Origin of the sequence: Thermocoleostomius sinensis A174, assembly GCF_026802175.1 — a bacterium.
Classification (GTDB): domain Bacteria; phylum Cyanobacteriota; class Cyanobacteriia; order Elainellales; family Elainellaceae; genus Thermocoleostomius; species Thermocoleostomius sinensis.
Window position 1 is genome coordinate 3,976,064 of the sequence record NZ_CP113797.1, and the last position, 57,671, is coordinate 4,033,734.

A 57,671-nucleotide genomic window follows, 5' to 3' on the forward strand; every position below is an offset into this window, starting at 1 on the left:
CATCCCACTTTTGCAGCCATTTTGGTGAAAATGATGGCTGAAAAGCCACAGGATCGCTATCCCTCTGCCCGAGCCGTCTTGGAAGAATTAGATGCCTTCGGAAAACAGTTAGCGCGATCGCGGCGGCCAACCGCGCACCAGCCTAAACTTGAGCGAGCGAGAACCACGCTATCTCATTCCGTTCGCTCTAAAGAGGCAACTGCTAAAGCCCTACTCCTAGAATCCACTCGTTTGGAGAAACCCGTTTTAGCTGGGGTGTCATCCCGACCAGCACAAGCCCAAACCGGTAGTGCGGTTACTTCCCACCCCCCATACCCTGGGCAGGGTTTTGTGGCTCGACCCGTTGCCGTTTCGTTCTCGGGTGCGGCTCAGCCAATTCGAACGCACAATCAGGCGACGACCTTAATCCTGCCCCCTTCAGGAATCCAGACATCGGTAAAATTACTTGCGGATACACCAGCCACAAAGTTGACAGTTTTAACGGGGGCAGCGTCAAACAAAGCAGCCAGTCGCTTCCTTAAACCAACCTGGATAGTGAGCTTATTCACGCTGGTGTTGCTGGGTAGTGTGGCACTTGGGGTGCAATCTCCACAAATTATGGCGCTGTGCCAACCGCTTAATATATGCGCGGACTCACTAAACTATGATCAACTTCTTCGCAACGGTGAACAGGCTAAACGGCTCATTAGCAGGGCGAAGAATTTAGAACAGTTAACGATTGCCCGCGATCAGCTCGCTGAAACGGTTGCACAGTTAACCACCCTTTCAACCTCCCCACCCGGCATGCGGGCTTCAGCAGGCACACTTCCCTCAATGCCAGATCTAGAACCACAACTGCTATCCTACCGGGAAACCCTCAGCCGCGTGGAGCAACGTCTGGAAAAAGAAAAACGCGCCACTGAGTTGTTGAATCGGGCTGGGACGGAAGCCCAAACCGCTGAACAGCAAACGAACGGTGCCACCACGTTACCACAGCTAACGGCCGCTCGCTCGCAGTGGCGAAAAGCCCTAGCCACCTTGAGCGCTATTCCAACCTCTACTTATGTGGCTGATCAAGCTGTCGATCGAACCCGACAGTATGCTGCTCGGTTACAAACTGTGGATCAACAATTAGCGGCTATCAGTCCTGAGATTGAGCCATCCGCTGCGCCCCTGATGTCCTCTGCAAAACCTGCCGTTACGTCGGCTTCACCCGTAGCAGCAGCGGCAACCCCATCGCCGCTGCCTACTGCCCCAATTTTGGCATCACCCCCCGTGATTGAAGACACCTCTCCCACTGGTATCATTCCTGTTAAACCCGCTGCTCCGATGGGTGCTACCGATATTCCGCCTTCTAATCCAGCCCCCGAATCGCCTGCTGCTCAACCAGCGCGATCGTCCCCATCCTCGACTGCCACAACTGTAGCTGTAGTGCCGTCTCCACGTCGCGAGTTACCTGCTGCCATGAATCGCTTTCTCAGTGTCACCCAACCCATTACTTCAACACTGGCGGGTATAGCACCCGGTCGGGTTAGCTTGATAGCTGCTCAAACAGTCGATGACGTCTCGGTTCGTCTGGACGGAGCACGAGTCAGTACCAGAGGCACGTTTGTGGCAAACCTTCAAGTCGAAAACCGCAGCGATCGATCGTTTGGTTTTGTGCCGCTGTTTGTGGAAGTTCGCGATGCCAACGGACAGCCCGTGGCGTCTAGACTCCGGCTCAATAGTTCTGGTGATGGTATGGTTGCACCAGGTGAGACGCTGCAGGGAGAAGTTTATTTGCTCGATCGCTACTGGAATACAACTGGCTCTCAAGATCTGACGCTCGTGATTCGGGAAGGCACTAGTGGCAACCGCAATTTTCACGTTCATTTTTAGGAGCAAAAACTTAAGGGAAGGTCAGAACTCTTACCCTCCCTTCCTAATCTTTAATGGTTCAGCGATGTTCAGCATAAAAATATTGGCATGGCTGCATCGAGCTATGAATCGGACTGCGTCACCCTGACCCTAGCTTCCCCAACCGGGTGAGGGAACGATCGATCCAGCGCTCTGTCTGCCCCCAAAGTGAGAAGGGGTGGGGGACGAGGGCAACTCCGATGTGAATGCAGCAACGCCGAAATACTCTAAATCGCTGCTCCAGACAAAGCTTGGCTCATCGCCGCTTGTAAAAGTGCGGCTTTGTCGGTTTGCTCCCAGGGTAGCTCTAGATCTGTGCGACCAAAATGACCGTAAGCCGCGACCTCTTGATAAAACCGACCGCCTCGTTCAGCTGGCAATCGCGATAAATTGAATGTTTGAATAATGCCAGCAGGACGCAGTTCAAAGTGCTGTTTTACCAGTTCCAGTAGCCGATCGTCATCGATTCTACCGGTGCCGAAGGTGTCAATCATGATGCTTACGGGACGGGCCACCCCAATCGCATAACTCAGTTGAATTTCGCACTTTTCGGCTAAACCAGCTGCCACAATATTTTTAGCCACATAGCGGCAGGCATACGCTGCACTACGATCGACCTTTGTAGGGTCTTTACCTGAAAAGGCTCCACCTCCATGCCGCGAATAACCACCGTAGGTATCCACAATAATTTTTCGCCCGGTCAGCCCGGAATCGCCTTGCGGACCACCCACTACAAACTTGCCAGTGGGATTGACCAAAAATCGCGTGCGGGCATCGGGTTTAATGGTGATATCTGCAAAGATGGGCTGTACCACCATTTCCCACAGGTCATCCTTGATCTTCGCCTGTACTTCAGCCGGATCGATAATGGCATCGATCGTAGCCGTATGTTGAGTCGAGACTAAAATTGTATCAATACCAACGGGCTTACCATCTTCATAAATCACCGTCACCTGTGTCTTTCCGTCGGGGCGTAGGTAGGGAAGCTGCCCAGTTTTACGAACCGTGGCCAAACGCCGCGAAATACGATGCGCCAAGCTAATGGGTAAAGGCATCAGTTCAGGCGTTTCGTTGCAAGCAAAGCCAAACATCAACCCTTGATCCCCAGCACCAATGCGATCGAGTTCTTCATCACTCGCTTGCTCGCGGGCTTCATGGGCTGCATCTACCCCTTGAGCAATGTCAGGAGACTGTTCATCTAGGGCAATCAACACTGCACAACTTGACGCCGCAAAGCCGTTATTGGAGTCTGTATAGCCAATCTCCGCGATTTTTTGGCGCACCAAGTCAACGTAATTCACTTGGGCAGACGAGGAAATTTCTCCTGTAATCAATACTAACCCCGTATTGACTACCGCCTCAGCCGCAACCCGGCTTTTGGGATCTTGAGATAAAAGAGCATCCAGAATTGTATCGGAGATTTGATCACAAATTTTGTCGGGGTGGCCCTCAGTAACAGATTCAGATGTGAAGAGATAGCGACGAGACAAGGAAAGAACCTCTCTACTTACACTAAAGGAGCAATTTTAATAAAACCTAGAGTTAAGAATGGAGAATACCACAGTTCTGCCCCTAACTCCAAAATCAGAGCGGTAACCATTTGAATTTAAATCTTGCTTTACCAAAGGGTAAATACCTCTCTAGCAAACTCCGTTTAACCATGAGCATACCTGAATGAACTTTAGCTCAGCCATCAATTGAATATCTTAATTTCATGAAGACTTCTGGCCACAGCCGTTGCTCCTAGTAGCTGGATTGGGGTGGCCCAACCGCCTGTCATGGCAATACAGCCTGCCAAGCCAGCCCGATGAGCAATTTGAAGGTCAATCTCTGCATCGCCTACCATGAGAGTCTGAGCTGGTAATATTTCCAGTTTAGAAATTAATTGTTGCAGCAATTTCGGGTCCGATTTGTTAGCGTAACCATCTGTTCCGACTAAACAATGAAAGTACGATTCTAAGTTGTACTTTTTAACAAAATCCTGAATCTGCTCTGTGCTATCTGATGACAAAATTCCTAACTTCAAATTAACAGACGATAACGATTGAATTAATTCAATGGCTCCCTCTATCGGCGGTGTTTGTTCAGCTTTGCGTGGTAGATTTCGCTGACTTGAATCATCAGCTTCTAAGAATGCCGATCGAGCAATTTCCATTGCTTGAACCCAGCCTCGACCTGTTTCAGCAATATAAGCAGCCGCAGCAATTTCGTTCTCTAGGCGACTGCCAACTGCCATTAGTCCTGCCGGATTCAACCGATCGCCCTCTACGCCAAACGCCATCAACAGCGGCTCTTGCACCCCTGGAATTTGCGTATCAATTAAGCGTGCCCGCCGCTGGGCCAAGGTTCGCAAAAATACTTCAGAGTTAGCCAAGGTTCCATCTTTATCAAAAATGATGGACTGAATGTTTTCAAACACAACGCCGTTGCAGCCGATTGTCACCAATGTCCTTCCACCACAATTTGAAATGAGTTCACGCCCTGTCCTCACGAAAAAGGAGGGACACTCCCCTCCCAACCGTTGCAAGTGTGAATATTAATTTGAGGGTTGTTCACCCTTAAACAATCGAGAATCACCTTATTCGTCTTCCGCAGAAGGCAATTCTTCCTCAGCACTAATATCCTCAACCACTGCACTGACATCATCTGCCATCGCTAAATCTGGCTGAGCCTGTTGCAACATCTTCTCACGATATTTCGCAGCCATTTCCTCGGCCTTGTCATACACAACCTGAGGATTCTTAACCATGTCGCCAGGTTCTGGTTCTAGTTGCTTCGTAGACAAAGAAATACGTCCTCGTTCAGCATCTAGATCAATAATCATCACCTTCACCTCGTCGTTCACATTGAAGACGCTATGAGGCGTGTCGATGTGATCATGGGAAATCTCAGAGATGTGCAGTAACCCACTGACTCCCCCAATATCGATAAAAGCGCCATAAGGTTTCAAACCGCGAACGGTGCCAATGACAACCTCACCCACCTCTAAACGGTTCATCTTACGCTCAACCAGGGCACGGCGATGGCTTAGCACTAGACGGTTCCGATCTTCATCCACCTCTAGAAACTTCAGGGGCAATTCTTCACCCACCAAGTCTTCTTTGGGTTTGCGGGTACTAATATGAGAGCCGGGAATGAAGCCTCTGAGTCCCTCAATTCGAACCAGTGCTCCACCACGATTGGTGGCAAAGACAGCCGATCGCACCGTAGCATCTTCTGCCTGAAGCTGACGGACACGCTCCCACGCCCGCATATACTCAATACGTCGGATTGAAAGCGTTAACTGTCCGTCTTCATTTTCATCGGTCAGGATGAAAAACTCACGAGTTTCGTTGGATTGCAACACCTCCTCAGGGTTATCAATCCGATTGATAGACATTTCCTGAATGGGAATGTAAGCTGCTGTCTTAGCACCAATGTCAATCAGAGCACCTCTTGGTTCAATGCTAAAGACTGTCCCAGCTACAATGTCTCCGGGACTAAAGTGGTAGTCGTATTGATCAAGAAGAGCAGCAAAATCTTCGTGGGTAAAGCCAATATCCGTTACTTCCTGATTGACCATGCGATATGTTTCCTGGTGGTTATCTCCGTAATAATAGTGGTCTGTTCACAATATATGCCCTGGACAAACAAACTAGCCACTGGACTAGCAACGACCAGCACCTTCGTATACCTGACTATTGAGAAATCGAAATCTCAAACGTGTTAGACCCTAGGAGAACCATGATAACTTAGATCTGTCTATAAGCCAATCCCCATCACACTGGATCAGTGAATCTTCGCAACGATTGGGGAAAGGCGACGGGTTGAAGCTAGCCTAGGGTAAAAATCTTTTCACACCGGAGGGCACAAAGGTCAATGATTGGACGAGGATACTGTCGTTTGCCAAGGTTGATCAGATTCGCGCAGCCGTTCACCCTGCTCGTCACGATGACCATCGCCATAACCAGTTGTGGCATGATTACTGCCGGGTTCAGCATCCGTTTCCAGCGACGATGTCTGCAAATGATTAAGAATTTCTAGAAAATCTTTAATCCCTTTGAACTGCTTGTAGACCGAAGCAAAACGAATATAAGCCACTTCATTTAACTGGCGCAAGTGTTTCAAAACCAATTCCCCAATTTCTTGAGTGTGAACCTCGCGCACTGCCTGTTGCTGCAATTCTGCTTCAATTTCGTCTACCAAACCTTCTAACTGTGGATGAGGAATGCCAGTTTTTTCACAAGCCCTGACAATGCCTTTCAGCAGTTTCGATCGATCGAATGACTCTCGATCGCCGTTGCGCTTGATGACTATGATGGGGACAAACTCAATCCGTTCGTAGGTAGTAAAGCGGCGATTACATCGAAGGCACTCTCGCCGTCGCCGGACGCTTTGTCCAGATTCGGCCGATCGCGACTCCAAAACCCGGTTATCTGGAAACTGGCAAAATGGACATCGCATAAAAAACGGCCTCCAGGTGAATTACTGCTGCCATACCTTGCCCACCCAGAAGCCATCTTATCTGATGAACCGACCGACGCCGAACTCAGTATTGCGGAGAAGGGCGACTTGACCACTAAACTTTAGCAGTTCAACCTAGGAACCGAATGCAGATGTTGAATGATCAAAGTCGATCGCCTGGTGAAGCAAAACTTATTTTTACTTAGACTCTACTGATCTAATGTCATCATACTGCAATTGCAATCTGTAAAAAACCTGGATAAGCACGGATGCAACTTCAGCGACAACTGAAATAACAGCATCTTTGCGACTATCCAGGTTAATCAATTGCTTTACAACTCGAAATTCAATAGCAAGCAAGCTAACTCATATGAGTTGGGTCTATGTTGGGTTCAGAACAAAATATCTGTACTCTCACCCAAATTCCTATTTATTAATTCGAGGCGGTTCGCGGAAGGCAATCGCAAAGAACAGGACTCCGATCGCTAACGTCAGAACCAAAATATATGCCACGCTTTCCATGACTTAAGTTCCTCCCAATCCAGCCAGTTACAGTCTACAAGTAAAAAGAGACATGGTCTAACAGGTTCAAGCAACTGCTGCACACTGCCAGACCAGTGCCTAAGAACGCTACAAGAAATCAAACAGCTTCCTTGCGGCGAGTTGTCTTGTCACCCACTTTCTGGAAGTAACCCCACTCCACCTGCTCTTCGGAAAGATCTGGATCAATTCCAGCAAATACATCCCGAAACAGGGTCCGAGAACCGTGCCAGATATGACCAAAGAAGAAGAGCAGGGCAAAGACCGCATGACCATAGGTAAACCAACCACGAGGGCTAGTGCGGAAAACCCCATCCGAGTTGAGAGTTTCTTGATCAAACTCAAAAGGTTCGCCTAGCTGTGCTTTACGCGCATAGCGCTTTACAATAGCTGGATCGGAAAAAGTTTGACCATTCAACGCTCCACCATAGAAGCTAGCGGTGACGCCTACCTGTTCAAAGCTGTACTTTGATTCGGCACGACGGAAAGGAATGTCTGCCCGTACTACCCCATCCTTGTCAGTTAAGACCACTGGGAAGGTTTCAAAGAAGTTGGGCATCCGGCGGACAAACAACTCGCGACCTTCGGCATCCTTAAATACTGGATGTCCAAGCCATTCCTGAGCAATTCCATCGCCCTTCACCATCGGTCCGGTTCGGAACAAGCCGCCCTTGGCCGGGTTATTGCCAATGTAGTCATAGAATGCCAACTTCTCAGGAATAGTGGAATAGGCTTCGGCCAGCGTTGCACCATTTGCCAATTCAGCCTGCACACGGCGATCGATTTCCTGCTGGAAGTAGCCATTGTCCCATTGATAACGGGTTGGACCAAACAGTTCGATCGGAGTAGCAGCACTGCCATACCACATGGTTCCAGCTACCACAAATGCAGCAAAGAAGACTGCCGCAATGCTGCTGGAGAGCACTGTTTCAATATTACCCATCCGCAACGCTCGGTAGAGGCGCTCGGGTGGACGCACAGTTAGGTGGAAAAGGCCTGCAATAATGCCAACAATGCCTGCTGCAATGTGGTGGGCTACAATGCCGCCCGGATTGAATGGATCAAACCCTTCTGGGCCCCAAGATGGAGCCACTGGCTGGACGCTTCCTGTCAATCCATAGGGATCGGACACCCACATCCCCGGTCCAAACAGACCCGTTAAGTGGAATGCTCCAAAACCAAAACAGAGTAGACCCGACAAAAATAGATGAATTCCGAACATCTTAGGCAAATCCAAGGCGGGTTCGCCCGTGCGGGGATCTCTAAAAAGTTCCAGATCCCAGTAAACCCAGTGCCAACAGGCAGCTAGGAATAATAAACCAGACAAGATAATGTGAGCCGCTGCAACGCCTTCAAACGACCAGAAACCAGGATCAACACCCGTTTCACCAGTGATACTCCAGCCACCCCAAGAACCAGTGACACCCAAACGCGCCATGAACGGCAGCACAAACATGCCTTGCCGCCACATGGGGTTTAAAACGGGGTCGCTGGGGTCGAAGATCGCTAGCTCATAGAGAGCCATTGAGCCAGCCCAACCTGCTACCAGAGCCGTATGCATCAGGTGTACAGCAATCAGTCGCCCTGGGTCATTCAGAACCACTGTGTGTACTCGATACCAGGGTAGTCCCATCGACTACGCTCCTCCTATTTCGATATGTTTCAACGCTTCCTTCAGCTTTTTCTAAAGGGGCCTGATACTGGTAAGCCTACCAGATTAGAAGCCCTATAAAATAGCCATTGCCGACTGCTGCTTCTATTCAACCCTCGATCGTGTCAGAGACAACTCCAAACTAGAGCGCAAAAATGAAGCAAAGAAATATTTCTTTAGACAGTTTGACAATAAGCCTGTAAAAATGAAAGTGTATAAAGAAGTGTAACCAGTGTGAGAATCGTTTGCAAGATGACTCAGACAGGCGCCCAGCAAGAAACTCAATTTGAAGATCACCAGGAAATCCAAGAAATTCAGGAGATCCAGCCAGAGGTGACAAAATCAACTGCTGCTTTTCCTTGTATTAAGTTTGTTAAAGAGAACAAGGAGGTTGTCGCAGCCGATGGAGCCAACCTGCGGTTCAAAGCTCTAGAAAATGGCGTAGATCTCTACACCTTCATGGGCAAAATGATGAACTGCGGCGGCTATGGTCAATGTGGAACCTGCATTGTTGAGGTGACGGAGGGAATGGAAAATCTATCGCCTCGTACCGACGTCGAAAATCGCAAGCTGAAGAAGAAGCCAGAGAACTATCGTCTAGCTTGTCAAACGTTGGTGCATGGCCCAGTGAGCGTTGTGACAAAGCCTAGCAAATAGGTGGTTCCTAGCGTTCAGCTAATGCGTCTGTGCAGGTTGGGGTGTATTCTTAATCCTAGTAGTCCGTTAGTAAGCTAAGTTGGGAGGCTAAGGATGGAAGTTAATGATCTAGGATTTGTTGCCACAATCTTGTTTGTGTTGGTACCTGCGCTTTTTCTCGTAATTCTCTATATTCAGACGGCAAGCCGCGAAGGAAATAAAAGCTAGTAGCTGCCAGTAGCTGCCGGGTTGGACGAACGCTTGAGGCTGAGTGTGCAGTTCACATTAGAATTGTGAGCAGAATGGTCAGTCTAGTCAGTAGCTGCGACCGTTGCACTCCTTGTTTCGTCTGTTTGAGTCTTCAGAAATGACAGAGAGAGCGTCAACCAGTAGGTAATTGGCGCTCCTCTTTATTGCGACGGGTCCGCGTTGAGACGGTGACAACAGTTGAACAAAACAAAGCGAGAAAAATACTTGTTTGTAAATTTTTCTGTAAATTGTCTACCGTCTATCTACGCATCCTCAAGTAATGTCGCTACTCGACAAGTCGATCGCCTATGCCGGAGAACGAACCAGCAAGACAGGACAGTTGGCATAGACTCGAACGTAGTCTGAAAGCGACTGTCCCAGAAGTCGGTCAAGATCTGGTAAACCTTTAGCAATCGAAGGGCGGCGATCGGGCGAACCTAAAATTAGCAGATCAACCCCCAACTCTTCAGCCACTTGACAAATCCGTTCGCCGGGTTTTCCTTCAGGAGCTACACATTTGTAATTGATCCCCAGTTTTTTTGCTTCGGCGATGGCAGGTAGCAAAACTGGGTCTTCATTGGGGTTCGCAGTGATTTCACCGGGTTTAAGCTTTAAATCTGGGTTGGTATGTACCAGAACGAGTTGCCCGTTTTTAACATCGCGGATGAGGGCAATGGCCAGCTTCAAGCTCTGTTGCGAGGCTTCCGATTTATCGATCGCCACCATAATTCGATTAATTTTCTTGACATAGATATCGTCTTTCACTAGCAGCATGGGTCGCGACGCCAGTTGAAAAACATATTGACTCACCGAGTTTTCTAGGATCGATTGAATTCGCTTCAGCCCTCTTGAACCCATGATGATTAAATCTACATCCAGTTCTTCTGCCACTCGACAGACAATATCCTTGGGATCGCCTTCACGCAGCATGGCTGTTACATGGGATGGATCAAGATTTAAAGTTTGAATCGCTTTTGCGAGTGTTTTCCCTCCTTCTTCCCATTTCTCTGTCATCTCGTCGGCCGTAATCTGTGGAGAAACGACATGCAAAACTGTGACATTCGCTCGTTGAATTAACGGGATCTCCATTAATGCCTTGAGCATTTCTTCTGTTTGCCCAGTACCAGAATCTGCCAGCAAAATTTTTTCTATCATAGCTACTCCTTAATTAAAATTAATCAAACAATCGGGAGCACTTCGCAATTCAAACTTGGCGACGTAGTCATTTATTTACAGTCTATGGCAGCTTGGTGACTAAACTATTGGGGGACACAGACTTTAAATGAATTGTTTAGACCCGCTTAATTCTCATTGGGCACAGTGGGTGAGCATGATAAAAAATCCACAAAAAAAGCTCCCCCTGACTAACCTATCAGGGGGATGTTTCAGTTGCAGAGACTTAACTCTAGCCGTGTACGTACACCCTGCAAACTCGTGAGTGGAAAACAGTTAGTATGCTCCGTCTTTGAAGATTACTGCCTTAATGGTTTTGAAAATTAGGACTAGGTCGTACGTCACCGTCCACTTTTGCTGGTAAGCAATATCCATTTGAACGATATCTTCAAAATCTTCTACCTTCGATCGTCCATTTGCCTGCCATTCACCTGTAATGCCGGGTTTAACCTGAAGCCGTTGGAAGTGGTGCTGCTCATATCTACTCACTTCATCAAGTGTAGGTGGACGAGTTCCAACCAAACTCATTTCGCCTTTCAAGACATTCCAAAACTGCGGCAGTTCATCAAGGCTGGTTCTGCGCAGGAACCGTCCAACTCTAGTAATACGAGGGTCATTACGATTTTTAAAGATTAGTCCTTGGGCTTCGTTCGTGACAAGATGCTTCATTTGGTCAGCATTTTTGACCATCGAGCGGAACTTCCAGATGCGGAAGGGGCGACCATCTAACCCACAGCGAATTTGGCTGTAGAAAATGGGACCTGGGTTGTCGAGTTGAATCGCAAGCGTGATCGGAATAAATGCCAGGGCTGTAATTGCCAGTCCAACGATCGCTCCTGCAATGTCAATGGCCCGCTTTACTTTGCTAGTTACAGACGGATGCGCTTGTGCCGGGTAAAGACCCACCGTTCGAGCGTGAGTCACCATAGCTGTGTTCGGTGAAGAATTGAGGAAGTTGGGTGTAATAATCACGGTTTGCAAAGCTCCATACTGGTCAACCGCTCTGATGCCTAAGCACCATTACTGAAAATACTAAACGCCTTGATTTACAGAAGGGTAGGCAAACTCAGGGATTTTGCCTAAACTTTGAACTTGATTCCGCTTTTGTGAAGTTTCCAGGGACGTACGATTAATAACACCGGAGGCTAGAGTGTTATTTTTTTGACTAGTATCTACAAAACCAGTCGTGAGATGACTTCGAGCGCACCCCTTCTATTTTTGAGTCGGTGTATCACGATAGAAACTCTAGAAAAGCTCCCCGGATATTGAGCTATAACTGATGGTCTATAAGTCTAGACGCTGTGTAGCACTATGCGCTCATGCTTTGGACGGAAGCACAATTGCACAAAAATGATGCACACGCATAACAAATGGTTTCGATGCAGCAGTCTAGGCAGGCACTGATCAAGTCGTAGGTGTGATTCAAAAGATTGGTTGAAGGAGTTTTTAGGTTATTCATGAGATATTTTCGTGTCGATCGAATTTGGCAAGGACCGCAACGGATTGCCCACCGCTTTGTGGCCATGCTGATGGTGAGTGGATTAACTGTCCTGAGTTTAAGTAGTGTTGGTCAAGCTCAAACCTATCAAGTGAGAGCAAATGCCTTTTGTCAACTTTCAGCCGAGGCAATTGCCCAAACCGATGCCCTACGACAAGCCGCCCTCCAAGGAGACTTAAATGCCCAAAGCCAGTACAAAACTTTCATGAGTCAGCAAGCTGAGCAAATGCATCAATGTCGCCATCAGACTTGGCCACAGAATCAGGCGATTTGGCTACGGTTGTATCCGTGTGACGCTCAGCCAGGCGCGTTGGAAAAAGTGTTCGATCGAATTGTGGCCAAAGGATATAACCAGGTATACCTGGAAGTTTTTCATGATGGACAAGTGTTGCTGCCAGCGTCCGATAATCCCACCGCTTGGGCGTCAAAATTGCGCAGTCGGGGCTACGAAGACCGGGATTTGCTGCAAGAGGCGATCGTTAAGGGACACGAGCGCGGATTAAAAGTTTATGCCTGGATGTTTACGCTCAACTTTGGCTACTCTTACAGTTTGCGCCCAGAACAGGAACAAGCCTTGGCTCGCAACGGTCGAGGGGAAACCAGCTTAGCCGCTCTTTCAGCGGGCAACACCGGTGCAGTCAATAATAACGAGATTTTTGTTGACCCCTACAGTGCACAAGCCAAACGCGACTTTCAAATCTTGCTACAAGCCATATTAGCTCGTAAACCAGACGGGGTACTGTTTGACTACATTCGCTATCCTCTTGGACAGGGAGCCGATTCGGTAGCAAGCCGTGTCCAGGATCTGTGGATTTATGGAACAGCATCTCAACAAGCGCTTTTCAATCGAGCCATGAATCAAAAAGGGTTGGCACTGATCGAACGTTTTGTTCGCAACGGCCGAATTACGGCTGCTGATGTCTCTACTGTCAATTCCCGTTATCCCCAAGAGACAGTGCCTCTGTGGCAAGGACGTGCCAATCGGGCAGTTTCCACCGAGCAACTTCAAGAAGAATTGTGGCTATTGACCGTTGCTCATGCCGTTCAAGGCGTTTTAGATTTTCTCACAATGGCTGCCCGTCCAGTGCAACAACAGGGGATTCCCGCTGGAGCCGTTTTTTTTCCCGAAGCCAATCGGTTGGTGGGTGAACGTGGTTATGATTCGCGGTTACAACCGTGGGATCGATTCCCCAGTAGTTTAGAGTGGCACCCGATGGCCTATGCAACCTGTGGTGATGCCAGTTGTGTGGTAGCCCAGGTACAACGAGTGGTGTCATTAGCACCCAGTGGCACCCAAATAATGCCAGTTTTAGCTGGAACCTGGGGACAAACCATTAGTGGTCATCCGCCCCTTGAACAGCAAATGTATGGTCTTCGTCAAGCCTTTCCCCAGATCAGCACCGTCAGTCATTTTGCCTACTCGTGGCAGGAATCGCAACACGATCGCGATCGACAAACTTGCCAGTTGTGATGGTAAGTTTGTGCTGTGGGGCATTCTAGAGTAGAAGACCAAAGGCTCGATACGTCTTCTTGACTCGTTCACCCACTGCCCTAACCTAACCCCTAACCTCAACTCCTACTTGTAATGAAAGCTGCTACATCCTCTCCTTCTCCTTCGTTCACATCACTGATTTTGAAGCTAGCGGGACTGTTGTTGATTTTGGGTGTGCTGGTAGATGGACTCATTGCCGCATTTCCTCCCGATTTTACTAACAGTCAATGGGTAGCTACGTTAATCAATGAATGGGTGGGGCGAGGAAACATTGCGCTTGTGGGGCTAGCGCTCATTTTCTTTGGGGTATGGGTTGGTCACTATGCCGGAGGAGTAGAGCCGAGTCGGCAGCCTCTTGCAAAGGGTTGGCTATTTTGGTCGCTTGCTTTCTCGCTGCTGTTTGGCACACTTTTTCTATTGATGGCTCCCATTTACGTGCGCAGCAGCCAACTTGCGAGCGCATCGGAAACTCGGCAGATCAATGAAGCCGCCGCTGCCGCTGAAACGCAGTTAAACAACCAACTAGAAGCGCAGCGTAGTCAAGTATCAGCCGTTTTGTCGAATCAGGAATTACTTGCTCAATTGCAGCAACAGTTACAAGCTAGTAGTGAGCTTTCTGAGCAAGAACAGACCTTTTTGCAGGGGATTCAAGACATTTTGCAAGAAGTAGAGTCTGATCCATCTGCCCTCGATCGCAAAGTAGAAGAAGCCCGATCAGAAGGATTGCAGGAAATTCGAGCACAACAACAGCAGGCGATCGCGGATTTGACCACCGAAATGCGCAAGTCTCGATACCGTGTTACGCTCAACAGCCTTCTGTTTGCGGTGGCTGCTTTTGGATTAGCTATCAGCACGTTTCGCGCCCTACAGCAATCGTCGCGGTCGAAACGGATGGCACGTTAGGAGGCACTCCCACCCCGCCTGTACATCAGGGCGAAGCATCAGCCACAGGATTACTGTTATCTCAGAAAATATGGTTGCGGCTGCTTCACTCTGACTGGTATGGCTTGCTGTTATGGCTCGATCGCGTCACTTCGATAAAATTCTTTCACACTGGGAAGATTCATAATTTTGGCATCGCCCGGATTCTCCTTTAGCAAATGATGCACCAGTAAAAATCCAACGATCGTCCAAGTTTGGTGGAGTCTAGCCTGTTGCCCCATCCAATTACCTGTAGGCCCATCAAAATATTCTGCCCAATTTTGCCGGGGTAGCTGATATAACAGCAGTTGGTAAGACTCTTCCAACAACGTCTGCATCTCAGCCATTAAGTGTGGGGGTTGCTCAGAGTGGAATGGCTGTTGACGTAATACTGCCACCACTAAAAACCAAAATAGACAGGGCCAGTGTCCAGCATTGTGATAGCACCAGGGCAGATTTTTGCGATCGTATCCCGTTTTTGTACGCCAGTCAGTATCTTCCAAAGGCGGATGGCAAATTCGCAGCGGCATCTGTGCCACCAGATCTTGACGATTTTGCACAATCAACTGAAACAAATTCTGTTGTTGATGTGGACTAATAACATCAAAGATGGCGCCTAAGCAGTTACCTAAGGTGAAGAAGCGGAAATCGGGGCGTCCGGTACGAATGTTACCAATCAAGTAGCCGCCGCGATCGCCCAGCCACTCTTGCAGCCAGTGTGGAATAGTTTCTGTGTGAATATTGTACTCATTTTGGATAGCGTCGCCATATTGCTCGGTGGGTCGTCGCCGCAATACTTGAACGGTTTTGCTGGTAATCCAATATTGTTTCAGTAAATAACGGCGCAACCGACGGGCATAGTCCAAACTGCCGTGGAATTGGTCAATTTGCCGCTGAGTGAAGGCATCTGAAGGAGAATCAAATGCGTTGGAAGAGATCAATGCAGACTCATCGCTCTTTCGAGCCTGAACGGGATAGCCCTTGTGTTGTAAATCCATCTGAATCAGTTTGGCTGCACTCACTAGTGAACCATACAGCAACACTTGGATCTCTAGCGGTGTGCCCCACACGTCTAGAGGACGATCGATCATAAACGCACCGTCAGGAACATAAAGCGTTGGGGCATCGCGGAAAGAGGGGCGTAGAATCAGATCCAGAAATCGCTGAAGCCCTTGCTGTACAGTTGGTTGTAAAGCAAAGGCTCGATCGCCTGTGCGTTGAACATAGAGATAGGTCAAAATGGCCCACCACAGGGTAGCATCCACTGAAATGACTCGTCCGATCGCCCGTTGTCCATAATCGGCAACGACTTGTCCGTTTTGTTCAATAAAGCTTGTGGGGAAAATGCCACGTGTTTGCGGTTGATTGCTCTGTAAACTTAAGCAGGTTTCCAAAAAATGCCGCACAACACTATATTTTTCCTGCGTTAGCAGATAAATCATCACAGGCACATTGTCCCGAATGAAAACCTCGTCATAGTTCAAATCCAGCACTGCGCCGCCATGTTCGGGCACTTTGGGAATGGCAGCGATCGCTCCCACCCATTCTCCTTGAAGGCTCACCAACGCTCGGTTATAAAATAACGACTGCGCCATGCGGACAACGGATTGTTCAGAAAAAACCATTTCTATCCTGTGGTTGACTTAGAGCACTTAAAAATTAAAAATGCAAAATGAAAAATGTAGTAACCCAATTTCCTGGGTTTCATTGATTTTTTAAGGTTCTTGTTGTAAGCGTTAATTCTCTTGTGCCAGTGAAGTTTCTTCTTGTCACCGATTTAGACCATACGTTAGTCGGCGATGCCCAAGCAACGCTGGCATTGAATCAAAAACTGGCAGCCATGCGCGATCGGCTATCTCTAATCTATGCTACTGGACGTTCCTATCTCTCGGCTCGTCAGTTAAAACATGAAGCACAACTTCTAGAACCTGACTACTGGATCACGGGCGTTGGCACAGAGATTTATCATCAGGGCAATCGCGATTCGGTGTGGGCGCAGCAACTTTCAGATAATTGGCAGCGCGAGCAAATTACCGCCTTGGTGCAGGGCTTTCCAGACTTGATTCCACAGCCAGACGACGCACAAAATCCTTGGAAAATCAGTTATTTTTTGCACTCTTCTACGGCTGATGTGATCTTGACAACTCTGCGGTTGCAGCTAGTCCAAGCGAACCTACCCGCCAAAATTATTTTTAGCAGTAACCGCGACGTAGATATTTTGCCGCTGAGTGGTGACAAAGGGTTGGCAATGACGTATGTGCGTCAACAGTTACAGTTACCTTCAGAAGCCATGCTGGTTTGTGGCGATTCAGGCAATGACATCAGCTTGTTTCAGCACGCAACTCAGGGGGTGATTGTGCGCAACGCGCAACCCGAACTGCTTGATTGGTATCGTCAATCGCAGCAATCCCCACAGTCTGAATTTTTTCGGCACTATTGGGCCCAGTCGGCTCATGCTTGGGGAATTTTAGAGGCGCTGTTTTATTTTCGCTGGTTATAGTAGCAGTACTTCGGACAGGGTTTGTAAGAACACTGAACCCCCTCGCTATGCCGTCGATTTTAGTCCTCACTCTCAATCCCTCTCCTGAAAGGTGGGAACTTCAATCTGGCTCCCTTTCGTCCTGTTCGGGAAAAGGGGCTGGGGAATAAGGGCGAATGCCGCAACTTGCAAACGCGACAGGCTCCCTTATGGAACCATTTCCATAATCTCGCGAAACAGTTGATCAAACTCTTCGGCAGCTTCTACCGCCGCTTTGCCCAATAGCTCCCACACAGTGGCTGCTTGTCCAAAGGTGTCGGCGATCGCCTGTCTCTGGTGAATTACTGTGTCAAGCACTGGCACGCCAATATTATTAAGCAGCAGCATGGCCTCGTCTTTAAGCCGAGTGCCTTTGACAGCTCTTGACAGAAAGACAGCCGCTTTGGGTGCACCATTGCGTTCAGCTTGGGCTTGGCGAATCAACCGAATTGCATCCGAGGCCGATCGCAAATCAACCCCAGATGGCTGACAAGGAATAATGGCGAGATCAGCCCGAAATAAGATGGATTTAGTGGCATCTGACAGTCCGGCTGGGCCATCTACCACCACATAGTTATAGGCTTCAGCTAACTTGGGAATACGCTGCAACAGGGTTTCTGGCTCCTGTAGCACCTCACAGGGAATATTGTCTTCTAATGACTCTAACCAGATGGAACTCGATCGCTGGGCATCGGCGTCTACAAGCAACACTTTATTACGGCGATGAACCAGCCAATAGGCCAAATGCACAGCGGTCGTTGATTTCGCACAGCCTCCCTTTTGATTAATAATGGCAATAACTGACATGCTCTCGAAACTCCCCTACTGCACTGAACAGTTCAACGAATGCCCTTGGCTTTCCATGATGCCCATGTAGATTAACTTTATAATGTTATGACTCTTTGAGATACTTCGTGTGCTCATTACAGGCAATATCGAGCGAAATTGAGGCTCAATCTAGGGAGTTGCTGAATGAGCATATGGTTGACACAGGGACAGGCACATCATCCAATTTGAGGTAGAGCAGTAGCGATTGAATCCGAGTGATCTAACCGCTCTACGAATATAGAAAAACACAACGTCTTGTACTGTAATCAAGCTAAATGGTGATTATGTCGTAACGTGGATTTTCTCCCTGCCCTTGAGTCATGGTTGTCTGAGAAATTTCATAAGCGGAACTTTTCCCACTAGGGATCAAGATTGTGGGTGCCGCCAATTACAATTAATTCACTGACTGGATTGTGTTGGAACTGATCCAATAATCCACCTAATACTCCATCGCTGTGGCAGCAAAGAATCATTGCCCTAATGCGAAAATACTAGGGCGACTAGCAAAGATAAAGATCTCGGTAATGTCGCCCGATCGCATAGCGAGTCTAAGAAGTCGAGTGTTCATGTCTAGCTAAATCACACCGCGTCATCTTCAACCAATAGCTTGACCAATACTGGCACTCAACCGCATCAATATCAATCTTTTCATGCTCGTCGGCAGGAATCATCCACTCTTGTTCATCTAAGTCAAAGGTGGTGGATGTTATACGATCACTCTTATGTTGAACCGGATAAAAAATAAATCCTGATTAACTGCCACTTCTCTACCGAGCATGAATTCCATGATTATTCTCAATACTGTTTATTCCATCTTCCTTTCTATGTTCTATTAAACAATTAATAGTGCAAACCAAAATTTTAACAGAAAATCACAAAGCAAATGGATTGAATATCTTAAAAATCGTATTTTTACCTTAACTTTTTTATTCAAAAAATTGATACATAAATTTCTAAAATTGATTAATTCATCGGTTCAAATTTAGTTTGAATGTAGTTTATACACTCGATCGGTATTTCTGCCTATTTGCTCACTCAGTAGTGCTAATAATTCCTTTCGTAGCGAAACTCCTTTCGACACATAAGCATTTGTGATAACTCAACCATCTGCATTGACAATGAAGCTAGATCCAACTCGTTCTGTTTGATGATCAGGTAAGTCAGGTAGTTGACTGCCAAAGAACTAATGAAAAAATAGTGCCAAAATCGTTTGAATCGAGCTACGGTTTGAGGCTAAGTATTAAGTCGCTTACAGCGATCGCGGCCCAATAGGTCATCTTTCATGCATTTTTTACATGGAAAATCTGTTTGTTTACTTCGCCTTTACAGGATGAATCGGCAATTCCTGTTAATCTCACTGTAGTAGGAAGAGTAAACCCGGTCTGCTGAGAAAGTGTGTGCGCCAGTTTTCAAAGGTTAGAGTTGCTGTCCTTCACGCCAGTAATACTAAAGTTATTAACCCCACAATCCAACAGAGTTGAGCAATGAAAAGTCCGAATAAAAACTAGCTGCAATAGTACTATGAATTTCCTGTTTGATGATTTGAAATAGTTTTGTAATTAGTTGATGACTCTGACGGCTTAAGTTGAGGAATAGCGACTGCTTAAGAAGCAACCGAAGAGGCAAATTCTTGAATGCAGTAAGCACAATTATTCTACTGAAATGAGTGGTTGCGTCTTAGCCACAGTCCTACCAGAGCAAGGCACAAGCAGCTTTGCTTAGGTTCTGTTTCAGCAATGGAACTAAGCGGTAAGAGTAGGAATACTTTCGAGTGCAAATCAACTGCACATTTATCCATAAATATCTGTAAACCTAGAGGTAGTTGCATGAAGGCAGTCATTTTAGCTGGTGGTTTAGGAACCCGCATTAGCGAAGAAACGGCCATTAAGCCAAAGCCAATGGTAGAGGTAGCGGGACAACCCATTCTCTGGCACATCATGAAGATCTATTCGGCTCATGGTGTTAATGACTTCATTATTTGCTGTGGGTATAAAGGCTACGTTATTAAAGAGTATTTTGCGAATTACTTTTTGCGCATGTCGGATGTGACCTTTGATATGCGCTTTAATCAAATGAATATTCATTCTGGAAATGCTGAGCCTTGGCGTGTCACATTGGTGGACACTGGTGAGAAAACCATGACGGGTGGTCGTTTGAAGCGAGTGCGTGAACACATCGGTAACGACACTTTTTGCTTCACCTATGGAGATGGGGTCAGCAATATCAATATTTCTGAGCTAATTGCTTTTCACAAGGAACAAAAGACCCTGGCAACGCTAACAGCGGTGCAACCCCCCGGACGCTTTGGTGCGATCGCCCTTGGACAAGAGCAAACCAAAATCACGAAGTTTCACGAAAAACCAGAAGGCGATGGCGCCTGGATTAATGGTGGTTTCTTCGTGCTAGAGCCAGATGTGATTGATTACATCAAAGATGACTCTACTGTTTGGGAACAAGAGCCGCTGCAAAAACTAGCCCACGACGAGCAACTTTCCGCCTTCAAGCATGATGGTTTCTGGCAACCGATGGATACCCTGCGCGACAAAAACTATCTAGAGGGACTTTGGAACAGTGGCAATGCACCTTGGAAGGTTTGGTAACGCGAGACTTCCAAAGAGTTGGAGAGAAACGACACCCCGTTCACCGGACAACACAACGTCCATTTGTATTTGAGGAGGCTCAATGAAATTCTGGCAGGGCAAAAAGGTTTTTATTACGGGTCATACAGGTTTCAAAGGCAGTTGGCTATCGGTATGGCTGCAATCATTAGGAGCGATCGTCGTTGGCTATTCACTGCCTGCTCCTACTCAGCCCAATCTCTTTGAAGTGGCTAATGTAGCTAACGGCATGGACTCCATCACTGGCGATATTCGTGACCTATCAGCGCTGCAAGCAGCCATGTCTCAACATCAGCCAGATATTGTGTTACATATGGCAGCCCAGCCCCTTGTGCGCTATTCCTACCTCCATCCGGTAGAAACCTATGCCACCAATGTGATGGGCACAGTCAATGTCTTGGAAGCGGTTCGCCACACAGACAGCGTTAAGGTTGTGGTCGTGATTACCACGGATAAGTGCTACGAAAACCGCGAGTGGGTCTGGGGCTATCGCGAACACGAACCGATGGGCGGCAAAGATCCCTACTCCAGCAGCAAAGGCTGTGCCGAACTGGTAGTCAGCGCCTATCGGGATTCTTATTTCTCACCGGAACAGTACGATCGACACGGAGTCGCAGTGGCCAGTGCTCGTGCCGGAAACGTAATCGGTGGTGGAGATTGGGCGCTCGATCGCCTCATTCCCGACATTATGCGGGCCATTCAGGAAAACCGCCCAGTGCTAATCCGCAGTCCTCGCGCTATCCGTCCGTGGCAGCATGTGCTGGAACCCTTAAGAGGCTACCTGTGCTTGGCAGAACACCTGTGGCATCATGGTCCGGAATTTGCCGAGGGCTGGAACTTTGGTCCGAACGATGAAGATGCAAAGCCCGTAGCCTGGATTGTTGAGCACCTCACCAAGCTATGGGGCAACGGCGCATCCTGGCAGATTGATGGGGCCTCCCATCCCCACGAAGCGACGTACTTGAAGTTGGATTGCTCCAAGGCTAAAGCACGTTTAGGATGGACACCTCGTACATCGCTTAGTACTGCCCTCGACTGGATTGTGGAATTCTATCGTGCCTATCAACGGCAGCAGAACATGCGAGAAGTTGTCGAAGGGCAAATCCTTCGCTTTCAGTCACTAGAACCCCCCTCTGATGCTGTCGATTTGTCGGACATGATGGTGCCGCTTACATCTACAAAGTAACTATCATCTACGCTTCCTGACACTGGCAAGAGTTGAGCTTCCTGGAGAAAATCATGTTATTTACCGAAACCAAACTCAAAGGCGCGTTCATCATTGATCTGGAATTGAAATCCGACGATCGAGGGTTCTTTGCCCGTACATTCTGCGCCAAAGAGTTTGAAGCCCATGGGTTGAAGCCTCTCGTTTCCCAATGCAACCTGTCGTTTAACCACAAAGCTGGCACGCTGAGAGGGATGCACTACCAAGTGGCTCCTGCCTGTGAAACAAAGCTGGTTCGCTGCACTCGGGGAGCGGTTTACGATGTGATCATCGATCTACGTCCAGACTCACCCACCTATCGACAGCACATTGGGGTTGAGTTGAGTGCAGATAACCGTCGAGCACTATATGTCCCCGAAATGTTTGCCCACGGCTATCAAACACTGACCGACGATGCCGAAGTTGCCTATCAGGTGACAGAGTTCTACACACCGGGCTACGAACGAGGAGCACGCTACAACGATCCAGCCTTTGGTATTGAATGGCCGGTTCCTATCACGGTGATTTCAGAAAAAGATGCCAATTGGCCGTTGGTAGAAGCGGTTCCTGTCTAATCCCCACTTAGATATCAAGACCCATAGAGTCACTAGGAGTCACTATGATCATTGTTGATACAGCGTTGAAAGCGCGTGCCGAAGCTGGTAATCCGGTCAGGGTTGGTATGATTGGTTCTGGGTTCATGGGCTGGGGCATTGCCAATCAAATTATCAATTCCGTGCCAGGAATGGATTTGGTGGCTGTCTCCAGCCGCCAACTCACCAATGCGAAACGAGCCTATGATGAGGCTGGCGTCGAGAGTGTTCGTGAAGTTAAAACGGTTGCTGAGTTAGAAGACGCGATCGCCCATGGGCAATATGCCATTACCGAAGACGCAATGTTGCTTTGTCAGGCAGACGGTATTGATGCATTAATTGAAGTCACAGGCACAATCGAGTTTGCTGCTGGCGTTGTGCTGGAAGCGATCGCCCATAACAAACATATTGTTTTGATGAATGCGGAATTGGATGGCACAATCGGTCCAATTCTGAAAACCTATGCCGATCGGGCGGGCGTGATTCTGTCGGGTTGCGATGGCGATCAGCCGGGTGTAGAAATGAACCTCTATCGCTATGTCAAAAGCATTGGTATGACGCCGCTGCTGTGCGGCAACATTAAAGGCTTGCAAGACCCGTACCGCAATCCCACTACACAAGAAGGTTTTGCCAAGAAATGGGGACAGAAAGCGCACATGGTAACGAGCTTTGCGGATGGTACAAAGATCTCGTTTGAACAGGCGATCGTCGCGAATGCAACGGGGATGAAGGTGGCAAAACGGGGCATGTTGGGCTATGACGTATCTGGACACATCGATGAGATGACCAACTTATACGATGTCGAGCAACTGAAAGAGTTGGGTGGTATCGTGGATTATGTTGTTGGCGCGAAGCCAGGGCCAGGCGTGTTTGTCTATGCCACACAAGATGACCCCAAGCATAAGCACTATTTGAGCTACTACAAAATGGGCGATGGCCCGCTGTATAGCTTCTACACACCCTATCATCTCTGCCATTTTGAAGTGCCGCTATCTGTAGCACGGGTGGTGCTATTTAAAGATCCGGTGTTGGCTCCGTTAGCCGGTCCGATGGTGGATGTGGTTGCCACTGCCAAGATTGATCTCAAAGCAGGCGATACCCTCGATGGTATTGGTTACTACATGACCTACGGGCAATGCGAAAACTCCGATATTGTTCTAGCTGAGCGGTTACTGCCAATGGGACTGGCCGAAGGTTGTCGCCTCAAGCGCGATGTACCTCGCGATCGGGTTCTCACTTATGATGATATTGAATTACCAGAAGGGCGGCTGTGCGACAAGCTACGGGCAGAACAAGACGCCTTCTTTGCTAAAGCGAAAGCAACCGTAACAGCGGCCTAGTTGACAACGCAGAGGGGCTGATTCCTAGATGATACTGATGAGATGGGTGGGATGCCCCGATCGATCTCATCAGTTTTCTAGTTTCTATTTGCCCTTTAACGCACCGCATCATGCAGCAGCTTATTCGCATCAACGTCATCAACGGCAACACCTTTGACACCATGACACGCGGAATTAATGAATCCGCGCAAGCCGCTCGCTTTCTATCCACAGAAATCATCACTACTCAACCCAGAACAGGGCCAGAATCGATCGAATCCTACTACGACGAGTATTTGGCAATTCCCGGTATTCTGGAAGAAATTGTTCTTTCTGAAGCCAACTTCGATGCCTTTGTCATTGCCTGCTGGGGTGATCCAGGCATTGAAGCGGCCCGTGAACTGACTACTAAACCGATTGTCGGCATTGCCGAAGCTAGCATGTATGTCGCCAATATGCTAGCGGCTCGCTGGGGGGTGCTTACCACTCAGCACCGCACCTTGGATATGGTAGAAAAAACGATTCACAAAGCCGGATTTTCTCATCGTTGCGTGTCGATACGGACAACCGGGCTTGCCGTAGCCGAGACCGAAACCGCTCGTGATGCTGCCGTCGATGCGTTGGAAGCGATCGGGCGGTTGGCAATCCTTGAAGACAAAGCGGAAGCCTTCTGCTTAGGATGTGCGGGCATGGGCCGACTGGATACGGAACTAGAACGGCGTTTGGGTGTTCCAATCATTGACTCAGTCGCCGCCGCCGTCAAAATGGCAGAGTCCCTCGTAGGACTGAGAAAACAAACCAGTAAAGCACTGACTTACAAACCACCAGAATCGAAGCTAATCAAAGGCTTTCCAAAACTAATGCAGCCAGGAGGATAAGCCGCAAAAGGTTGATAGGATCTAGGCTGAACTCTACGCCCCTGATTGATTCAATCAGCGTTTGTGATGCAATTTCCTTGTCTGCCTGCGATCGTCCACAACATTCAATTTGACAACCTCAGCCGCTTGCTTCGGCCTCGACTGGTGACACTGCTCTTCTTAATTTTGTTATCAGGCTGCACGTTGCCCCAGGTGAAAGCCGAGGATCGAGTGTTCCTACCTCTTAGCCTAGATTACTTGGGCGAATATACTCTCCCCAAGCAGGAATTTGAAGGAACTCCGGTGGGTGGACTATCGGGAATGACTTACAATCGGCAACGCGATCGGTTTTACGCCATTTCAGACGATCGCAGCCGACTTGCCCCGGCTCGATTTTATACCTTGAAACTGGTTCTAGATGTTGCTTCATCTTCAGACACTCAAGCAAGCCTTGGCATTCAATCTGTAGACATCGAGAAAGTAACCACACTATTGGCAAAGGATGGTAATCCCTATCCACCAGACTCCGTCGATCTCGAAGGCATCGCCCTGTCTCCGCAGCGATCGCTGTTCATTTCCAGCGAAGGCAACAGTCAGCAAGGCATTGCACCGTTTATCGCCGAGTTTGATTTAGAAACCGGGCAATGGCAACGGCAACTACCTATTCCAGACCGCTACTTGCCGCAGACAATCGATGGGCAGCCGATCGGAGTTCAGAACAACCTTGGGTTTGAATCGCTGACCCTAAATGCCGACGGTTCCACCGGAAATCCTCTAGAGCCGTTTCGGGTGTTTGCCGCCACAGAAGCGCCCCTTTACCAAGATTTATCCCTGGAATCGCCCTCCGATGAAACCAACCCGGACCCCATTCGTTTCCTACACTATTTGATTGGTGACGATCGTTCTACTCTACTAGCCGAGCATCTTTACCTAGCTGAGCCTATTCCTGAAGGAGCCGAAGGCGGATTAACGGAGTTGCTGACGTTGGATCAAGGCGGTCATTTTCTCAGCTTAGAGCGATCGTTTGGCTTAACCACGGGACTGAATGCCCAAATTTTTCAGTTAGCCACCGGAGGAGCCACAGATATTTCTGGCATTCCAGCGTTTCAAGGAGATTGGTCGGGCGTGACGCCCATTCACAAACGTCTGCTGCTGGATTTGACCGCGCTAAATATTCAGTTGGATAACCTAGAAGGAATGACGCTGGGTCCCCGTTTGCCAGACGGAACTCAAAGCTTGTTGTTGGTCAGTGATGATAACTTTAGTGATCTACAAATCACTCAGTTTTTACTATTTCGATTACGGCAATAAGTACATATGCTAGATGATTCCTGGAAAGCAGAAAACTTACTAAGCTCATTGTCTGAATTGGCGATTAGGCAAAGTCTAAAACTGTATCTTATCCCCATTTGTTGTCATGCGGCATGGCATTCACCCCCGCCTGCGACTCCTTCCCTTGCCGAAGGAGGTTGGGAGGGGTCGGCATACGGTGTAACCGGATAGAGAGTTGGTATTATCCTAAACAGCGAATGTGAATACTACCTAAGATGCGGCAATGTCATGGGTTAATTTCCTGAATTGTCCACTGAGTCTCGTTACTCGTTTCTATCCGATCGTAGCGGTGGCGATTTTGCGGATTGCCGCGTAATTCCAAGTGATCAACCTGCGTGGGATTGAGCAGCAACAAACAAAAGTTATCAAGCGGTTGAGTAGCATCAGGTGCAGAGACATCAAACTGGGTAGACACATCTCTTGGGTTGCTGGGATGAGGCCAGGCGAATTGGAGTCGGGCGGCATCCGATAGATTTTGCCATTGCTCTGTTCTGGCTGTGGCTAATTCAATCTCTTGTGTGACGGAATTGACAATTGCCAAAGTCCCCAACAAGCGAAACTGTTCCCGCGTTTTCGGGAAGTACCAGCACAACTCACCCCACGGTTGCTGCACAATTTGCCCGATTTTATCACTGCGATTGTCGGTGACAAACTTCAACTGATTGGTGTCGTTCAGAAAACCGCGAAAGACGATCGTCCGGTTGGCAGGGCGTCCATCTCGTTGCACAGTTGCCAGTTGCGCATAACGGGAATAAGCCAACGATCGGTTACGGTACAGGGCATGGGCGAGGGGTTGTCGCCAAGGAGCAAGCTTCATGAGCGAAGAGTAATGGTGATCTTTATCCATTGTGCCAAGCTGAGTTACAGTCATAGTCCTGATTGACTGACAACTCGTTGCCCCCTCATCCCCACTCCTTTCTCCAGATAGGGTGAGGGGAGCGAGTGTTGTTCAGTCACTCAGAGTCACAAGCTCACATGCGATAAGGAGGTTGCTTTATTCTTGATTCCTTTATCCTTTAGGTTGGTTCGTCTCGTTAGCAGGTTGACTCCCGACGCTTACCAACCTAATCCTCTTCCCGACTCCCAACCACTCAATCAAAATTCGATAAGATGCTGAGACGAGCATTGTGCTTGATCCCCAATCTTGATTTGTAGAACCTCAAATTTCTTATATGAGCACCGCCGATCGCCATAGAAACGATCCTTTTACAAATACACCGATTATTAATAATCAGAGTATTGATCAGAACCACCACTCCACCCCAACCGATTACAACGCGGCGGCCCTAGCTGAAGTCAATGTTTTACTTGATCAATTTGCGCACTTTGGTGTTGAACTCGGACTCGATCGCATTCACCGCCTATTAGCAGACTTAGGCAACCCACAACAGCAAGTTTCCATCCTGCACGTCGCCGGCAGCAACGGTAAAGGCTCTGTGTGTGCTTTCCTGTCTTCTGTTTTAACCGAGGCGGGCTACCGAGTTGGACGCTACACCTCTCCGCATTTAGTCACCTGGTGTGAACGTATTTGTATCAATCAGCAAGAAATTGCACCAACCACTCTTCTGCACCTGCTCAAACAAACCATTACCGCCATTCGACCAGACGCCCCATCTCCAACCCAGTTTGAAGTTATTACTGCTGCTGCCTGGCTATACTTTGCTCAACAGCGCGTTGATATTGCTGTCATTGAAGTTGGCTTAGGTGGACGCTTGGACGCCACCAATGTTTGCGATCGGCCGCTCGTCAGCATCATCACCTCCCTCAGCCGCGAACACTGGCAAAAACTTGGGCCTACCTTGGCAGACATTACCCGTGAAAAAGCAGGCATCTTAAAACCAGGATGTCCTGCTGTGATAGCCCCCCAACCTCCCGAAGCCACCGCCGTTTTGCAACAGCGCCTCACGGAACTCAATTGCCCTGCTCTCTGGGTACAACCTTCGATCGCCACCCAATCAGGCTGGGCCACCTTTCAAAACAACCTATCCATCCCCTCCCATCCCCACTTCAAACTCTTGCCACTCACCTACCCCTTACCCCTACCGGGTCTACATCAACGGGTTAACTCTGCCTTGGCAATCGCTACCCTGCAATGGCTTCAGCACCAGGGGTGGAAAATCACCGAACAGCAAATTCAGCAAGGCATGGCAAAAACTCAATGGCCCGGGCGCTTGCAGTGGATCATGTGGCAAAACCACGACATTTTGATTGATGGCGCGCATAATCCAGCCGGAGCCGCCATGTTACGTCAATATCTTGATTACGAAATTGAACACAGCGATCGGGTTACACCCCCCATTCACTGGGTTATGGGCATGTTATCCACCAAAGATCATGCAGATGTTTTCCAAGCCTTGCTGCGATCGGGCGATTCCCTCCACCTCGTTCCTGTTCCAGATCACCTATCTGCTAACTTAGAGGAACTAGCGGCCCTCGCTCAGAAAACTTGTCCTACCTTAAAAGATTGCCAAATTTATGATAATGCGCTGGCTGGCTTAGAAGCCGCCATACAATCTCGATCGAACTCAAAGCCAACTCTGGTACTCTGTGGATCGCTGTATCTTATTGGGTACTTCTTCAAACATCTAGCCAACGAGCAGTCGCTCAATGAACAGGCTTAGCCTGCATTATGCATAAGCAACGATAATAAACATCACCTAAATTCCGGTGCTCACTCTCCCCCAGAGGACACAGTGGAAGCCCGAGCAAAACCTGTTTAGGCAAGTAAGTTGAAATATCCGTAATGCCCTCTTTTCGATCGGTTCCAGTTAGCGGGTTCCAATTAACTAGTTAATTAATTAGACGCTACTGCATAGTGTACTAACTGCGCCAATCGTTGACGTAAGGTTTCCAACCCCAGCCGATCGCTGGCTGAAATGAACACCGCCTGTGGATATTCTTCTTTGGCAAAGGCAAGGGTTTCGCTATCTACTTGATCAACTTTGTTAAACACCAACAGCGCCGGGCCAGGTGTGACGGGCATTTCCGAGAGAATCGTCATCACCGATCGAATCTGGCTTTGCCAAGCCGAGTGAGATAAATCCACCACATGCATTAACGCATCTGCTTCGGTGACTTCTTCTAAAGTGGCACGGAACGCATCCATCAGCGAAGGCGGCAAATCATGAATGAAGCCGACTGTATCTGTGAGGACAATTGATAATGGCTTGTGAGTTTCGGCATTGGTAATTGTCAGTCGCCGAGTGGTGGGATCAAGCGTCGCGAATAGCTGATCGGCAGTGTAAACCTCTGCATTAGTCAGCACATTCAGTAGGGTAGATTTGCCAGCATTGGTATAGCCCACAATCGCAATCGAGGGCACTTCTTGATGTTGCCGCTGTTGTCGCAGCCGCGATCGATGCGCTTGCAGTTGATTCACTTCTTGTTGCAACCGCGAAATCCGTCGTTGAATGGCGCGGCGTTCGGTTTCCAATTTGGTTTCACCGGGCCCCCGTGTGCCAATTCCACCCCCCAATCGAGACATAGCCCGTCCCCGTCCTGCTAGCCGCGGCAGCATATATTCCAACTGTGCTAGTTCTACCTGTAATTTTCCCGCCCCAGATTGAGCCCGTTGCGCAAAAATATCTAAAATGACCTCCGTCCGATCGACGACTCGAAGACCAATCTGCATTTCCAAGTTGCGTACCTGAGCCGGAGACAAATCGCGATCGAACACAATTAAATTTGCACCAACTGTTTGAGCAGCCAGGGCAATTTCCTGAACTTTGCCTTCGCCTACCACGGTTTGAGGATGGGGAGCCGGGCGCTTTTGTCGTAACACCTGAAGCACTTCGCCGCCCGCCGTTTCCACGAGTCGCGCCACTTCCAACAATCCATCCTGGAAGCGCTGAGCCGATAAATGATTGGTCATTAACCCCACCAGTAGCACGCGATCGTGCTCAGAGCTAATCTGTTGGGCAACATACTCTCGTCGAAATTCTTCTTCCAAGCCCTCTACAAGAGCGAGAAAGTCTTGCTGAGACAACACATCCAGATTAAGGGGAGGAGAAACCGTCCAGGTTACTTCTGGATGCGGAACCAAGTGCGCTAAATAGGTTTGCTTCACATATCCGGTTGCACCGCCGCCTCGTCGCTCAAACCCCCCTCCTGAGAGAGTAAGAGTCACCAATGCATCAAGTCGCTGAAGGACCATGGCAGTGAGGACGGCATCACTGGGCGCTTCTGATTTCAGTTGGGTCGCAATGCAGCGAATACCGCTCAAGCGTTCTGCCCCATAGCGCGGCAATTCCAGGGGTGGAATTTGGGTTTGGCGAACTGTTCCTACACCGACCCGAATCACCTGTCCACGCCGATTGACATACGCACAGACAGGCTGATTTATATCGGTACTGATGGCAGCCAAACGCTGGGCAAACTCGAACGTAGTGATGCGATCGCCTGGCAATCGCTGGTGATAGAGCCGCTGTAACTGCTTGATTTGGCTAGGCTTCAAGCCCTGAAGATGACCGTAGATCGTTTCGATAGGCGCATTTGACTCGCGATGGAGTCTACAAACTCGACTGCGATTATTCTATCAATCCTCCGATCGATCGGGTTCAATTGATAACGGGTAGCCCTCACACTCAGGTATCAGTTTCAGATGTCAGTAGGCTATCTATTAACCCATGCTTGCCGGAGCGACTCAAATTGCTGCTTAAGCCAGCGTCTGATTCTAGCTTTTGGAGACAGATAGTCCTGACCCACCGCGCGATCGTAACTGGCATAAGCTTCTTGATAGCGCCCCAAGCGGTGCAGAGCAACCCCCCGAAACGTCCAGGCTTCTGAATAGTCTGGGCTAATTGCAATCGCTCGATCGCAGCTTTCCAAGGCTTCTGAATACTGCTCTAGGTGAATTAGCATGACTGCCCGAAACACCCAGGCTGCCGTATCATTTGGCTGTAAGGCGATCGCACGATCGAAACTGTCCAGTGCCTCAGCATAGTTGCCCAAATTGGCCAGATCGTTTCCGCGTAAAAACCAGGCTGCATTACTCTAGTCTAGTAATTCGGTTTGATTAAAATCAGTAAGCACTCTCTTCATAGATGCTACAAGTTAAGGAATATAAGCACCCCTCAGTTCACTCATCCTAATCAGCCATGCCTGCTTAATCTGGATTAGAAGTAACACTCGATCTAGTCTTACACAAGACGAGACTAAAGAACTTTATTCCAATCTATCTTTACTTTAAAAAAAACTAAAAAATCATTGTAAAGAAACTGTAATCTTACTGAGGTCGAGTAGAAAGCGACCGAGATCACTGCCAAAGTTCAGAATTTCCTCTTAAGTAAAAACTGGGAAATCCTATTTTTTCTCCTACCAATCATCGTATTTCAACGGAGAAATTAAATACAATTCATGTTTGTTATTTAAGCGTATTGCAAGTAGTTTCTCTCAACTAAAACCCACTGTTTAAATAAGGGTTTTCACCCCCTTGTACAGAGTGTAAAAGTTTGGTTATTTTCATTTTAGAAGTTGTTCCTTCTCAAAAATTTAATGCAAGAGCAATTGTTGATCTTCATTGAAGTTTAGAAGCGGTGAAAGACCATTTTTAAGCGAGACGCTGATGGCAATCTACCTCTCTGAATTTTAACGAGAGGAAACTCAGTCTCTACGCTTCCATTCGGTGCGTAATCTTTAGCGAGGCTCAAATGAACTCGCAGATTCACACTGACTTTTATCGAGGGCAGACGCGAAATCGTTCGTTGATTGCAAGAATCTTCTAGTTTTCCCTAACAACAGCTAGCCATGAGTTGGGGGACTTTGACAGGCGATTGCTCTGTCTTCAGAGAATCCAATTTTTTTAAGTCAATCAATTTAATACGCTAGTTCTAACAATTATTCATCGGCCCTTATTTTTGTCCTCAATCGTTGATTTCAATACAAAGGGGTAAGTGAATTGTGCGGGATGCCTTGGTGGTCGGAATTAATACTTATCAATCTCTGCCGAACTTAAAAGCACCAGCTAGAGATGCGGAAGCGATCGCCCAAATGCTGCAATCCCAAGGCGAGTTTCGGGTGCATCGTGTGCCAGAAGTTATTCAAGCTGGCAAAACAGCGGTAGGTCAAAAAACGCAGGTGACACTGCGCGAATTAGAAACTGCCCTGATCAATTTGTTCAAACCAAAAGGCAATCACTGTCCACAGACGGCATTGTTTTACTTTTCGGGCCATGGGCTTCAGCGAGAAGCAGGTATCCAAGAAGGCTATCTAGCTTTGAGTGATTCTCACCCCGATAAGGGGTTCTATGGATTATCGCTATTTTGGCTGCGGCGGTTACTACAAGAAAGCCCTGTTCGACAACGCATTATTATGTTGGATTGTTGCCACAGCGGTGAATTGCTGAACTTTTTAGAAGCTGATCCGGGGGCACAGTCGGGCATCGATCGCCTGTTCATGGCAGCTTCTAGGGAGTACGAAACCGCATTTGAATCATTAGACAGTCCCTACAGTGTTTTCACGCAAGCCATTCTCACTGGCTTGGAACCGCGCCGGGTTGAATCGGGAATTGTCACCAATCACTCTTTGACTGACTATGTGAATCATGCCCTCAAGGGTGAAATTCAACAGCCATTATTTGAAAGTTCAGGAAGTGAGATTGTCTTGACTCGGCAGACGGGTTTACCTACAGCTACCCCAACCGTCATTAAATCTACAGACATTTGCCCTTATCGAGGCTTGGAATCGTTTGATGAAGCACATGCTGATTTTTTCTTTGGACGAGAAGATCTAACCGAAACCCTCATCACCAAACTCAAAGCCGATCGCTTTGTAGCCGTTGTTGGGGCATCAGGCATCGGTAAGTCTTCATTGGTGCGAGCCGGCATGCTAACGCGGCTGCGACGAGAGAAAACCGCGACAGGAGACGATCGTTGGCGCATCAAGTTCATCACTCCAACTCGACATCCGCTCAAAGGTTTGGCCGCCACCTTCATCGATGCCGCAGCTTCAGATTTAGAACGGGCTGAACAACTGCGCCGAGCCGAGGAATTCTTACAAGACGGTGGTAATGGGCTAGCGCAACTGGTACGGGCCAGTCTACCAATTCACTCTACGTCGTCTGAATTGAATGTACGAGAACGATCGCGCTTATTGCTGGTTGTTGACCAATTTGAAGAGGTGTTTACCCTATCTCAAGGCTCGGAGGCAGAACAGGAACGCCAACAATTTTTTAATTGCTTGCTAGGAGCGGCTGAGCTTGCCAAAGATTGCCTCAGCTTGGTGATTGTGCTGCGCACGGATTTTTTACCCAAATGTTTGCTCTATGAAGGATTAGCCAGCCAAATTGAACACCACCAACTCATGGTAATGCCGCTGAAATATGAGCAGATTAAAGCAACGATCGTACGTCCGGCTCAAAAGGCAGGACTGGTGTGTGAGCCAAACTTGGTATATACCATGCTGCTCGATATTTCGGGTGCACCCGGAGAACTGCCACTGTTGCAGTACACGCTATTGGAACTATGGCAACGCCGACGAGTTAATTCAACAGGCTCGATCGCTCGATTGACCTTAGAAGCGTATCAAGAACTAGGAGGCGTGCGCGGCACCCTACAAAAACGAGCCACTGATGTGTTTTACAGCTTAACAGAACCTGAACAAGCCATTGCCAAGCGCATCTTTCTGGCTTTAACTCAACTGGGAGATGGAACCGAAGACACACGCCGCCGAGTCGCAAAATCAGAACTCATCAGTCCAGCTTATCCGACTGAGTTAGTTGATCGAGTGTTGGAAAAGTTAGTGAAGGCTAAACTGATTGTCACTAATCAAGATGTAGATGTTGTTCACGAAGCGTTAATTCGTAATTGGTCACTCTTACGGACTTGGTTAACAGAACATCGAGAAACATTACGACGATCGCGCAGGGTTGAACAATCGGCCCAAGAATGGGATAGAGCCGGACAGCCACCCGCTGGCGATTATTTGCTTTCGGGGTTACGGTTGGAAGACGCCGAAGACCTATTAAAAAACTGTGAAAATGAACTGTCTACGCTGGCGCAAAAGTTTATTACCGTCAGCCGAGAAGAATCTCGACAGGCCAGACGAGAATCTTGGCAACTACAAATTGCGGTTCCTTCTGTGTTACTAGCCGCCCTAACAATTGTATTTAGCCAGTATTACAAGTCTGTGGAATCACAAGCTGAACGAGTACAACAGTTGCAAACGGCGACTTCACGCGAACGAGCCGCGATCGCTCAGTCCATTCTGCAAGAAACCAATAGCGATCCAATGTCTGCGTTGCTAGTGAGCCGCTTAGCGGCTGAACAAGGGAGAGGTAATGTAGAAGCGCAGTCCAGTTTGCGCGCCGCCTTGCAAGCCCTGCGATTACAACTAGAACTATCCGGACACACCGGGGGCGTTCATCAGATTACCTTTAGCCCGAATCAGCGCTATCTGGCAACCGCCAGCGCGGATGGCACGATTCGCCTTTGGGCTATTCACCCTCAAACAATTTACAACACCAGCCTGGAACCAAGCCGAGTTTTGTTGTGGTCTACTTCTGGACACAGACCTGACTCTCATGGTTATTCAGACAGAGGAGTAGAACCATGTCAAAACTTAAACTGCACTCAGACGAGCGAGGCAGCGGTAGACGTAGTATCGGTTCGTTTTAGTCCAGATAGTCGATTGATTGCGGCGATCGCCAAAGATTCAGCAACGGTTAAAATTTGGTCTGTTGAATCTTCGATAGCACCTTCTGTTGAGTCTATTGAGTCGAACTCTGAGTTAAACTCGGCTAGGTTACAGCTAACGGCCCCGTCTATTGTAACGCAAGCAATCTTTAGCCCAAATGGTCAATGGATTGCGACCGCTCATGAAGATCGATCGATTTCTATTTGGCAGGTGTCTACCGGCCAGTTGGTGACTCGGATTCCTAATGCCCATATCACTCAAACCCAAACAGCCATTCAGTTCACTACGGATGGACGCTATCTGCTCTCGTCTAGTTCCGATCGCACGCTCCAGCTTTGGCAATTATTGCCCCAAGCGAACCATAAACTAACGGTAGAAAAAGCCGCAACGTTGACCCATCCCACAACCATCAATCATGCCGTGATTAGTCCTTCTGGTCAGTGGGTGGCAATCGCTGATATGAAGGGAGAGGCACATCTTTGGAACATTGCTACTGGACACCAGGTGAAGACACTAAAACCTCCTGATGCTTCACCAACATCCCAGCTTCCAGTTCCCATTACTCAGCTACAATTTAGCCCTACCGAATCTATCTTAGCGATAGCGGACGCTGATTATCGTCTTCAACTTTGGAATTTGAACTCTGGAAAATTGTGGCACACTCTTACACCTGTCCATGGTTCTGATACCGTAACTAATTCTAGGATTGAAACTGCACTTGAAGCGGCGAATAAACCAGAAATAACTCCTGCACTCCAGGCTCCTAGAGATTTACTGAGCTTTAATCCTACTGGAACCATATTGGCGACAGCAAAACCTAATACAGCAAAACCTAGCGATTCTCATAGTGTTTATCTATGGAATACACAAACAGGAGAGAGAATCGGTACCTTACCAGGGCACAACAAGCCTGTAGAAGCACTGCAATTTAGCCCAGACGGAACCTACATTGCTACAGCGAGTGCTGATGGTCTAGTGCGGTTGTGGGCAGCCGAAACAGGCGGAGAATTACCGACCATTCAGTTGCCAGACGCAGCCATTGAATGGGCAACATTTCTGGAAAATGCACCTGCGTCCATACAACCCGTTTCTACTACCCCCTTTTCATCGCCAACCGCCCTATTGCCGCCTAAAAATCAGAACTTATTGGATCAGAAAGCGTCTCACAATGATTCAATCCTCGCATCTCATTCGGCTATTTTGAGCAATCGTGAAGTTGGTCAATTCAATCAACCACTTTCTCCAGACAAGGTGGTCAAAGCAGAGAAAGCACTAGTGAATTTGGTTACAGTGTCTGCTTCAGGGCGACTGCAACGGTGGCAAATAGTTGCTGACCCGTTGGTCTTGTCACCACCTGCTCAATTTGCAAATTCGATCGTTGCGACAACCACTGCGCCATCACAAGGCTTTGGGCAGCAAGTTCTGGCACTTTTAACTCGCCCCTTTCACGGGTTTGCAATCACTTCTCATCAAACTATTGGTTCTATACCAGCCAAGATTTCTACGACAGGCGCTCCACCTTCCACTGATCCACGCCAATCGTCCCCACCAATTACTACGGCTTCAATGGCACACTCGATGCACACCGTTACATCTATTCAGATAGCACCTAACGCCCAGCAATCGTTGAGCAGCGTCACGCTAAGTGCTGATGGACGCCTACTAGCCACTGCTACTCCGGAAGGATGGATTGAAATTTTTCAGATTGAAGCCAATCAGTCCACCACACTACTGCATCGCATTCAGAATCGGCGAATGTTTCCTGACCGTAACTCAAGGCTGGACACAGTCACCTTAGAGTCCATCCCAACCCTGCAATTCACTAGCTTCGAGCCTACCTCCGCTCCTTCGTTGCCAGCACCCACGCGATCGCTTGCCGCCCCATCACCATCACTAGAGCCGATTACCCTACGACACCTTTCGTTTAGTTCAGACAATCGATTTTTGTTGGGTCTTGCCGATGATTTTACCGTGCGGTTGTGGGACGTGCAGTCGGGGCGATCGCTGCACATTTGGCAGGGGCATCAAGCGACGGTGCAACAAGCGCGGTTTAGTCCAGACGGACAGTGGGTCGCGTCCGCAAGTTGGGATCAAACTGTGCGAATTTGGCATGTTTCATCAGGAAGGTTACAAAAAACAATTCCCCATCCTGATTCGGTTAGCAGTGTCAGTTTTAGTGCAGATAGTCAGCAACTTGTCAGTGCGAGTTGGGATGGTATCGCTCGCGTGTTTGACGTTCGCACTGGAGAACAACAGCTTTCATTGAATGGACATCAACCAGCGCTGTTGGACGCTGCATTTAGTCCAGATGGAACCCTGATTGCAACGGCGAGTGCGAGTGGCATCGCTCAACTGTGGAGTGCTCAGACAGGCTTAATACAAGCTGAATTGATGCCTAATCGTTCTGGTGCAGAGGCTGCATCCATTTCACAGGTGTTTTTCAGCCCTGATAGTCAATACCTAGCCACGTTAACCAAAGATGGAAAAGTGCATCTGTGGGCAGCTACGTGGGAAATGCTGTTGAAACTGGCCCGCGATCGCAGCTTGCGGCAACTCAGCCAAGATGAATGCAATCGGTATCTAAAATTAACGCCTGAGGAGTGCCCGGCATTGGTGTTGGGAAGTCGTTAGGAAATGGGACGTAGGAAACATGGATAGGACAATTTTGTGCTCCAAATCCATCCATTCCAGGTTCCAGAAACCTAAAGATTATTCCAGCCTATTCATCTGTTGTCAGATCACTCCATACGACCGCCAATATTGCTTTCTCGTCCTGCACTATTTTCGATTGATTCTAATGCTGCTCGTGATCCAGCAATGATATCCCGCTCTTCGCCGCCCAAAAACAGCCGCCCAAAGCTGCCCACGGCTGACACATGCAGAATATTGATTAAGGCAGCTTTTTCGGCTTCGTTGGCTGCCAGCGAGGCATAGGCGGCTGGTTCCACTTCCAGGACGTATAGACTTTGCCCCGCCAAAATCATATTACCTTTACGGGTGCGGTTAATCAGTTGGGTGTGGTGGGCGTCGATATTGCGAATGATTTGACTAGACACGACACGGGGTTTAATGCAATCTGCTGGACGAGCATCGATCGCCGCCAAAACGGCTCGCCCGGCTGCCAATGTATCGCTTTGACGACTAGCATGGATTTCCAGCAGACCATACAACCGCTCAATGATCAACACCCCTGGACGGACTGCCGCTGCTTTGAGGGCGATGTCCATCAGGCGATTGATTTCAATGCCAGGCGAAATTTCAATCCACAACGAAGAATCTCCTGGTAAGGGTAAAAATCCCAAGGCTTGCGTTCCCAAATAGGCAGCGTGCTGGGGTTGCAAACTGTCCAGATAAACATAACTACGAAGATCAATTCCCAAGGTGTGTCAATCAAAGCTCGGCATTCCTTACCATTATCGCCGAGTTGTTACAGAAATTCATAGAAATCCAAATTAGCAAGGCTACTGCTGTTGTTCCCAAGCTCGAATTTTGCCAGGGTTTAGCAAGCCATAGGGATCGACCATTGCTTTAAACTGCATCTGTGCTGGGTCCATCACTTTGCGTCCGCCATCTTCAATGATGTAGGTATGGGGGTTAGCAATGAAGGCCCCGTTGTCTTCGTGATAGTGAATGATTTCGTAAAGGCGATCGGCTGTAGTGTAGCGCACAAGTTGCAGGGCAGCCGGTAGCACGACCCCGTTAACCCGAATGAACTCCAGATGCATCATCACTTCATCGCCAAAGTGGTGATACATGTGCTCTACCAGCTTCAGATCTTTGTCGGCAGGAAATAGGGTTTGTAGATAAGTCAGGCTTGGATCGACACTGCGGGCGTGAAGGGTGGTGTGATTCCAGGTAAACTCGCCAATGGCTACACCTTTGCCGGACTCCTGCGCCGATTTTTGATAGCAAATTGTGCCACCAAATTCCTTCAGCAGTTCTCCAAATGGTTCGAGACAAGGTTCAGCTACCATCAGTAGAGCGCAGTGACTACCCACTGGAATCATGGTGCGCAGGGCCGCAAAATAATCAGAAATGGGGGCAGCGCAGATGCAGATGAGTTTCTTGACAATGCCATCGGCATCCCCTAACGCTTGCCCAAACCGAGCAGCGGTCATGAAATCGGGAAAGGTGGCAACTAATTCTGTCCAGGGATAGGCTGGGCCCAGTGGGATTTCTAGTTCTGTGATAATGCCGTTTGTCCCCCAAGCGTGGGCCACTTTGTAAACGTCGTCACCGCGTAGTTCAATGACTTGAGGTTCGTCTTCCATCGTCACAACGCGCAACGCCAACAGATTTCCACGATCGCGCAATTGTCCATAGGTAATGGAGCCGATGCCACCACTGCCGCCGCCAATAAAGCCGCCGATCGTCGCAGTACGGTAGGTAGAAGGAGCCATGCGAATTTCCCAACCCATTTCTCGTGTTTGCTTGTCCAAGGCTGCCAACTTTACACCCGCTTCAACCCGTGCCATGCCTGGTTTTACCCACTTTACCGCTTGCAGCTTAGTTAAATCCAGCACGACCCCGCCCCGCAATGGCACACATTGCCCATAGTTGCCCGTTCCCGCCCCGCGAATCGTGACCGGAACACGATGCTGAACACAAACCGCCGCTGCTTTCATTACCTCTGCTTCGTTGGCAGGACGTACAACCAAATCGGCTACTTTATCATCGAGATCTGCCCGCAGAAGCGGACTATAGCTGTAGTAGTCTTTAGATAGCCTGGCAACCTGAACTGGATCTCGAATAATTTCAATCTCCCCTAACGCAGCCACTAGGGAGTCCCAATCGATTGATCGTGTTGCAGCAGCAGTCATTCAACAGCCTCCATCCGTAAACCAGATTAAGTGTCCCCATGATCGCCCGTTATGACCAAGTCGTAAAGGGATTGCTTGCACAGTTGGCGAAGAGAGGGAATCTGAACCTTCTGGCGATACTTTTTGCCGATGTCTACTCTACTGAAAGACTAATTGAAAAACTGGTACACACACTACGATCGCAATCGATTGGGGCAAATTGCGCCATCAATAACTTGAAGATGACAAGCTTATACAACCTCTCTATTACAACCTCTCTATCTAGTTGCACCCTATCCTGCTCCCTCCTAACTTCTCTTTCTAGGGAGGGCAGACGGTGGGGTGAGGATGATGCAGTAAGATGAAAAATGGATATTAGGATTTTAATTTCAGCAGTTCCTCTAACGACGCCAGTAGTTTTACTTTCACCAACAGAATTTCTGCTGCTGAGTTTAAGACAAACTTCCAACCGATATTGATGCTAAACAGTGGCGTTTGCACCCTGCCTCCAACCTGATATTCTTCCGTGCCGTCTTCCTGGGCTTCACGACGATAGCGATTAGGAAAAAGCTGTAACCCTTTGGCTTCGGTTTCTAAATACTGGACGATTGCCTTCTGTCCAACCACTGGAGAATCAAAGGGTGGATCGAGGACACCCTCTTCGGCAAAAAGAGCCGCCGTTGCCTGAAAATCTCCAGTGTTGAGCAAATCAAAATAGCGAGAAACGATCGCTTTACTAGTAGAGGAATCTGAAGTGGTAAACTCAATGAAGCCTTCAGCCATATCGCTAGGATAATTACTAGCATCATTACTCGACTGACTTTCTACATCGTCAATGGAACTACTTTCCTGATGCATTGATTCAACGCTTGACTCAGAGACCTGCTCCTCGAATAATTCAAGTGCAGGTTCGCTCAGGTCTGCTGACGAATTTGACTGTGAACCTTTAAACTGCTTCATTACCAATATTTAAATTAATCAAGTAAATTAATCAAGAAACCCATCAAGAAATCGCCCAGAATAAAACTTCAGTCTCTGCCTTCTACAACATTGCTTACGATTGAGAAGGTATTCGCGATCGTATTATCAATTACGACATTAGTTTACAAATCTGCCCGTAGTCAGGTTTTATAGTTCCGTCTTTCGCCAGGTTCTAATTAAACTTACGACTTGCTAAGGTGGCGACAGTGAATTGAGGCGATAGGTGTGACATACACAAAAACGGATTCTAATCCATCGTTGGTTCAGTCATTTCAAAGTTTAGATGTTGATCAGCAGCTAGCACTCTTTTGGTTTGTCTACAAGGGGATGGGAGATTCTATTACTCCAGCGGCTCCCGGTGCAAGTACAGTTTCACCTGAAATTGCTGAGTCCTTGTTCAACCAAGTCAAGGACATGTCCCACGATGAGCAGCTACAGGTACAGCGCGATCTCGTAGCCCGTAAAAATAGCTTGATTTCCCGCGAATATGGCGCCATGAGCGATACAACCAAGCTGCTATTTTGGTATCGCTTGGCTCAAGGGATGGATAACCAAACGATCGTTCCCGTTCCTCCAGGCTATGAGTTAACGTCCGAAGCAAACTCGTTGTTAGATGAGATTAAGAAGCTCGACTTTGGTCAGCAGATCACGTTCTTCAGAGATATTGTGGGCCCAATGGGCGTTGACCCTAATGCCGTTCCTCACGATAGCGAAACTGGATTATAAATCCTCGGTTTGAGTCGCTAACCTATTACTGTTATTGTCCAGACATCGCACGTTTCCTAGATTTGAGCTTTTCTAAATTTGAACGGAGCGGGGGCAATGGGGGGATTGCTAGCAGAATAGCTGCGCCTGCCCTGCTTGTTCATATCGCTCTGGCTCAAGTCCGGCCGATCAACGCTGCGTCGATCGAGAGTGATGTTAGCCATCGTTATACAGCAGGGTAGGTATTGCCTGCCCTCTTTGTCATTAAAAAAAGACCTAAAGACCTACGGATGGCGTTACTGAACACAGATATGAATTGCTCTTATTCCCAACTCTTTCTCCCCAGAAAGAAGGGAGCTAGGACTCTTGTTACCCTCTGCTTTGGGCGAGGGTGAGAACTGTAAGCAGCTCCAGCACGAGAATCATACTTCTGTTCAGCAACCAAAGACCTGTAGACTAGGATCTCGATCCTAATTGGCGTGTGGGTTGGCAAAGGGCAATCTGAGGATGTTAGAAAAACCCGAAATTTTAGACAATCGAACGGTACTTCTTACACAATAGATATTAGTGGCTCATTTAATCATTAGTTAAGTTGCAACGCATTCTGATTAAATGGGCTAGCTCCAAATTATTCATTCAGATGTTGGTTTTCATAGCAACATTCTTTGTCGTTTTTTAAGGGCAGAATAAATCATGACCGCGACATTAGCTGCTCCGCAATCGATCGAAGCGTGGTTAGGACATGAAGCAGAGGATCTATTGACATATCAAGCCAAAGTTTCTAGAGATCTACTGCATTTACCGGGTCCAGATTTTGTCGATCGTGTCTTTGTGCAAAGCGATCGCAATCCTCAAGTTTTACGAAACCTGCAATTACTTTATTCTACAGGGCGGTTGGCTAATACAGGCTATTTGTCGATTCTGCCAGTCGATCAAGGGATTGAACACTCGGCTGCGGCATCGTTTGCACCAAATCCCATTTACTTTGACAGTGAAAATATTGTGAAGTTGGCGATTGAAGGTGGCTGTAATGCGGTAGCTACGACCTTGGGCGTATTAGGCAGTGTCTCTCGCAAATATGCACACAAGATTCCGTTCATTGTCAAAATTAATCACAATGAACTGCTAACTTATCCGAATCAGTTTGATCAAGTTTTGTTTGCATCGGTGGAACAAGCTTGGAACTTAGGCGCTGCGGCCATTGGTGCCACAATCTATTTTGGTTCACCGGAATCGACTCGGCAAATTCAGGAGATTAGTCAGGCTTTTGCTCATGCCCATGAGTTAGGAATGGCAACGATTCTTTGGTGCTATTTGCGTAATAGCGCTTTCAAACAAGACAAAGACTATCATTTAGCGGCTGATTTAACTGGGCAGGCTAACCATTTGGGCGTGACGATCGAGGCGGATATTATCAAACAAAAACTCCCGGAACTAAATAACGGGTATGGTGCAGTAGCTGATGCTACTGGACATAGCTATGGCAAAACAGATAAGCGAGTCTATAGTGAGCTAACGACCGATCATCCGATTGATCTCACACGCTATCAAGTGCTTAATTGCTATGCAGGTCGGGCTGGATTAATTAACTCTGGTGGCGCTTCCGGTAAGAATGACTTTGCCGAAGCCGTGCGTACTGCGGTAATTAACAAACGGGCTGGAGGCACCGGATTGATTTCGGGGCGAAAAGCGTTTCAGCGTCCGTTTGAGGAAGGGGTGAAGCTTTTCCACACGATTCAGGATGTGTATTTGTCTCCTGATGTGACGATCGCATAGATGCGCGCAAACCTAAACCACAGGCTAGTTGTAATTTGGCGGGGGCGGTTCATTGATCGCCTCCTTTGTTTCTCCATTTTCGGGACATCGCAATGCATCACGGTTCAATATAGTCGCTGACCTTTGCTATGGTGGAGGTTAGGATTTGCTCCATTCAATCATATTCACAGCAACATGGCGATCGATCCGTCCTTGAACCAATCATCCTTCATTGACAAAACCCTGCTACTAGAACCAGGTACGCTGCAAGATAAGGTGATTCAGCAAACAAAGCGGGCGATCGAATCGGGTGCCTTGATCTCGATTCCCACCGAGTATGAGTTTGTACAGCAAGACGGCATTCAGTTCTTGGTGCGGATGTTAATTAATCTGGCACGCAAAGAGGAAGCCAAACAGCAAACGAGTACTAAAAATGATAAGGACTTTAACCCTTTTTTGCCGTATGAGGCGAATTTATTTGTAACCGATGTCTCTAAAACTCATCTTTGTTTGTTGAACAAATACAACGTCGTAGATCAGCATATTCTAATAGTGACGCGATCGTTTGAGGAACAAACCAGTCTGCTGACATTACAAGATTTTGTGGCGCTGTGGGCCTGTTTGGCTGAATATGACGGACTGGTGTTTTACAACGGTGGTGAAGCAGCCGGGGCCAGTCAACGCCATAAACATCTGCAACTGGTTCCTTATCTTGTGGCACCAGATGTGCCAAACATTCCAATTGAGGTTTACCTAGAATCGCGAATTGCCGAAGTATCAGATTTCAATCAGATCATCACGATCCCAGAACTGCCGTTTGTTCATGCGGTGGCTGCGATCGATCCTGCCTGGCTACAATCTCCAGGGATGGCAGCCACAGTTACGTTAGAACGCTATTATGAATTGCTGAAGGCAGTGCGCATTCCAATTCGTGAGATAACTTTGAATCAGGAAGATCTTTCTGGCACTCGATCGATGCCTACAACCAATTACCTTCAAGCCGCCCCCTACAACCTGTTAGTTACTCGGCGATGGATGCTGCTGATTCCGCGATCACAGCCCAGTTTTGAAGGCATTCCGGTCAATTCGCTGGGGTTTGCTGGAGCGCTACTAGTGCATAATCCTGAGCAACTAGCAACCTTGAAGACGCTGAAGCCTCTGTCGTTGCTGCGCCACGTCGCCATTTCATAATTCTGTGAACGGTAGAGTGATTGATCATTCGGTTGCTGGTTTTACATCAGTATGGATTGAGCTGTTATTTAAGTCGATCGATGAGATGATCGCCTACCCGTAAGGCATTCGCAATAATGGTCAAGCAAGGACTGACACTGGCATTAGAGGGGAAGAAACTACCGTCTACCACGTAAAGGTTGTCGAGATCATGGGCCCGGCAATAGGGATCTAAGACGGATGTGGCAGGATCAGTCCCAAAGCGACAGGTGCCACACTGATTGGCCACTACTTGCAAGGGAGCCTCACCGCGTGGGTGAATGTTGCTGCGCTGAAAAATGGATTGAGTAGATTCGATCGCCTTCAATACCTCGATCCAGCGATATACCAGTCGATCGTGCGCTTCTACATTGTTGGGCGTGTACTCTAGATAGAGCTTATCGTTCTCGACGCGAACACGATTATTGGGGTTGGGTAAATCTTCGGTTTGGGCCCACCAGCCAATCGATCGAGTGGCCAGTTGCTTTAAACCAAACCCAGGCACGACTTTGGCCAAAACCGATAAAACCGGAGGAGATTCCGCAAAGATCACATCTTGCAAAAGTCCACCTGTGTTCTGAATGTGACCCATCGGATAGGAAAAGTTTTCGTCCCCCCAGTAGAAATCGTGAATGTAAACGCTACGGGGAAACTTGCCAGAATTAGAGGCCGTACTCAGTTGCACCACAGCAGTGAGGGAGTGTTTCATGAAGTTTCGCCCCACCAAACCAGAGCTATTAGCAATACCATTCGGGCAAGCATCATTGGCCGATCGCAGCAACAACGCTGCCGAATTGATAGCCCCACAGGCCAGTACCACAATATCCCCCAGAAATAGATAAGACTCGCCGCCAATCTCCGCTTCCACCGCTTTCACAACCCGTCCCGACGGATTGGTATGCAAGCACACGACTCTAGCAGAGGTTCGTAAGGTGACATTGTCATACTTCAGAGCCGGCACCAGTCCACATACTTCGGAATCACTCGTTGGATCATCTTGCTGCCGAGTTAGCCCCAGCGGCATAGTGACTGGATGCAGTCCTTGTTCAGCAATGGCGTCTACTACAGGTTGCATACACGGATCGTGGGCAACGGCTGGATAGGGATAATCGGCGCTACGAGGTGGCTCGGTGGGGTCTATGGCAGACTGTCCATGCACCAGATAGAGTTGCTCAGCGGCAGTGTAGTAGGGTTCAAAGTCCGCGTACTTCACACACCACTCTGGCGACACACCTTCTTGATGGGTCACGGTTTCAAAATCGCGTTCGCGCATTCGCAGCAGCGCCGCTCCATAGATTTTGGTGTTGCCACCGACGGCATAGTTGGTTTGGGGGGAAAACGGTTCGCCTGCACTGTCATACCACTGTTCAGGGGCGTGATAGCGTTCTTTCCTGAAAATATCAACGTTACTGCGGTTTTGCTCCTCTAGAGGCATGGTTTCGCCGCGTTCCAGCACCAGAATTTTCTTGCCCGTTGGTGCAAGTTTATGGACTAACGTGCCCCCCCCAGCCCCAGTTCCAATAATGATGAGATCGTAATATTGGTCGTCGATGATCATGAGAAACCTCCCCTCACTGCCAGAGATAAATCAACACGAACAGAATGATCCAAATCACATCGACGAAGTGCCAAAATAGCGATGTGGCTTCTACGCCAAACGATCCCTTGTCATAGTTTCCTGGAAGAAACGATCGCCCCAGCATGATAGTTTGCAATAAAATTCCTGTGGCCACATGCAGCCCGTGAAAACCTGTGAGCAAGTAAAATAAGCCGCCAAACACTCCAGAGGTGAAGCCAAACGGCAACCCGGCCCATTCTCGCGCTTGCCCCACCAAGAAAAACGTCCCCATCGCCATGGTGACCAACCAGAAGGCTCGAAAGCCCCAGAGGTTTTCTTTGTGCAAAAACCGCTCGGCAACGTAAATCACGAAGCTACTAGAGACCAGCACGATCGTATTAATCAGGGGTTCTTGGGTGTCTAGTCCTGTTACGCCCGGCGGCAACCAATCTGCGGTTGTGGTTTTGAGGATAATGTAGCCACCGAAGAAGCTGAGAAACACCACACTTTCCGACAGCAGAAACACAATAAAGCCGAATTTGCTGTTGCCCGCTTCATCGTGTTCATGCTCGACGGCGTGGGATGCGACGGAGACAGTTTGGGTTTCGAGAGAACTTTCCATCACGAGATTGCCTCAATTTGCTGCATTGGACGGAGATAGGTTTTCGGTCAACGGTTCATTGCTGCCATAACCGTAGGGGGGAGCCGTGACGATCGGCAGTTCTTCAAAGTTTTCCACAGGTGGGGGGGAAGCAACAAGCCACTCTAGACCGATCGCTCGCCAGGGATTGGCTGGGGCGGGTTTGCCTTGAATCCAAGAACTGACCATGTTGAGAATAAACGGTAGCGTAGACATGCCCAACAGAAACGCACCCAAACTGGCCAGTACATTCCAGAAAGCAAATTCGGGATCATAGGAAGCCACCCGGCGCGGCATTCCTTGTAGTCCTAGGGGATGCATCGGGAAGAAATTCAAATTCGCGCCAATGAACGTCAACCAGAAGTGCAGTTTACCCAAGCCTTCGTAGTACATTTTTCCTGTCATTTTCGGGAACCAATAGTAGATGGCGGCATATACTCCCAGCACTGTTGCTCCGTAGATCACATAGTGAAAATGACCGACCACGAAGTAGGTATTGTTGACGTGAATATCGACTGGAACCGACGCTAGCATAATGCCCGTGATGCCAGAGAAAACAAACATGACCAATCCACCCAACGCAAACAGCATGGGGGTATCGAGGCGCAGCTTGCCGCCCCAAATGGTGGCGACCCAGGCAAATACCTTAACACCTGTGGGCACTGCTACACACATGGATGTCACCATGAACAGTATCCGCATCCAGCCAGGGGTGTAGCTGGCAAACATGTGGTGTACCCACACTAAGCTGCTGACGAAGGTAATCAAAATTGAGGAAACCGCCACCACGCGGTAGCCAAACAGTGGCTTGCGAGCAAAGGTGGGAAATACTTCCGAGAAAATGCCGAAGACGGGCAAGATAATCACGTATACGGCCGGGTGGGAATAGAACCAGAAGAAATGCTGATATAGCACCGGGTTGCCACCCGTTTCTGGATTAAAGAAGCTGGTTCCTACTGTAATATCAAACAGCAGCATCACGGCTCCGGCTGTCAGAGCAGGCAACCCGTAGAGTTGAATCAACTGTGCGCTGAGCACCGCCCAAACAAAAGCCGGCATCCGAAACAGCGTCATGCCAGGTGCCCGCATCCGAGCGATCGTCGTCACAAAGTTCACTGCCCCCATAATTGACGAGACACCCGACAGCGCCACCGCCAAGAGCCACAGCACTTGTCCATTGATCAAATTTCCAGTGGGATTTTGAATGCTATTGGGTGGATACGCCCACCAACCTGACTGTGACGGCCCGCCCGGCACTAAAAAGCTCGACATCAGCAAAATTCCTACCACCGGAACCATCCAAAAAGCTGCGGCATTCAGGCGAGGAAAGGCCATGTCTCGCGCCCCGATCATCAGCGGCACTAGATAATTAGCTAGCCCCACTAAAACTGGAAACGTCCACAAAAACAGCATGACGGTGCCGTGCATGGTGAACAGTGCATTATAAACAGTGCGATCGATCAAATCGGCTTCGGGGGTAATCAGTTCACCCCGCATGATCATGGCAAACAAACCACCCACCAAGAAAAAGAAAAACGAGGTGACAATATATTGAATGCCAATCACCTTATGGTCAGTGCTGAAGCTGAAGAAGCGGCGCCAATTATTGGGAGCACCGGGGACAGGTTGTTGGGTTTCGTTGAGAGTTTCTACAGGAACATTGGTCATGATTGGCTGTCCTTGATGCTGGTCGGATAGTTAACAATGGGGGCCGGGGCTGGGGCGATCGTCTTCCAGCCAGGAATAACAGATTTCTGTGAGGCTTGGTAGTACTCATCGGCCGCCTGATTGAACGACTCAGCGGGGGGGTGCCCAGAGGCATCAGCCAGCCAGGACTCGTAGGCGTCCTCCGACTCGACCACCACATCCGTTTGCATGGTGGCAAAGTAGGTGCCGCTGTACTGCGAGTCGCGCAGACGATAGCGCCCTTCTCGCACCGGGGTAAACTCAAAATCGATCGTGCGATCGGGAATGATGTCTTGCTTTAGGCGAAAGGCCGGCACATAAAAGCCGTGAATCACATCTTCTGAGATTAAGTTGAGGTGAACTCGTTGATTGACTGGCAAATGTAGTTCGGTGCTAGTGACACCATCGGGATAGCGAAACTCCCAGGCCCACTGTCTAGCTCGCACTTCGATCGACTCATCCGGATCAATTGTGTCTTCAATAGCCACGGCATAGGCTTCTTCCATACCAGGAACATGCAAATGCACAATTTCCATAGGCCCGTGGGTGGCCATGCGTTCGTAGGTTTGGTAGCTGATGCCTGCAATCCAAAAGACGAGTAGGATCGGGATGGCTGTCCACACAATTTCTAGTGTCACGTTGCCTTCGATCGGCGGGCCATCACTATAGTCATATTTGCTAGCGCGGTGAAACAGAATTGAGTAGATAATGGCCCCAGTGACACCAAAGAAAATAAAAGAGCCAAGCGCCACTAGAAAGCTAAATAAATCATCCACCATTTTAGATTCAGCCGCGGCCTGCGGCGGCAACCAAGCGTAGGATTGTTGTCCCATCCATACACTGATCGCTGCTAGGACGATGGTGGCCAGAAGTAAGTTCAAAATAAGACGAATGTTCATAACTAGGAAAGCGATTGGAAGGCATTGAACGGCTAACGGATGAGCATCTGTTTTTTTTATGATCCTTGTCTAAGAACGGCGTTTGGATCTTTGCCCATTTCCAGTAATTGATCGGCAGTATTGTGAATGCCAAACTCACCGGCCATATGAGCGCCTAATGTCCCATGGGCATACATGATGGCAAAGATCACAAGCCCCATCGCCAGATAACTCCACTGCACCTGCCGTGCCATATCTTTACGCCAGTAGTAGCGTTGAAAACCGCGCCAGACTGTCATGCCAACAATAAGGGCTAGCAGGACCACTCCACCTACACCATGCCACAACATGGTGTCAAGCGCATTTAATCCCCAAGCACTGGTGACATCGGACACCGGAGTCGCCAAGAGAATTTCATAAAAGCCAGTGGCGACAGTAGGAAAAGTGACGATCGCGGCTGCCAGCATGTTATACCACCCCACATCAAAGAAATTAGAGCGGACAGCTTCGATCGCCAAAAACTTGAACACAGGCTTTTCTAGTGGGTAGAGTACCCCAACAATGTCAAAGGCAATGGCGACAATAAATAACCCTAGAGTTAGATGCACCAAGTTTGGGTGAATGGGAATGGAATAGGGCAAGCCGTTTGCACCTAGCTGGGAACCGACTTGATCAATCAGTTCAGCAGTCATTACAGCGTTCCCTCCCGAATGGCATCCACAACAGGCACCGTATGCAACCCATAGACCCAGACCAACTTATCGCCCAGATAGGTTTGAAAAAATACGAGTCCCAGCAACAATAGCCCGGCTAGTAGATAGGGGAAGGGTAGTTGCTTTGGATCATGGGAGCGAATGACGTAGCGCCATCCGGTAAGCGCAGAAATAATTCCAGCTAAGGACCAACCTAACAGCGTATGTAGGTTTAAAACCGGAATGGCCGCGTCGTAGGGTTCGGACAATCCGGCTTCAACTTGGCCAAAAATCACAGCAATAAAGATGGAGATTGTAGCGAAAAACATATTCCACCAACTCACTTCGTACAGTCGCACGTTGCGAGTTAGATAGCCAACCACATCGCAAAGGACAGCGAAGATGACCATAGCAATCACGAAATGAACCACGATCGGGTGGATGGTATCGGGATACGGTAAATTGTGCTCGTTTAGGGGCGGAAGCAAATTTTCAAACACAGTGACTCTCCTGGAGTAGCGTCCAGTACCTACTTTAAAGTTAGCAAACTTAACATTCTAGACAATGTATTCATCATGGCAGTCGCAGGCTTTTTCAAGATTATTTCGCATTTTCTCATGTCTGCCTCGCTTGGATGCCAAGATGAACTGTAGAGATTGTCACAGGCAAGCAACAAAGCTTGATGAGAAAACTAAACTTTCAGAAGAATACTTGTATCGTTTTTAGGACAAACACAATAAAATTGGTGGAATGAAACTTTCTGTGGAGATTGAAACATGGCAGGAACATCAGGTAGACGATCGAGAGCGGCTTCCATTCAAAAACAAGCGATTGATCAGGTGAACACGTCGCTGCAAGAACTGCCAGCAAAACCAAAAGACAATCTGTCACTGCGCGAAGCGGTCAACTTACTGCAAGATGAAATTCGCTCTGCCTTAGCAAAAGGCTATTCACATGAAGATTTGGCTGCAATTTTTGCCGATCAAGGCATTGAAATCAGCGCCTTGACATTGAAACGCTATGTGTCTTCTGGCAGAAATCAAGGAGCAAAATCAAAGTCCATGTCTGGGCGCACCCGCACCCGCCGCGCACGCAAGTCTGAAGACACTTCTAGCAAGGCAGAACCTCCTACAGACCTTGATGATGCAGAAATGGTAACTGAAGAAGAGTCTGCTTCTGGACCTGGTCGGCGACGTAAAACTTCAGCAACCAAAGCCCAATCGTCTAGCTCTACGAAATCAACCAGTCGAGGCACGTCTACGCGGGGAACGACTTCAACTCGTACTCGTCGTAGAGGAGGGAGGTAGAGAACCGAATCAGGACACGAGAAAGAATTAATTTTGCCAACGGTTATATTCAGCGCTGAATCATTTCTCGATTGCTTGCAAACCCAATAGTGGAATTGGCGGTTGATGATGGAATCAGTTGACCTGAACCGTTGGCAATCTTGGTGAAGTAGATAATTATTGCCCAAACTATTGCCACTCCTCCCCTTAACAAAGGGAGGTTGGGAGGGGCAGTGTACTATGCAACCTCATAAAGAATTGGTATTACAACTATTGCAACTTAAACTATCGCAGCCAGATTTTTGAAGCAACTGGGCGGTTGCATTCATGGGTAGTATCACCGTCCTTAATTTTTGGTTTTTCAATGTTAATTTTTGTTCGATTGACGCCTTCCGTTAGTTCCTAGAGAATCAGGCTATTGTATCTACGTCATTGCCGGAGAGCAACGCTCATGTCCCTGACCATTATTGCCAAACTGAAGGCAAAAGCTGGAGCAGAAGAACATCTTTATCAGGAATTGCGCCGTGTAATTCCTCTGACCATTGCAGAAGCAGGCTGTATTACCTTTGATCTTCACCGATCGCTCGATGATCCGTCATTGTTCATGATCTACGAGAACTGGACTGATCGCGCTGTTTGGGAAGACCATATGCAAACTGAGTACATCCAAGCGTTTCAAACCAACACAAAGGAGGCGATCGACGATTGGGATATCTTTCTATTAAAACGGGATGAGGAATGAGTTGGCGCCAGCTTGAAACTGAGTATTTCTTCCTTGGCAACAACCAGTGAAGTAGGCAGAACACGGGCCAACCGAAAAATAAGATTAAATCTCGCTCTTTTCCTGGCGAATTCATGCAAACATACGGTTCAACTTCTAAAACCTGCATTAGAATGACAGCTATTTTGTCGCGTTTAGGATTTTAAACCATGAACAAAGGTGAATTAGTAGACGCTGTGGCCGGAAAAGTTCAAGCCACGAAGAAGGAAGTCGATGCCGTATTGTCGGCAACGATCGAAGCCATCATGGATGCGGTTGCCAACGGCGATAAGGTGACACTGGTGGGGTTCGGTACATTTGAACCTCGCAAACGGGCTGCCAGGGAAGGGCGCAATCCTCAAACTGGGAAAGCGATTCAAATTCCCGAAACGGTCGTTCCCGCTTTTTCAGCGGGCAAGCTTTTCAAGGAGAAGGTGTCCAGCTAGCGAGTTGGGCGTATGGTTTGGTGACTCGATTGATCCCTCAACTGAATCGCTCAACTCAAGTCGCTCAATTCAAGGGTGTCCCCCTTTTGATCAGCGGGTCAGTAGGGGGATTTTCCTGTCTTGGAATCGATCGAAGCATGGGAGATTGACCCGCAGCGGACGTGAAAGGTCAGCCGATCCGGTGGGTATGCTAATGCCATGCTTCTAAAGGGGGGCATTATGCAATCTCCGTTGCGTCTAAATCACGAGGTCAGCCGATGGCCAATCACCGGGATGGTGGCGATCATCTGTATCTTGAGTATCATTGGCTTGCAATTACCGCAGTTGCAGCAGCAGCAGCGCCAAGTGGCAACCATTGCGGAAATTCGTCAGTTTACGCAAGCTGAAAGCATGCGGTTAAACGCCATGAGTGTGTTGCCCGCTTTCGGGTTCAGCAATATCGTAGCAGATTGGGTGTTTCTGAGGTTTTTGCAATATTTTGGCGACGACACCGCTCGTCGCGCATCGGACTATCGCCTCAGTCCTGACTATTTCAAGATTATCTTAAACCACAATCCCAACTTTTTAGCGGTATACCCGTTCCTGTCCACCAGCACATCATTGTATGCAGGGATGCCCGATCGGTCGATCGCGATAATGCAAACTGCTTTACAATCGCTTAAACCTCATGCCCCGTTAGGGTCCTATTACGGCTGGCGACAGTTAGGCATCGATCAACTATTGTTTCAGGGCAGAGCCGCCGCCGCCCGACAATCTTTTGCCACTGCTGCTGCTTGGGCCAGTCTGCAAGGCAACCAAAATGTGGCAACATTGTCCCAGCAAACTGCCGACCTATTAGCGACGAATCCTGAGAGCAACTATGCCCAAATTGCCGCGTGGTCAATGGTATTAACCACGGTTCCTGACGATCGCACCCGGCAGACAGCGATCGCACATATTGAAGCACTGGGTGGCACGATCGTTCCCCAAGCAGATGGCTCGTTTGAGATTGTGCCGCCGAAGAAGGAGGAAAGAGAACGAGGGAAGCGTTGAAATAGGCAGTCCTCGCGCTTGGTGGAAGTGTCGAAGCCCAAAGCCACATCAAATTGATCGAATTCATGAATCCGATCAGGAAAGCCTATTGTTCTGGGTCTTTAGCCTTTAACCTTCATCCCTGTAGAATATAGATTTGTAACGCTTGGTGAAGATTATGGCAGTAAAGAGAGGCGATCTAGTCCGAGTTGTGCGGGAGAAGCTGGAAAATAGCCTGGAGGCACAAGCCAGCGATACACGGTTTCCGCCCTACATTTTTGAGACTAAGGGCGAAGTGGTAGACATGAAAGGGGATTATGCCATGGTGAAGTTTGGCTATGTGCCCACTCCCAATTTTTGGTTGCGAGCCGATCAACTAGAGAAGGTCAGTTAGCAATATCAGCTAAAAACCCCACGCGATCTGCGACTCTCTGAATCTTACCACCCTAACCTTCCATCCCCCGATCTAGTAGAGGAGGGAGCTATAGGCTAGGGTTAGCTCCCTGCACCTAAGCGTGGCAGTAGGGCTAGGGATAAAAGCGATACGGGATTGAGCCGACCTCTGTCAAATAGCTGCACATCGTGTGACCCTTGCAAAGGAAAAGGTTAGTTAATTTCTGCGCACGGGTGTAAGTAAACGAGCCAAGATGGAAGTAACATCCTCTTGCGACTTTGGGCTGAAATTATGGCTTCATCCTTAGCGGTTTGTCGGCCCACTCGTGTTTCAGTGATTGGTGCTGGCAATGTGGGCAGTACGTTGGCTCAACGCATTGTCGAACATAATTTGGCAGATGTAGTGCTGCTGGATATTGTGGGTGGGCGTCCAGAGGGCATTGCCTTGGATTTGCTGGAAGCAAGAGGGCTGGAAGGGCACGATCGCCGCATTGTAGGCACAACCGAATATGCCGCAACGGCTGGATCGGATGTGGTAGTGATTACGGCAGGATTGCCCCGCAAACCAGGGATGTCTCGCGATGCCCTGACTCGTGCTAATGCCCAAATTGTGATTGAAGCTACTCGGCAAGCAGTGGCGCAGTCTCCGGAGGCGATTTTTATCATCGTTACCAATCCGCTGGATGTGATGACGTATCTGGCATGGAAAGTGAGTAAATTGCCGCCGCCACGAGTCATGGGTATGGCGGGCATTCTGGATTCGGCCCGGTTTCAAGTGTTTATTGCCAAGGAATTGGGGCTATCGCCGATCGACATTCGTACAATGGTGTTAGGTGGACACGGTGATTTGATGGTGCCACTACCGCGCTATTCTACGGTGAGTGGTATACCTATTACGGAATTGATGGATGCGAGTACGATCGATCGCCTTGTGGAGCGTACCCGCAATGGAGGAGCCGAAATTGTAGAGTTGCTGAGAACGGGAGGAGCCTTTTATGCGCCCGCGTCCTCGGCCTACACAATGGTGGAAACAATTTTGCTGAATCAACCCCGCCTGCTACCGATCGCCGCCTACCTGCAAGGCGAATATGGGCTGAATGATTTGTACCTCGGTGTTCCAGCCCGCTTAGGCTGCGGGGGGGTAGAAAGCATCTTGGAACTGAAACTGACCGACGAGGAGCGCATCGCCCTGCACAAGTCTGCTGAGTCAGTGCGGTACACCCTAGAGTATGCGTTGGATTTACTGTAATTGAGCCGGGCCCATTCCCTGAATCAGCTTGCCCATTCCTCGTCTGTGTCGGGGGCTGTCTCTTCTTCTGTATCAGGATCTGGCTCTTCAGACTGCCAAGTGGCAATCAAGCGAAATACCGCCGGAATTTCCCCCTGATCAATGGGAAACTCTAGGGTGGTTTCCGATAGCCTCAAGTAGCCTGAGTCTGAAAACGACAGCAACACTCGTCGCAGCGCTAGCCACACTTCGGATTCAAATTCCCAGTCTTGACCAACGTTGGCGCGACCCGCGATCGATCGCAGCGCCCAGAAATAGCTATTGCGCACCACTGATCCTTTTTTCTTGTAGTGCGGCACATCGTCTTTGTGCAAAAACAACACATCGTTTTCAATTTTGGCTTTCATAAGCTACTCTGATTTCACTGTTTATACTAGATTGCAATCTCCTACCGCTCGAAACAATCTTCGCGACAAACGCACCACTCGTATAGGCGATTCGCGCATTGCCCCGACCTAGTCTGCAACGTTCTCAATTTAAATACCCCTTCAGCCTTGCGGGAACTCTGGTTCATTCTGATCGTCTAACCATCCTCATCACAGTACACAGCGAGGTTAACGGGTGAAACAGCGCACAGAGATGCCATTGCGGGTGCTGCTGATCGTTGCAATTGCCATCGGAGTTGGATTTCGGTTGATACATCTCGATCGCAAAATTTATTGGCACGATGAAGTTTATACCTCCATGCGGGCAGCGGGCTACACCCGACGAGAGATCGATCAAGCCCTGTTTCAGAACGCATTGGTGGCGGCTCCAGACCTTCAAACCTTTCAGCAGCTTAAACCCGGTAGCACCAACGCAGATACGATTCGATCGCTGATGATTGAGGACCCACAGCACCCGCCACTATATTTCCTGATGGCGCGGTATTGGATGCAGTGGTTTGGTAGTTCCATGACAGCATCTCGCAGCTTGCCGGCAATAGTGGGGCTTTTGGGGTTGCCCTTGATGGGGCTACTGGCGTTAGAGGTGTTTGCGTCTCCGACGGTGGCACTGTTGGCAACGGCGCTGTTGGCGCTGTCTCCGTTTGACGTTTTGTTTGCCCAAACGGCACGACAATATAGCTTACTGACAACGGTAATTATTGCCAGCAGTTGGCTATTGCTGCGGTGGGTCAGACAGGTTACGTGGCCACGTTGGACTTGGTACATGCTGAGTGTGGCGATCGGGCTATATGTGCATCCATTTTTTGCATTAACGATAATAGCGCATAGTACTTATATTCTACTCATGGCAATCCAGGGTCAGCCATGTCAGACACCCCCCCAAGTAGAATCTCTTTATCCTCAGTCCAGTCATCAGCCCGGTGTAGAAGCCAGTCATTCATCTCCCTTTCGATCGAGTGTTGCTCGCGGTTTATCCAGGATAATCACCTGGATAACGACCTGGCGCTGGTCATTCATGGGCCGGTTTTTGCTGGCGATCGTAGCCGCACTGGTGCTGTATTTTCCCTGGATTTTGGTTCTATCTGGAAACTATCAACGAGCGTCAGCAACCACAAATTGGACACGGGCCGAAGTTGGGTTCGATTATTTAGCAAAATTGTGGACGCTCAGCTTCACGGCCTTGTTCAACGATATTGATTTTGGCTTTAATAATTTTTTGACTTATCTATTCCGATTACCTCATCTGTTATTGATTCTCGTAGCGCTCTACGCCGTTTATCGCTGGACTGCAAAATCAGCCAAATGCTTTATTCTCACATCAGTGTTTGTCCCATTCCTATTGTTGGTGCTTCCCGATCTGCTGTTGGGTGGCAAACGATCGGCGGTGAGTCGTTATTTGATTGCCTCGTATCCAGGGGTACAGTTAGCCGTGACCTGTTTGATCGGAATGGGGTTGAATCACATTCGATCGTCTGTGCAGCGATTTTGGCAATGGGCCCTTTGTGTCTCTCTCATGATCAGCATCATCTCCTGCGGTATCAGCGCTCAAGCTCAAACCTGGTGGAATAAAGATCTCAGCTATTACAATGCCGAGGTGGCAGCACAGGTTAATGCGGCGGCTCAAACAGCTTCACCAGTCGTAATTAGCGATATGGGTGATGATTTCACCAATATGGGTGATTTGATTTCACTCAGCTACGAGCTTCAAGATACAGTGCGCTTGTTATTGGTCAGTCAACCACCTGATTTTAGCCAGCTTCCTGATACTGATTCTATCTTTGTTTGGCGGCCTTCCCATCAATTACAAACAGAATTAGAAAAAACCTGGAACTTGCAGACCGTGAATCAGCCTGCCCGCCTCACTAAACTGACTCCAAAACCGATCGTTGGCTATTCTTCCAATTAAAATTAAATCGTCCTGTTCGTGAAAGGGTGCGATCGCCGATGCCTCGCTCTCAGTGGCAAATTCAACCCACGCTGTCCCTGCCCGACTGGTTTATGCAATCGGTGCAGCGGCATACGGGCGAGCTATCCGGACACTATTTGGCCCAATTGCTGTGGCAACGGGGCATTCGCGAACCGGCTGACTTAGCTGGATTTCTCAACCCAGCTTTTTATCATCCCACCAGCCCGTTTGAGTTTGGTGAGGAAATGCAACAGGCTGTGCAGCGCTTGCAACAGGCGCAACAGCAACAAGAGAGGATTGCTATTTGGGGAGACTTTGATGCCGATGGCATTACGGCAACGGCGGTTCTCTGGGAAGGATTGGGCGCTGTTTTCCCTCCAGACCGGTTGATTTACTACATTCCCAATCGCTTCACCGAGTCGCACGGACTTTCGAAAGCAGGCATTGATCAATTGGCAGATTGGGGTACTTCTCTAATTGTCACCTGTGACACAGGCTGCACGGATGCAGAGGAAATTGCTTACGCCCAAGCCAACGGCATAGATGTGATCATTACCGATCACCACACTCTGCCGATCGATCGCCCCCCTGTGGTTGCCATTCTCAATCCTCGCGCGCTGCCTCTTGAACATCCGCTGGCCAATTTATCGGGCGTAGCGGTAGCCTACAAGCTGGTGGAAGCGTTTTATCAATCCTTACCCCAGCCTCCCTTAAACCTGGACACGCTGCTAGACTTGGTGGCGATCGGGCTAGTGTCTGATTTGGCGCAACTGACGGGCGATTGCCGCTATTTAGCCCAGCGCGGCATTGAACAGCTTCAGCACCATGCCAACCAACCGCTTCATCAATCAACGCGACCAGGCATTACCAAATTACTAGAACTGTGCAAACGCAACGGCGATCGCCCTACCGAT

Annotated in this window: 49 protein-coding genes (2 of these 49 running past the window's edge); 25 read left to right on the forward strand and 24 right to left on the reverse strand. The window is 48.7% G+C overall.

Annotated features, from left to right (window positions below; translation table 11 throughout):
* Positions 1-1,857, forward strand: partial view of a serine/threonine-protein kinase gene (locus tag OXH18_RS17265; protein ID WP_268608366.1) — the 3' portion only. The gene continues 765 nt to the left of window position 1, outside the view; only the last 1,857 of its 2,622 coding nucleotides appear in the window; its start codon lies off the left edge, out of view; its stop codon occupies positions 1,855-1,857.
* A gap of 245 nt (positions 1,858-2,102) precedes the next feature.
* Here the strand turns inward: OXH18_RS17265 and metK are convergent, their stop codons facing one another.
* The 6 genes from metK to psbB all read right to left on the reverse strand — a co-directional run bounded on the left by metK (position 2,103) and on the right by psbB (position 8,491).
* Positions 2,103-3,365, reverse strand: coding sequence for a methionine adenosyltransferase (gene metK / locus OXH18_RS17270; protein WP_268608367.1), 1,263 nt, complete (start codon positions 3,363-3,365; stop codon positions 2,103-2,105).
* A gap of 203 nt (positions 3,366-3,568) precedes the next feature.
* A complete protein-coding gene (locus tag OXH18_RS17275; RefSeq protein WP_268608369.1) occupies positions 3,569-4,318 on the reverse strand; it encodes an HAD family hydrolase in 750 nt (249 codons plus the stop codon).
* Positions 4,319-4,453: 135 nt separating this feature from the next.
* Complete coding sequence (locus OXH18_RS17280) at positions 4,454-5,437, reverse strand: 30S ribosomal protein S1 (RefSeq protein WP_268608370.1); 984 nt, start codon at positions 5,435-5,437, stop codon at positions 4,454-4,456.
* A gap of 293 nt (positions 5,438-5,730) precedes the next feature.
* Positions 5,731-6,318, reverse strand: a complete 588-nt coding sequence (gene nrdR / locus OXH18_RS17285; protein WP_268608371.1) for a transcriptional regulator NrdR — start codon at positions 6,316-6,318, stop codon at positions 5,731-5,733.
* Between the two features lie 426 nt (positions 6,319-6,744).
* Complete coding sequence (locus OXH18_RS17290) at positions 6,745-6,840, reverse strand: photosystem II reaction center protein T (protein ID WP_268608372.1); 96 nt, start codon at positions 6,838-6,840, stop codon at positions 6,745-6,747.
* 118 nt (positions 6,841-6,958) lie between these two features.
* Complete coding sequence (psbB, locus tag OXH18_RS17295; RefSeq protein WP_268608373.1) at positions 6,959-8,491, reverse strand: photosystem II chlorophyll-binding protein CP47; 1,533 nt, start codon at positions 8,489-8,491, stop codon at positions 6,959-6,961.
* 270 nt (positions 8,492-8,761) lie between these two features.
* Between psbB and OXH18_RS17300 the strand changes: the two genes are divergently transcribed.
* On the forward strand, positions 8,762-9,166 hold the full coding sequence (locus OXH18_RS17300) for a 2Fe-2S iron-sulfur cluster-binding protein (protein ID WP_390904334.1): 405 nt from the start codon (positions 8,762-8,764) through the stop codon (positions 9,164-9,166).
* Between the two features lie 93 nt (positions 9,167-9,259).
* Positions 9,260-9,373 carry a photosystem II reaction center protein PsbM gene (gene psbM / locus OXH18_RS17305; RefSeq protein ID WP_268608374.1) on the forward strand — a complete coding sequence of 38 codons (114 nt, stop codon included), beginning with the start codon at positions 9,260-9,262 and terminating at the stop codon, positions 9,371-9,373.
* 327 nt (positions 9,374-9,700) lie between these two features.
* On the opposite strand, the gene OXH18_RS17310 is transcribed toward psbM, so the two are convergent.
* On the reverse strand, positions 9,701-10,549 hold the full coding sequence (locus tag OXH18_RS17310) for a universal stress protein (protein WP_268608375.1): 849 nt from the start codon (positions 10,547-10,549) through the stop codon (positions 9,701-9,703).
* Between the two features lie 294 nt (positions 10,550-10,843).
* Positions 10,844-11,494, reverse strand: a complete 651-nt coding sequence (locus OXH18_RS17315) for a sugar transferase (RefSeq protein WP_268608376.1) — start codon at positions 11,492-11,494, stop codon at positions 10,844-10,846.
* Between the two features lie 530 nt (positions 11,495-12,024).
* Between OXH18_RS17315 and OXH18_RS17320 the strand changes: the two genes are divergently transcribed.
* Together OXH18_RS17320 and OXH18_RS17325 are read left to right on the forward strand one after the other, a co-directional pair.
* Entirely contained in the window at positions 12,025-13,536 is a 1,512-nt protein-coding gene (locus OXH18_RS17320; RefSeq protein WP_268608377.1) for a family 10 glycosylhydrolase, read from the forward strand.
* A 114-nt stretch (positions 13,537-13,650) separates the two neighbouring features.
* Positions 13,651-14,460: an HpsJ family protein gene (locus tag OXH18_RS17325; protein WP_268608378.1), complete on the forward strand. Its 810-nt coding sequence runs from the start codon at positions 13,651-13,653 to the stop codon at positions 14,458-14,460.
* A gap of 110 nt (positions 14,461-14,570) precedes the next feature.
* Here OXH18_RS17325 and OXH18_RS17330 read toward each other — a convergent pair whose 3' ends face one another.
* Positions 14,571-16,103, reverse strand: a complete 1,533-nt coding sequence (locus OXH18_RS17330) for a glycoside hydrolase 100 family protein (RefSeq protein WP_268608379.1) — start codon at positions 16,101-16,103, stop codon at positions 14,571-14,573.
* A gap of 128 nt (positions 16,104-16,231) precedes the next feature.
* Between OXH18_RS17330 and OXH18_RS17335 the strand changes: the two genes are divergently transcribed.
* The gene (locus OXH18_RS17335) at positions 16,232-16,978 is read left to right on the forward strand and encodes a sucrose-phosphate phosphatase (RefSeq protein ID WP_268608380.1); all 747 of its coding nucleotides are present in this window, start codon (positions 16,232-16,234) and stop codon (positions 16,976-16,978) included.
* Between the two features lie 186 nt (positions 16,979-17,164).
* On the opposite strand, the gene OXH18_RS17340 is transcribed toward OXH18_RS17335, so the two are convergent.
* Positions 17,165-17,803: an AAA family ATPase gene (locus OXH18_RS17340; protein WP_268608381.1), complete on the reverse strand. Its 639-nt coding sequence runs from the start codon at positions 17,801-17,803 to the stop codon at positions 17,165-17,167.
* A 1,847-nt stretch (positions 17,804-19,650) separates the two neighbouring features.
* Here OXH18_RS17340 and rfbF point away from each other — a divergent pair.
* The 6 genes from rfbF (at position 19,651) to OXH18_RS17370 (ending at position 25,726) form a co-directional block, all read left to right on the forward strand.
* Positions 19,651-20,424, forward strand: a complete 774-nt coding sequence (rfbF, locus tag OXH18_RS17345; RefSeq protein ID WP_268608382.1) for a glucose-1-phosphate cytidylyltransferase — start codon at positions 19,651-19,653, stop codon at positions 20,422-20,424.
* An 82-nt stretch (positions 20,425-20,506) separates the two neighbouring features.
* A complete protein-coding gene (rfbG, locus tag OXH18_RS17350; protein ID WP_268608383.1) occupies positions 20,507-21,628 on the forward strand; it encodes a CDP-glucose 4,6-dehydratase in 1,122 nt (373 codons plus the stop codon).
* A 53-nt stretch (positions 21,629-21,681) separates the two neighbouring features.
* On the forward strand, positions 21,682-22,221 hold the full coding sequence (gene rfbC / locus OXH18_RS17355; protein ID WP_268608384.1) for a dTDP-4-dehydrorhamnose 3,5-epimerase: 540 nt from the start codon (positions 21,682-21,684) through the stop codon (positions 22,219-22,221).
* A 44-nt stretch (positions 22,222-22,265) separates the two neighbouring features.
* Positions 22,266-23,579 carry an NAD(P)H-dependent oxidoreductase gene (locus OXH18_RS17360; RefSeq protein ID WP_268608385.1) on the forward strand — a complete coding sequence of 438 codons (1,314 nt, stop codon included), beginning with the start codon at positions 22,266-22,268 and terminating at the stop codon, positions 23,577-23,579.
* Positions 23,580-23,689: 110 nt separating this feature from the next.
* Positions 23,690-24,436 carry an aspartate/glutamate racemase family protein gene (locus OXH18_RS17365; protein WP_268608386.1) on the forward strand — a complete coding sequence of 249 codons (747 nt, stop codon included), beginning with the start codon at positions 23,690-23,692 and terminating at the stop codon, positions 24,434-24,436.
* A gap of 66 nt (positions 24,437-24,502) precedes the next feature.
* Entirely contained in the window at positions 24,503-25,726 is a 1,224-nt protein-coding gene (locus tag OXH18_RS17370) for an esterase-like activity of phytase family protein (protein WP_268608388.1), read from the forward strand.
* A gap of 247 nt (positions 25,727-25,973) precedes the next feature.
* On the opposite strand, the gene OXH18_RS17375 is transcribed toward OXH18_RS17370, so the two are convergent.
* A complete protein-coding gene (locus tag OXH18_RS17375; RefSeq protein ID WP_268608390.1) occupies positions 25,974-26,564 on the reverse strand; it encodes an Npun_F5749 family FMN-dependent PPOX-type flavoprotein in 591 nt (196 codons plus the stop codon).
* Positions 26,565-26,919: 355 nt separating this feature from the next.
* Here OXH18_RS17375 and OXH18_RS17380 point away from each other — a divergent pair, with 355 nt between their 5' ends.
* Complete coding sequence (locus OXH18_RS17380; protein ID WP_268608392.1) at positions 26,920-28,368, forward strand: bifunctional folylpolyglutamate synthase/dihydrofolate synthase; 1,449 nt, start codon at positions 26,920-26,922, stop codon at positions 28,366-28,368.
* 173 nt (positions 28,369-28,541) lie between these two features.
* Here OXH18_RS17380 and hflX read toward each other — a convergent pair whose 3' ends face one another.
* Both hflX and OXH18_RS17390 read right to left on the reverse strand, forming a co-directional pair.
* Positions 28,542-30,230, reverse strand: coding sequence for a GTPase HflX (gene hflX, locus OXH18_RS17385; RefSeq protein ID WP_315874750.1), 1,689 nt, complete (start codon positions 30,228-30,230; stop codon positions 28,542-28,544).
* Between the two features lie 128 nt (positions 30,231-30,358).
* Entirely contained in the window at positions 30,359-30,697 is a 339-nt protein-coding gene (locus tag OXH18_RS17390) for a tetratricopeptide repeat protein (protein ID WP_268608395.1), read from the reverse strand.
* A 948-nt stretch (positions 30,698-31,645) separates the two neighbouring features.
* On the opposite strand from OXH18_RS17390, the gene OXH18_RS17395 reads away from it, so the two are divergent.
* Positions 31,646-37,009, forward strand: a complete 5,364-nt coding sequence (locus tag OXH18_RS17395) for an nSTAND1 domain-containing NTPase (protein ID WP_268608397.1) — start codon at positions 31,646-31,648, stop codon at positions 37,007-37,009.
* Positions 37,010-37,116: 107 nt separating this feature from the next.
* Here the strand turns inward: OXH18_RS17395 and OXH18_RS17400 are convergent, their stop codons facing one another.
* From OXH18_RS17400 to OXH18_RS17410, 3 genes are all read right to left on the reverse strand, one after another.
* Positions 37,117-37,758 carry a hypothetical protein gene (locus OXH18_RS17400; RefSeq protein ID WP_268608398.1) on the reverse strand — a complete coding sequence of 214 codons (642 nt, stop codon included), beginning with the start codon at positions 37,756-37,758 and terminating at the stop codon, positions 37,117-37,119.
* A gap of 81 nt (positions 37,759-37,839) precedes the next feature.
* Entirely contained in the window at positions 37,840-39,198 is a 1,359-nt protein-coding gene (locus OXH18_RS17405) for an FAD-binding oxidoreductase (RefSeq protein WP_268608400.1), read from the reverse strand.
* Positions 39,199-39,552: 354 nt separating this feature from the next.
* A complete protein-coding gene (locus tag OXH18_RS17410; RefSeq protein ID WP_268608402.1) occupies positions 39,553-40,035 on the reverse strand; it encodes a ketosteroid isomerase family protein in 483 nt (160 codons plus the stop codon).
* Between the two features lie 348 nt (positions 40,036-40,383).
* Between OXH18_RS17410 and OXH18_RS17415 the strand changes: the two genes are divergently transcribed.
* Positions 40,384-40,884, forward strand: a complete 501-nt coding sequence (locus OXH18_RS17415; protein WP_268608404.1) for an orange carotenoid protein N-terminal domain-containing protein — start codon at positions 40,384-40,386, stop codon at positions 40,882-40,884.
* A gap of 56 nt (positions 40,885-40,940) precedes the next feature.
* Here the strand turns inward: OXH18_RS17415 and OXH18_RS17420 are convergent, their stop codons facing one another.
* Positions 40,941-41,087, reverse strand: a complete 147-nt coding sequence (locus OXH18_RS17420) for a hypothetical protein (RefSeq protein WP_268608406.1) — start codon at positions 41,085-41,087, stop codon at positions 40,941-40,943.
* A gap of 469 nt (positions 41,088-41,556) precedes the next feature.
* Here OXH18_RS17420 and OXH18_RS17425 point away from each other — a divergent pair, with 469 nt between their 5' ends.
* Both OXH18_RS17425 and OXH18_RS17430 read left to right on the forward strand, forming a co-directional pair.
* Positions 41,557-42,639: a class I fructose-bisphosphate aldolase gene (locus tag OXH18_RS17425; protein ID WP_268608407.1), complete on the forward strand. Its 1,083-nt coding sequence runs from the start codon at positions 41,557-41,559 to the stop codon at positions 42,637-42,639.
* A gap of 123 nt (positions 42,640-42,762) precedes the next feature.
* A complete protein-coding gene (locus OXH18_RS17430; protein WP_268608408.1) occupies positions 42,763-43,809 on the forward strand; it encodes an ATP adenylyltransferase family protein in 1,047 nt (348 codons plus the stop codon).
* Positions 43,810-43,873: 64 nt separating this feature from the next.
* Here the strand turns inward: OXH18_RS17430 and OXH18_RS17435 are convergent, their stop codons facing one another.
* From OXH18_RS17435 to OXH18_RS17460, 6 genes are read right to left on the reverse strand one after another with little or no spacing between them, the layout of a single operon-like run.
* A complete protein-coding gene (locus OXH18_RS17435) occupies positions 43,874-45,385 on the reverse strand; it encodes a GMC oxidoreductase (protein WP_268608409.1) in 1,512 nt (503 codons plus the stop codon).
* 13 nt (positions 45,386-45,398) lie between these two features.
* Positions 45,399-46,007: a cytochrome c oxidase subunit 3 gene (locus tag OXH18_RS17440; protein ID WP_268608410.1), complete on the reverse strand. Its 609-nt coding sequence runs from the start codon at positions 46,005-46,007 to the stop codon at positions 45,399-45,401.
* 12 nt (positions 46,008-46,019) lie between these two features.
* Complete coding sequence (gene ctaD, locus OXH18_RS17445; RefSeq protein WP_268608411.1) at positions 46,020-47,693, reverse strand: cytochrome c oxidase subunit I; 1,674 nt, start codon at positions 47,691-47,693, stop codon at positions 46,020-46,022.
* Positions 47,690-48,610: a cytochrome c oxidase subunit II gene (locus tag OXH18_RS17450; RefSeq protein WP_268608412.1), complete on the reverse strand. Its 921-nt coding sequence runs from the start codon at positions 48,608-48,610 to the stop codon at positions 47,690-47,692. Before OXH18_RS17450 ends, ctaD begins: the two co-directional genes overlap by 4 nt.
* Positions 48,611-48,666: 56 nt before the next feature.
* A complete protein-coding gene (locus OXH18_RS17455; protein WP_268608414.1) occupies positions 48,667-49,281 on the reverse strand; it encodes a DUF2231 domain-containing protein in 615 nt (204 codons plus the stop codon).
* Positions 49,281-49,781 (reverse strand): DUF2231 domain-containing protein, encoded by a 501-nt coding sequence (locus OXH18_RS17460; protein WP_268608415.1) that lies wholly within the window; start codon positions 49,779-49,781, stop codon positions 49,281-49,283. The genes OXH18_RS17455 and OXH18_RS17460 overlap by 1 nt, the downstream gene beginning before the upstream one ends.
* Positions 49,782-50,057: 276 nt before the next feature.
* Here OXH18_RS17460 and OXH18_RS17465 point away from each other — a divergent pair, with 276 nt between their 5' ends.
* From OXH18_RS17465 to mdh, 6 genes are all read left to right on the forward strand, one after another.
* Complete coding sequence (locus OXH18_RS17465) at positions 50,058-50,588, forward strand: hypothetical protein (protein WP_268608416.1); 531 nt, start codon at positions 50,058-50,060, stop codon at positions 50,586-50,588.
* Positions 50,589-51,018: 430 nt separating this feature from the next.
* Positions 51,019-51,309 carry a putative quinol monooxygenase gene (locus OXH18_RS17470; protein WP_268608417.1) on the forward strand — a complete coding sequence of 97 codons (291 nt, stop codon included), beginning with the start codon at positions 51,019-51,021 and terminating at the stop codon, positions 51,307-51,309.
* Positions 51,310-51,497: 188 nt separating this feature from the next.
* Positions 51,498-51,773: an HU family DNA-binding protein gene (locus OXH18_RS17475; protein ID WP_268608418.1), complete on the forward strand. Its 276-nt coding sequence runs from the start codon at positions 51,498-51,500 to the stop codon at positions 51,771-51,773.
* Positions 51,774-51,992: 219 nt separating this feature from the next.
* Entirely contained in the window at positions 51,993-52,805 is an 813-nt protein-coding gene (locus tag OXH18_RS17480) for a hypothetical protein (protein WP_268608419.1), read from the forward strand.
* 157 nt (positions 52,806-52,962) lie between these two features.
* Positions 52,963-53,178 (forward strand): NAD(P)H-quinone oxidoreductase subunit O, encoded by a 216-nt coding sequence (gene ndhO, locus OXH18_RS17485; RefSeq protein ID WP_268608420.1) that lies wholly within the window; start codon positions 52,963-52,965, stop codon positions 53,176-53,178.
* A 291-nt stretch (positions 53,179-53,469) separates the two neighbouring features.
* Entirely contained in the window at positions 53,470-54,426 is a 957-nt protein-coding gene (gene mdh / locus OXH18_RS17490; protein ID WP_268608421.1) for a malate dehydrogenase, read from the forward strand.
* Positions 54,427-54,449: 23 nt separating this feature from the next.
* On the opposite strand, the gene OXH18_RS17495 is transcribed toward mdh, so the two are convergent.
* Positions 54,450-54,812: a hypothetical protein gene (locus tag OXH18_RS17495; protein WP_268608422.1), complete on the reverse strand. Its 363-nt coding sequence runs from the start codon at positions 54,810-54,812 to the stop codon at positions 54,450-54,452.
* 232 nt (positions 54,813-55,044) lie between these two features.
* Between OXH18_RS17495 and OXH18_RS17500 the strand changes: the two genes are divergently transcribed.
* Together OXH18_RS17500 and recJ are read left to right on the forward strand one after the other, a co-directional pair.
* Positions 55,045-56,757 carry a glycosyltransferase family 39 protein gene (locus OXH18_RS17500; RefSeq protein WP_315874751.1) on the forward strand — a complete coding sequence of 571 codons (1,713 nt, stop codon included), beginning with the start codon at positions 55,045-55,047 and terminating at the stop codon, positions 56,755-56,757.
* Between the two features lie 38 nt (positions 56,758-56,795).
* Positions 56,796-57,671: the 5' portion of a single-stranded-DNA-specific exonuclease RecJ gene (gene recJ, locus OXH18_RS17505; protein WP_268608424.1), read on the forward strand. It continues 1,503 nt past the right edge of the window; 876 of the gene's 2,379 nt are visible here — the first part of the coding sequence; its start codon is at positions 56,796-56,798; the stop codon falls past the right edge of the window.

Coding starts and splice junctions, on each gene's coding strand:
- OXH18_RS17280 (WP_268608370.1), bottom strand. CDS start 5,437: ATGGTCAATCAGGAAGTAACGGATATTGGCTTTACCCACGAAGATTTT.
- nrdR (WP_268608371.1), bottom strand. CDS start 6,318: ATGCGATGTCCATTTTGCCAGTTTCCAGATAACCGGGTTTTGGAGTCG.
- OXH18_RS17290 (WP_268608372.1), bottom strand. CDS start 6,840: ATGGAAAGCGTGGCATATATTTTGGTTCTGACGTTAGCGATCGGAGTC.
- psbB (WP_268608373.1), bottom strand. CDS start 8,491: ATGGGACTACCCTGGTATCGAGTACACACAGTGGTTCTGAATGACCCA.
- OXH18_RS17300 (WP_390904334.1), top strand. CDS start 8,762: ATGACTCAGACAGGCGCCCAGCAAGAAACTCAATTTGAAGATCACCAG.
- psbM (WP_268608374.1), top strand. CDS start 9,260: ATGGAAGTTAATGATCTAGGATTTGTTGCCACAATCTTGTTTGTGTTG.
- OXH18_RS17310 (WP_268608375.1), bottom strand. CDS start 10,549: ATGATAGAAAAAATTTTGCTGGCAGATTCTGGTACTGGGCAAACAGAA.
- OXH18_RS17315 (WP_268608376.1), bottom strand. CDS start 11,494: ATGGTGACTCACGCTCGAACGGTGGGTCTTTACCCGGCACAAGCGCAT.
- OXH18_RS17320 (WP_268608377.1), top strand. CDS start 12,025: ATGAGATATTTTCGTGTCGATCGAATTTGGCAAGGACCGCAACGGATT.
- OXH18_RS17325 (WP_268608378.1), top strand. CDS start 13,651: ATGAAAGCTGCTACATCCTCTCCTTCTCCTTCGTTCACATCACTGATT.
- OXH18_RS17330 (WP_268608379.1), bottom strand. CDS start 16,103: ATGGTTTTTTCTGAACAATCCGTTGTCCGCATGGCGCAGTCGTTATTT.
- OXH18_RS17340 (WP_268608381.1), bottom strand. CDS start 17,803: ATGTCAGTTATTGCCATTATTAATCAAAAGGGAGGCTGTGCGAAATCA.
- rfbF (WP_268608382.1), top strand. CDS start 19,651: ATGAAGGCAGTCATTTTAGCTGGTGGTTTAGGAACCCGCATTAGCGAA.
- rfbG (WP_268608383.1), top strand. CDS start 20,507: ATGAAATTCTGGCAGGGCAAAAAGGTTTTTATTACGGGTCATACAGGT.
- rfbC (WP_268608384.1), top strand. CDS start 21,682: ATGTTATTTACCGAAACCAAACTCAAAGGCGCGTTCATCATTGATCTG.
- OXH18_RS17360 (WP_268608385.1), top strand. CDS start 22,266: ATGATCATTGTTGATACAGCGTTGAAAGCGCGTGCCGAAGCTGGTAAT.
- OXH18_RS17365 (WP_268608386.1), top strand. CDS start 23,690: ATGCAGCAGCTTATTCGCATCAACGTCATCAACGGCAACACCTTTGAC.
- OXH18_RS17370 (WP_268608388.1), top strand. CDS start 24,503: ATGCAATTTCCTTGTCTGCCTGCGATCGTCCACAACATTCAATTTGAC.
- OXH18_RS17375 (WP_268608390.1), bottom strand. CDS start 26,564: ATGAAGCTTGCTCCTTGGCGACAACCCCTCGCCCATGCCCTGTACCGT.
- OXH18_RS17380 (WP_268608392.1), top strand. CDS start 26,920: ATGAGCACCGCCGATCGCCATAGAAACGATCCTTTTACAAATACACCG.
- OXH18_RS17405 (WP_268608400.1), bottom strand. CDS start 39,198: ATGACTGCTGCTGCAACACGATCAATCGATTGGGACTCCCTAGTGGCT.
- OXH18_RS17410 (WP_268608402.1), bottom strand. CDS start 40,035: ATGCATCAGGAAAGTAGTTCCATTGACGATGTAGAAAGTCAGTCGAGT.
- OXH18_RS17420 (WP_268608406.1), bottom strand. CDS start 41,087: ATGGCTAACATCACTCTCGATCGACGCAGCGTTGATCGGCCGGACTTG.
- OXH18_RS17425 (WP_268608407.1), top strand. CDS start 41,557: ATGACCGCGACATTAGCTGCTCCGCAATCGATCGAAGCGTGGTTAGGA.
- OXH18_RS17435 (WP_268608409.1), bottom strand. CDS start 45,385: ATGATCATCGACGACCAATATTACGATCTCATCATTATTGGAACTGGG.
- OXH18_RS17440 (WP_268608410.1), bottom strand. CDS start 46,007: ATGGAAAGTTCTCTCGAAACCCAAACTGTCTCCGTCGCATCCCACGCC.
- ctaD (WP_268608411.1), bottom strand. CDS start 47,693: ATGACCAATGTTCCTGTAGAAACTCTCAACGAAACCCAACAACCTGTC.
- OXH18_RS17450 (WP_268608412.1), bottom strand. CDS start 48,610: ATGAACATTCGTCTTATTTTGAACTTACTTCTGGCCACCATCGTCCTA.
- OXH18_RS17455 (WP_268608414.1), bottom strand. CDS start 49,281: ATGACTGCTGAACTGATTGATCAAGTCGGTTCCCAGCTAGGTGCAAAC.
- OXH18_RS17465 (WP_268608416.1), top strand. CDS start 50,058: ATGGCAGGAACATCAGGTAGACGATCGAGAGCGGCTTCCATTCAAAAA.
- OXH18_RS17470 (WP_268608417.1), top strand. CDS start 51,019: ATGTCCCTGACCATTATTGCCAAACTGAAGGCAAAAGCTGGAGCAGAA.
- OXH18_RS17475 (WP_268608418.1), top strand. CDS start 51,498: ATGAACAAAGGTGAATTAGTAGACGCTGTGGCCGGAAAAGTTCAAGCC.
- OXH18_RS17480 (WP_268608419.1), top strand. CDS start 51,993: ATGCAATCTCCGTTGCGTCTAAATCACGAGGTCAGCCGATGGCCAATC.
- ndhO (WP_268608420.1), top strand. CDS start 52,963: ATGGCAGTAAAGAGAGGCGATCTAGTCCGAGTTGTGCGGGAGAAGCTG.
- mdh (WP_268608421.1), top strand. CDS start 53,470: ATGGCTTCATCCTTAGCGGTTTGTCGGCCCACTCGTGTTTCAGTGATT.
- OXH18_RS17495 (WP_268608422.1), bottom strand. CDS start 54,812: ATGAAAGCCAAAATTGAAAACGATGTGTTGTTTTTGCACAAAGACGAT.
- OXH18_RS17500 (WP_315874751.1), top strand. CDS start 55,045: ATGCCATTGCGGGTGCTGCTGATCGTTGCAATTGCCATCGGAGTTGGA.